Here is a 57,671-nt window from a genome sequence, read left to right as displayed (position 1 = left end):
GGGTCAGCAGGAAGCCGGCCTCTTCATAGGTCAGGTTGTTGCCGTCGTAGTGCATATTGGCCGGCAGTTCGCCGCTGTTGCCGTACATGACCAGCTCGGCCATGCCGTCGAAGGTCAACACGGCGGCGCCGGCGCTGCCGGCCAGCGCGCTCAGGCCCACACCCAGGACCAGGGCGCCGACCAACTTGTTCAATTTCATGCGATTCATTTCATTCTCCAGATTGGGTGTAATTTGTTGCGGGCCAGGCGCTTGCGTCAGCGCCTGGCCTCGAAGGTCTTAGTAGCTGAACAGCACGCCACGGCCGCCGCCGGCGGCGTACAGGCGTCCCGGCACGTTCTGGTCGGCGGCCAGCGGGCCCATGCCGCCGAACTGGTGCTTGTCGTCGTTGAAGCGGGTCCAAGTGACGCCGCCATCGTCCGACCGGTGCACGCCCGACACGCCGTTGATCACGCCGGCCACGTACACCGAGGCCGAGTACTTGGCGCCGGCCGGCGCCTTGCCCAGCGCGACCGAGGTGGCGCCATACACGTCAGGCTGGAAGGCCGACTGTCCCCAGATCGGCGCGGCCGCGCTCAGCCTGGTCCAGGTCGCGCCCGAATCGAGCGAGTGCAGGATGCTCTTGCCGTCCACCACCCAGATATCGCCTTCCGCGTTCGGATTGACCGCGATCGACGTCGCATAGAAATCGGCCGTCCATGAATTGGCCGCGAACGTGCTGCTCTCGGTGAAGGTGTGGCCGCCGTCGGTGGACGTGTAGAAGTGCGCCGTCTCCGACCATTGCACCCACCACGAGCCACCCGAGTTGTAGGCATACACCTTGTTCGGGTTCTTGCGGTCGGCCACCAGGCGGTAAGCGCGGTCGATGCCCATGTGGTTCAGGGCCGGCAGATTGGTGTAGACCCAGGTCGCGCCGTTGTCGGTCGTGTAGGCCGGCGCCGCATGGGACGGCGCCCAGACGACGTTGTTCAGCTTGGTCACGGCGAGGTTGCCCGCGCCGCTTTCGTTGGCCAGCGCGTCCGGATGGTTGGTCGCGAAACCCTTCCAGGTCACGCCGGAATCGGTGGAATAGGCGGCGGCCACGGTGCTGTTCCACACATGGCTGCCGGTGGTGGCCATATACGCGGGATTGGACCAGGCCATGTCCGAACTGTAGGTGCTGTTGAACATGCCCCACGAGCCGCGCGTCGGCGACTTGAGCAGCTCCGTCTGGACCGAGGTGCCGACGTCGCCCGCGCTGCGCACCAGCGTGTAACTGGCGCCCGGCGGCGGCGCCATCAGCGCGCTGGTGGCGGTCTCCTCGATGCCGACCGAGGCATCGGTCCAGGTCGGCTTGGCAGCCGAGGCGTTGTGGGTTTCCCACACGCCGCCGCCGTGCACGTGCAGGATGTGCTCGCGGTTGTTCGGGTCGATCTCAACGTCGTCGGTCCAGCCCGAGAAGCCATTATTGGCAGGCACGTGCGGCGCCGCCGCGGCGATCTCGCGCCAGGTCGCGCCGGCGTCGTCCGACAATTGCACCACCGGCTGGCCTTCATAGTTGCCCCAGGAGTTGGTCACGCCCAGCGCGATGCGGGTGCTGGCGCCGGTGCCGGACACCGACAGCCCGCCCATGCCGAAGTTGACCCACTGCTCGGTATCGTACTTCTTCAGCAGCGTCCAGTTGGCGCCGTCGAACTTGTACAGGCGCGAGGGGCCGCCGGCGCCGGGGCCGGAGGTCTTGGTGAAGGCCACGTACATCATACCGTCCTTGGCGCGCACCATGTGCGGCACAAAGTAGCCGGCCACGTCGGCGGGGGTGGCTATGCCGCTCCAGGTCGCGCCGCCGTCGGTGGTCTTGTACAGGCTGAAGCCCAGCCCGGCCGTGGCGGCGTAGTCCTGCGCGACCGCCGTGTAGATGGTCTGGGTGGCGCTGCCGATGCCCTTGGTGTTGGTGTCGAAGATCACCTGCTCGAAGCCGACCACGCCGTTCGAGGGGTAGGCGTTGATCTCGCTCTTGCTCATCACGTGCGTGGATAGCGACGCCACCTGGCTCCAGGTCTGGCCATAGTCGCTGCTCTTCCACATGCCGCTGGCGCGGGTGGCGTAGAACAGGATGGACGGCAGGTTCGGGTCCACCATCAGGCGTTCGCCGACGGCCCGGCCCGGGCTGTTGCTGCCCGCCGAGAACGGCAACTTGACGTACTGCCAGGTTTCGCCACGGTTGGTGGAGATGTACAGGCGGGCGTCGGCGTTTTCCGACAAGTACATGCCGGTGCCCATGTAGACGCGCTGGTCGTCGTTCGGGTCCAGCGCCATGGTTTCGCTGCCGTGGTGGTAGCCATCAATGGCGCCGAAGCCGTCGGTGATCGGCAACCAAGCCTTGGTGGCGGTGTTCCAGCGGTAGGCGCCACCCATGTCGGTGCGCGCGTACAGCACGTCCGGGCTGGTCGGATGATAGATCAGGCCGGGCACGTAGCCGCCGCCGCCGAACTTGACGCTGCCCCAGCGGGTCAGCGTCTGCGCGGTGGCGCCTCCGCTCAGCGTGAGGGTGGCCGCGGTCTGCGATGCCTTGCCGCTGTCGCTGACACTGCCGCCGCAGCCCGCCAGCAAAGCCGCCAGCAGGCCGGACAAGGCCGCCAGCAGGCCGGACAAGGCCGCGATTTGTCTCTTGTTCATATTTTTTTAACTCCAGAAAAGATGATGCAACGATGAACTACAGACGCCTAGCCGACCAGCTGCCGGACGTAGTCGGTATGGTCGGGCATGGCGTCGACGGTCTGCGCGATGGTCCGGCGCAGCTGATAGAAATGCGCGTGCACTTTGCGCAGGTCCATAAGATTGATGAGCGGATCGTCGGCCTTGGGCACGACGCCCAGCCCCGCCAGGATCGACACGTGCGACGACACGCCGAAGCCCTGCGCGTCGTAGATGACGACCCGGCCCGTCTCGCGGAACAGCTCGATCTGGTGCCTGAGCGTGTCGGGGATGGCCATGTTGGCGCAGTAGCGCCAGAACTCGGAATCGTCGCGATCGGTCAGCTTGTAGTGCAGCACGATGAAGTCGCGCACGTTCTCGTAGCGGCAGGCGACCAGGCGGTTGAACTCGTCGGCCAGCTCGGGGCGGAAATCGCGGTCGGGGAAATACTCCAGCAGCCAGCCCACCGCGTTCTCGATGATGTTGATGCTGGTCGATTCCAGCGGTTCCAGAAAGCCGCTAGACAGGCCGATGGCCACGCAGTTCTTGATCCAGGACTTGCGGCGGCGGCCGGTGGTGAAGCGCAGCTGGCGCGGATCGTCGAGCGCCCGGCCGTCCAGGCCGCCGAGCAACACGCGCGACGCCTCGGCGTCGGTGGTGAAACCGTCGCAGTAGACGTGGCCGTTGCCGGTGCGGTGCTGCAGCGGGATGCGCCATGTCCAGCCGGCGGCCTTGGCGGCCGAGATGGTGTAGGGCGTGAGCTTTTCGACGCCCTCGCACTGCACGGCCTGCGCGCTGTTACACGGCAGCATGGCGCTCCAGTCGTCGTAGCCGGCGTGGTAGACGCCCTCGATCAGCAGGCCGCGGAAGCCCGAGCAATCGATGAACAGGTCGCCCTCGACCCGGCGGCCGTCGCGCAGCTTGACGGCGACGATGTTGCCGCTCTGCGGATGCTGTTCGACCGCGTCGATGTGGCCCTCGATGCGCGCCACGCCGCGCGGCATGGCGTAGTCGCGCAGATAGGCCGCGTACAGGCCGGCGTCGAAATGGAAGGCGTAGGAATAGGCGTTGGCCGGCCCCGGCTGGTCGCCGTGCGGCGGCGTGAAGCGGTTCTGGCGCGCCATCACCGACGGCACCGACCAGTCCTCGTACGAAGGCATGTCGTGGATTTCGCGCGCCAGCCGTTGCCAGTACTGGTAGGAGGAGCGGGATTCGTTGGCCGGCACGAAATTGCCGAAGCCGTGGAAGAAGCGCTTGCCGAGGCGGCCCCAGTCCTGGAACTCGATGCCAAGCTTGAAGGTCGCCTTGGTCTTGGCGACGAAGTCCACCGGGTCCAGGCCGAGTGCCATGTTGAAGTTGCGGATGGTGGGCAAAGTGGCCTCGCCCACGCCCACGGTGCCGATTTCGGGTGACTCGATCAGCACGATCTCGCAGGCGCCGCCCAGCTTGACCGCCAGCGGCGCGGCGGTCATCCAGCCGGCGGTGCCGCCGCCGACGATCACGATCTTGCGGATAGCCTTGTCGGACATGTCTCTCTCCTTATAGTTTTTGGCGACCGTCCATGGTCTTCGACAACATCTTATTCACAAAGGCCCGCCGCACGAATTACAAAAACCGCCAACGCGGGACATCATTTCTCACAACCGCCCTCGTCCGCCCGATCAATAGCTGCCCATCCTGACCTTCAGCGTAACCGGCTGTCCGGTGAAGTTGAGGCCGTGGTCGGTCTGGTCGCCATTCCAGTTGCGTTCCATGACCCACTGGCCCTGCGCATCGAAATGCCCCTCCTCGACGCGGGCGTACATATACGGCTTGCCGGCGTTGGCGCCGGTCGCTTCGAGGTGGATGCGGACATGCTGCCCGAACAGCACGAACTCGTGCTCGCCGATCTGCGCCACCGCCACGCCGCCCGACGGCGACTCCGTGCCCGGCGGCGCATCGGTGATGTGGGCCGGGTCGGGCTGGCCGCCCAGCTGCCATTCGCGGAACGAGGCCTTGATGTCCCAGCCCTTGAACTTCAGGCTCTGCGGCGTGCGCGCCTCGGTTTCGGCCAGGCCGTCTGTGCGGCCCTCCAGCGCCCAGCGCGCCCACTGCGAGGCCATTGGGCGGAAGGCTTGGTAGATTTTGCCGAAGGGCTCGGCCATGGCCTTGTCCTTCAGCTTGGAGCCCAGCGGATAGTTGCTGTAGTCCGCATAGTCGACGCCGAACGGCGCCACGCCAATCGCGCCGCGCCCCAGGATCTGGAACAGGTAGCGCGCATAGTGCTGCGCGTTGCCCATCTCCGGCACGAACAGCGCGTTGTCGCCGCGTTGGTACTGCTCCAGCGTGGCCGCCACCTTGTTCGATTCGGACACGTAGATGTCCGGCGCAGCCACGTCGATGTGCGGCGCGGCGGCCTTGTAGATATCGATCACGTCATAGCCCGGGCCGCCGCTGGCGAAGTTACCCTTCCACGGCGCCATCGGTTCGACCGGGTCGCGCAGCGCGTTGTTGACGTACATCGGCAGGTCGTACACCGCCCGCCCCGCCTTGGCCACCTGCTCGATATGGCTGGCGATCGCATAGGCGTGGAAATACTCGTTGGCATACGGGCCATAGACTTGCGACCAGCTGCCGCTGGCCGCGCCCGGCGCCGGCGATTTTTTGCGCGCCAGGACGGCCGGCGGCACCGGCTGGCGGAACGCCGCCTCGGCCTTCGCGCTGAAGTCACGCACGCTGCCGTAGGTGCCGACTTCGTTTTCGACCTGCACCATGATCACGGTGTGCTGCGCCGCGTCGATCCGCTTCAGGTGGCTCATCAGCGCGACAAAGGCCCGGGTGTCGGCCCTGACGGTCTGCTCGCCCAGCGGCGACAAACAGTAGCTGGTCTTGCCGTCCTTGTCGACCATGCGCGGGAAGCGCCGGTTGTCGAACTTCACCCACTCCGGCGTGTAGGCCGGCCCGGTGTTCTTCCAGCTGCCGAACCACAGCAGCACCAGCCGCACCTTGTTCTGGCGCGCCTCGGCCAGCAGCGTGTCGACGTAGCTGAAGTCGAACCTGCCCTCGACCGCTTCGATCTGTTCCCACGCCACCGGAATCTCCAGCGTATTGGCGTGGGCATCCCTGACGGCGGCCCATACCTTGCCGAGCGCGGCAGGATAGTTGCTGGAATTGTGCGCCTGCACGCCCAGCATGATAAAAGGTTTGCCATCGACCATCAGCGCATGGCGGCCGTCCTGCTGGACCAGGCGAGGCATTGCGCCGTGCGCCTCGGCGCCTGCGGCCGCCTGCGCCGCGTTCATCGCCAGGCCGCACAGGCCGAGACGGAAAATACTGGATAGCTTCATCGTGGGTTCGCAAAAGAGAGGGCTGACGTGAAAAGCTCCCGCCGTCGCATCGAAGGCGGGAGCTGGTTTCAGCCGCGGGTCATCAGAACGAGTAGCGCGCCTGCAAGGTGAAACGGCGTCCGGTGTAGTTCACGCCGGAGAGCTTCAGGCCGATGCCCTGCTGGTTGTACGACTTGTAGAGCGCGTCGGTGAGGTTGGACACGTCGAACGCCAACGTGGTGTTCTCGCTCGGCTTGTATTGCACACCCAGGTCGGCCTGGCCGTAGCCGCCGCTCCAGGACGGCACCACGTAGTTCGCCGAATAGCCGTTGCCGGCGTTCGGGCTTGCCGGGTTGCGGTCGATGCCGTCGGTGCCATACGTGCCCCAGGTGTGGACCGCGCCCATGGCCTGCGAACGCCAGCTGTAGGCCAGGCGGGCCGACCATGGTCCCTTGTCGTACAGCAGCGCCACGTTGAAGGCGTTCTTCGACAGGCCCGAGACCGGCAGGTCGCCGAGGAAGCGGCCGTTGGTGTCGCAACCGCCCAGCGACGAGATCAGGTCATTGGCCGCGCTGGACGGCGTGCACCATTGGCGGTCCTTCGGCAAGCCCAGATCCAGACGGCTGTCGATGTAGGTGTAGTTGGCCGACACCCCGATGCCCGACAGCAGTCCCGGCAGCTTGTCGAAATACTGCTGGTAGGCGGCCTCGAAACCTGTGACGCGGCCGTCCGCGCCGTTGACCGGCGAGTTCAGCAGGAAGTTGTGGACCTGGCCGGCCGAGTCGGTGAGCGGGTAGTAGGTGGTCTTGTCGACCACAATGTCCTTGAGCTTCTTGTGGAACAGGGACAAGGTGGCCGAGCTCGACGTGCCGAAGTAATACTCCGCCGTCAGGTCGAAGTTGTTCGAACGGGTCGGCTTGAGCGTGGTGTTGCCGTTGGCCGTGCCGGTGTACTCGATCGAGTCGAGCACGGGATTGCCGGCCGCGTCGTTGTGCGTTTTCGGATTCACGCTCAAGGTGGTATAGGCCTGCATGCGGTAGAAGTCGGGCCGCGAGATCCCTTGCGACGCCGCAAAGCGGAATTGCAGCTCGCTGCCGGCCTTCATGCGCAGGTTCAGGCTCGGCAGGGTGTTGGTGTAGTTGTGGTGGAGCGTCTGCTCGTCGTTGATCGCCGCGATGACCGGCACGCCGACCAGGCCGGCGGCCACCGTCGGCGGCGTAAACAGCGTGCGGCCGATCGCGGTCTCTTCCGTGCGGACCACGCGCAAGCCGACGGTGCCATCCACCGGATAAGCCAGGTTCTCGAAGCCGAACCGCAGTTGGCCGAAGGCCGACGTGGTGCGCTCGCCCTGCTGGTTGCGGGCGATCGGGTCGCCGAACGGCGCCGGCGTCCAGGTGCAGATGGCGTCGCTCTTGTGGGCGGGTTTGCAGACCGCCTGGACGAAGTTGTGCAGCGTGGTGAATCCCGGCGGCGGGGAACCGCCGGTGGTCAGGGCCATGTCCGGCACGATGAGCGGCGCCGGCAGCGGCGTCTTGCCGTTGAAGAAGCCGTTGAAGGCCTGCGTGCCGGTGTTGCCGGCGAAGCGAGGATCGGCCAGATTGATGAACGAGCTCAGCGGCTGCCAGCTGGCGTCGCCGGTGGCCCAGGTCGCGCCGAGCGCGCTCCATTGGCTGTTCGGGGTGTTCGCCTGCGTGAGCGAGCTGCGGTCGGTGGCGCGCACGCCGAAACGCACGTCGTTGAACACCGGATGATCGAAACTGTAGCGGCCGTCAAGGCGCAGCGCGCTCTGGGTGGCCACCGCATGATCGCGGTGCTGCTGGGTGGAATCCCAGTTGTAGCTCGACGGCTGGGCCAGGAACGCCCTGTCCGCATCGTCGAAGGTCAGCGTCGGAATCGAGCCCGACAGGTTCACGGTCTGCTTGGGCAGCCGGCCGGCCAGCGCGGCCAGGTTGTCGCTGCCATCCGTGATCGAGCGCGTGTGCTGCAGGTCCGCCTGCACGACCAGTTGAGGCGACACCCGCCACTTGGTGTTCCACGCGATGTCGGTGGTCTCGGACTCGCGGCCCACGCTGCGCGCGCTGGCGCCGAAGGCGATGCCGAGGTCCTTGGGATCGCGCAGCGTGCCGGTCAACAAAGCGCCGCTGGCGTCGAAGGTGGCGCCGGCGTCGAGCGTGACGTTGCGCGGGTTGGCGGAGGTGTACAACGCGTTCTCCGCCGTGACCAGTTTGTACTTGGACTTGAAGTAGGTCAGGCCGGACAGGATATCGCCCTTCTTCCACTGCAACGCGCCGTACAGGCCGTCGCGGGTGCGGTCGAAGTCGCTGGTGTTCCAGTTCACGCCGGGGGGAACCCAGCGCTCCTGGCCGCTGGTGTCGCCGCTCACGGCGTCGGTGCGCGAGTAATAGTGGCCCACGCCCATGCCGTTGCTGCGCGTGGATATCTCCGAGTGCGACAGGTCGAGCAAGGCGCCGAACTGGCCGAGCGGCGTCTCCCAGCGGTTCGACAACATGCCCGACAGCGATGGCTTGGTGTTGCCGCGCAGGCTGGCGCGCGAGGCCTCGGCCGAGACGGCGGCCTTGAGGCCCTTGAAGTCGAACGGCATCGCGGTGCGCAGATTGACCAGGCCGCCGATGCCGCCTTCGATCTGCTCGGCCGACGGATTCTTGTAGATGTCCACGCCGGCCAGCAACTCCGGCGGCACGTCCTCGAAGCTCAGCGCGCGGCCGCCGTTGGCGGAGAACGAGTCGCGGCCGTTGAGCTCCGAGCGCACATAATTGAGGCCGCGGATCGACACGCCGGTGCCTTCGGCGGCAAAGCGGCCGTCCTCGCCCACGCCTTGCAGCGGATCGGAGCGGCTCAGGGTGCGGTTGATGGTGACGCCGGGCATGCGCTGCAGCACCTCGGTGACCGACTTGTCGGGCAGTTTGCCGATGTCGTCGGCGACCACCGAATCGATGATCTCGTCCGCGTTCTGCTTGAGCTTCTGGGCCGACTGCAGCGCCGCGCGCTGGCCGCTGACGATCACCGTGGGGGGCGTGTCGACGGCCGGCGCGGTTTGCGCCATCACGGCGCCGCTTGCCATCAGGACCAACTGTGCCACACCCATGGCGATCGCTGTTTTTTTTGGATTATTCACTTTAATTGTCTCCTATTGCGTCCATAAGTCCGCGGCCGCTGCGCGGTCGCGAACACCACCCCCGCCATGCAGCGCATGACACGGAGGTTGCGGGCGTCCGCGCCCGCCTTCTCGGTCATTGCATTCTGCAAGGTGTGCTTTGACGCGACAATTACAAAAAGGATCAAACCCGGGACTGAAAATGGACAAGCGACGCGGCGACGCAAGCCTCACGGGCGCGCGCCGCCCGTCGCGGCGGCGGGTTGTTGCCGGTACACGACAATCCGGCCTGGTCGCGCATGGCGAGCGGCGACAGATCGCCGTCGGCCAATTGCATGCCATGTCATCAACATTTCATCATTGTTACGTAAGCTGTTGCCTTGCATGACTTCAGTTTTCCTGTTTCCCTGACAATCGACCTGGATCTATCAAATGCAAATTTTCAAATTCGCGCGCGCACGCACGCAGGTGCCCGCATGAGCCGGCGTCACTTCCTCCGCACAATGGGCAAGTCGGCCGGCGCAAGTGCCGTGCTGGCGACCTTTCCACCGTCCATCCAAAAGGCGCTGGCCCTCCCCGCCAACCAGCGCACTCGCAGCCTGCAGGATGTTGAGCACATCGTCGTGCTGACGCAGGAGAACCGCAGTTTCGACCACTACTTTGGCACCCTGGAAGGGGTAAGGGGATACGGCGATCCCTTTCCGATTCCGGTGATGGACCGGCAAAACCTCTTCAATCGCAAATCGGTCTTCGTGCAGCGCTCTGTCGGCGGGGCGCCCGTGCCTGGCCGGCCCAACTGGCCCCAGGGCCGGGCCATCGCGCCGTTCCGGCTCAACACGGTGCAGGACTTTCCAGTCATGCGCGTGGCCGGGACGCCACACGCCTGGCTCGACGCCCAGCTGGCGTGGGACCACGGACGCATGAACGACTGGTGCACGGTCAAGCAGAACCACGCGATGGGCTATTACGCTGAGGCCGACATTCCCTTCCAGTTCGCGCTGGCGCGGGCCTTTACCATCTGCGACCACTATCACTGCGCAACCCAGACCGGCACCAACACCAACCGGCTGTTTCTGTTCAGCGGCCACAACGATCCCCTGGCGGCTGCGGGCGGCCCATCGACCGACAACAGCCGCGACGACTTCAATCCGGACATGTCCACCGACTACTTGTGGACCACCTATCCGGAGCGGCTCGAAGCGGCGGGTATCCGCTGGCAGGTCTACCAGAACATGGCGGACAACTTCACCGACAACTCGCTGGCGGGCTTCCGCCCGTTCCGCAACGCGTGGTATCGCCGGCCGGGCTATTCGCAATCCCTGCGCGAGCGCGGCACCACGACGCGTGACATCGACCTGCTCAAGGCCGACGTGCTTGCCAATCGCCTGCCGCAGGTCAGCTGGGTTGTCGCGACCGCCGAAGGCTCCGAACACCCGGGCCCATCGAGTCCCGCGTCGGGCGCCGACTACATCGCGCGCGTGCTGGACGCCCTGACCGCCAATCCCGAGAGCTGGAGCAAGACGGTCCTGCTCATCAACTTCGACGAGAACGACGGCTTCTTCGACCACATGCCACCGCCGGCGGTCCCTGCGTACACGAGTTACAGCAGCAATCCGGCGCAGGCGCAGCTCGCCGGTGCGTCGACCGTCGACACCACCGGCGAGTACCATCATGTGCTCAACGGCGCCGATGCGCGCACGCACCACCGCCCCTACGGTCTCGGGCCGCGCGTTCCGATGTATGTCATCTCGCCGTGGACCAAGGGCGGCTGGGTGAATTCGCAGGTGTTCGACCACACATCGGTGGTGCGTTTCATCGAGGCGCGATTCGGTGTGCGCGAGCCGCTGATCAGCCCATGGCGCCGCGCGGTGAGCGGCAACCTGTTGTCCTGTTTCGACTTCGCAAACCCGAACGACAACGGGTTCACGCAACTGCTGCCGGAAACGGCTGCGCGGCGTTCGATGGCGCTGAGCCTGCCAAACACCAAGGTGCCCGCAACACCGGCCACCCTGACGGCGCCCGTCCAGGCTGCCGGTGTGCGTCCGGCACGCGCCCTGCCCTACGAACTCCAGGTGCAGGCGCAGGTGCCGCTCGGAGGCGGCCAGGTGGAGCTCAGCTTCGACAACCTGGGCGAAGCCGGGGCGGTGTTTCATGTGTACGACCGCCTGGCGCTGGATCAGGTCCCGCGCCGCTATACGGTCGAACCTGGCAAACAGCTCAAAGGCCGCTGGAACACCGCGTCGGCCTACGATCTCTGGGTACTGGGACCGAACGGTTTCCATCGCCACATCGTTGGGGACGTGCGCGGCGACGGCAACGCCGCATGGCCGGAAATCAGCCTGCGCGCCGAACGCAGCGCCGGCGAACTGGTCATTGACCTGGTGAACAATGGCGCACAGCCATGCACCTTCCTACTCACCGCCAACAAGTATTACGCGAGCAAGCCGTTGGAAGTGCGCGTCGTCGCACGCTCGAGGAGCGCCGTCCGGCTTCCGCTGGCATCGAGCTCCAACTGGTACGACTACAGCCTGCGTGTGGCTGGCTTGCCGGGCTGGATGCGCCGCTTCGCCGGCCATCTGGAAAACGGCTTGCCGTCGATCAGCGACCCCGCGATGAGCGGGGCAGCGCAACTCGACCAGTACCGCGTCGTTTGATTTTTATAAGGAGCTTTTCATGAAGTGCAGATTTTTCCTTGCCGCGGCCCTGTTCGCCGTGGCGTGTAGCGGCAAGGCTGACGTCATCTACGGTCAGAACCTCGTTGTCAACGGCGATGCCGAAGCAGGCGTGAGCGGCTGGAGCGGCTACACGGGTTACAACATGGTCCAGTCTGTGGACTATGGCAATAACTGGGTGCTTCCCACCCAGCCTGGCCCGGTCGATCGCGGAACCAAGATGTTCGCCGGCCTCGGGCAGTATGCCGTGGGCACCCAGACCCTGGACTTCGGCGTGCCGACAGCCCGGAACAGTTCCTATTCCCTGAGCGGATGGCTAGGCGGCTGGACCGACCAGGGCGATAACGCGCTGTTCTATGTGCAGTTTCTCGATGCGGCGAACAATCAGATAGGAAACGCCGCGATCGGTCCCGTCACCCCGCAGGATCGCCACAACCAGACAGGCCTGTACTACCGGGAGTCCGTGGGTATCATGCCTGCTGGCACCAGCAAGCTGTCGTTCTGGCTATCGATGGAACGTCTCGCTTCGAGCGACAACGATGGCTACGCGGATAACCTGTCCTTCATCGCGCGGGAGACCACCAGCCCGATACCGGAACCAGGCATGGCGTCGATGTTCTTGCTGGGCCTGGGCTTGCTGGTCGGGGCGCTCCGCCGCAAGCCTGAAATGCCGACACGCCCGGTATAACAAGCCGCTCACCTGGCAAGCAGCTCGACACCCAGCGGCTCCAGCCGCAGCGTGCCCGACCACTGCTTGCCGCCCAGTACGCCCGTCATGGCGCCATCGATGGCCACGTCCTTGGCCTCGCCGGTGGTGTTGACGTACAGCGTGCGCCCCTCCACCGTGCGGGCGTAGACCCCGTCCGGCGTCTTCGGCCCCGGCGCGATGCCCAGGCTGGCGTACAGCTGGCGGTACAGCGGCCCCATGATCTGCGGCTGGGCCGGCGTGGCGACGTAGATCGCCCTGCCCTTGCCGTAGTGGTTGACGGTGATCGCCGGCGGCGTGCCGTCGACGTTGGTGAAGCGCGCCAGCGTCTGCGCGGTGGACGGCTCCAGCACCTCGTAGTGGCCGATGCTGCCCTTGACTTCCTCGCCGCCTATCCTGGTCGACAGCGTGCCGCCGTTGTAGAACTCGTTGGTGCGCAGGCCGAACACGTCGGTCAGCCGGCCCGGCAGCGGCGTGTTGAACCACTGGTTGTGCTCGTTGACCTTGTCCGACAGCGCGGTCATGATCACCGTGCCGCCGTCGCCGACGAACTTGCGGATGGCGTCGGCGCTGGCCTGGTCCATCAGGTACAGGCCCGGCACCACCAGCAGGCGGTAGCGGCTCAAATCCTCGTGCGCGATGTTGATGACGGCCGCGTCGATGTTGTCCTTGAACAGCGGCTCGAAGGCGTTGTGCGCCTGCGTCAGGTACGGCGTGTTGAGGTAGGAACGCACGGTGCTGTTGTCCGCCGCGGGCGGGTTGGTCGCCTGCATATTGTCGAACGAGTAGGCGAAGGCCACCTTCGGCTCGGTCATGCGGGGGAAGCCGAGCTTTTGCAGCTTGTCGAACTCGGCCGCGATGGTGGCGAACTCGTTCAGCTTCCACGAGGGGCGGTCGTCGTGGTCCAGCAGGCCGAACAGCGCTTGCTCCTCGCCGCCCAGGTGGCTGTTGTAGGTCCATGCCAGCACCGTCTGCGCGCCCAGCAGCAGGCCGAAGTGCGCCCACATGCGCGAACGCCCCTTGGTGCCGTAGTAGCCCGCGCCGCCGGCGGTGAATTCGTTGAACCAGATCGGCGTCGACATGGCACCCTTCATCATCAGCGCCTCGAAGCCGGAGCCGACCGGCGAGCCGGGGTAGAAGCCCATCGCGCCGTAATGCGTGTAGTCGCGGTAGGTGGACAGGTAGTCGAAGCCCTTGCGGCCGGCGCTGTCCCACAGGTTGGAGATGGCCGGCTTGTCGGGCGTGTTCCTGCGGCGGATCGCCTCCAGGTCTTTCAACGCGCCGACGGTGACGTCGGACCAGTAGCGGCGCAGGTCGATCTGGCGCTCGTAGGCGCCGGGGCCGTCCGCGTACGGCAGGCGCACCTCGTCCCAGTCGCCGATGCGGCGCGACCAGCGCTGCGTGGCCCAGGCCTGGTTGAGCGCGGCGAGGCTGCCGTACTTCGTCTTCAGCCAGACGATGAAGCGCTTGCGGTCGGCCTCGGAGTACGACATGAAGCCGTTGCCGATCTCGTTGTCGAAGCCGATCGCCAGCAGCGCCGGATGCCTGGCGTAGCGCTTGGTGAGCCGGTCAGCGAAGCGCGCCACCAGGCGCTTGTAGTCCGGGTCGCTGATGTTGTCCATGTAGCGCTCGGCCGCATCGAGACGGTTGCCCTGCTGCGTGACCAGGTTAACGCCGGGGTATTTGTGGTGCAGCCACAGCGGCGCCGGCAGGCCGGCGATGTCGACGATGACACGGATGCCGGCGGCGTGCATCTGGTCCATGATCCAGTCGAAGGTGGTGAATTCGAACTTGCCGTCGGCCGGCTCGAAATAATCCCACGACAGGTCGCCCATGCGCACCACCTTGAAGCCGGACTGCTGCATCAGGGCGATGTCACGCTTGATCTGTTCGCGGCTGCGGTCGACCGGCTGGTAGCAGGTGCCGACGAACAGCTGGCCGGCGCCCGGCCAGTCGGGATGGGCGGGCGCGCCCTGCGCCCAGGCGTGGGCCGGGCCGAGCGCGGCCAGCGCCAGCGTGCAGGCGGCGGCGACTTGCCTCAGGCGGTGCGTCATGCTCAATCCTCCCGCGTCAGCGTGACCAGGGCGACGTCGTTGCTGTGCATCGTCACGTTGACGTCGACCGCGCCGATCTTGCCGACCTTGAGCACGCGGTCGGTCTCGGGCAGGTCGCGGGTGAGTGCGTGCAGCTGCTCGACCTGTGCCGGCGTCAGCGTCTTCGGCGCGCCCATCTCGATGTAGGCCGAGTAGGCGTCGTTGGCGCGGAAGCCGCTGCGGTGCACCTGCAGGCGGTACTTGCCGGGCTTGACGTGGCTGATGCGCACAGCCAGTGGCGCCGACGGCGACGACGGCACCACGCGGCCGTAGAACGGCCGGTTGCTGACCTTCTGCTCCGGCTGCTGGAAGTCCCACACCAAGGCGGCGACCTTACGGCCGTCCGAGGACGCCATCACCTGCGCGTCGGCGACCGGGATCTCGTTGCCGCTCAGCGCGTGCAGGTACTTGTAGGCGAAATACGCGGGCTTGCGGATGCCCTGCGGATTCAGCAGGCCGAAGCCGCCTTCGAACGGCTTGGTCGGCGGGCCCGGCTCTTCGAACAGGTCGGTGTAGGTCCAGTAGCTCATGCCCTGCACCAGTCCCTTGCTGGCCTTGAGCTTGCTGAGGATGTACGTCGAGCTGATGTAGGAATCGTGCACCAGGTCGCGCGGCGTGTAGCTGGTGCTCCATTCGGTGAAGTACAGCGGCAGCTTGGGGAACTTCGACGCCGAGATCTGCTCGCGCACGCGCCGCACGTCGCCGACGATGGCGTCCGGCGACGGCGACAGCTTGGTGTCGCCCTCGCCTTTCTCGTCGAGGAAGCCGCCGTCCACGCCGTAGGTGTGGGTGGTGACGAAATCGACGGCGGCGCCGCTTTTGGCCACGTGCTCGAGGAATTCCGGCACCCAGGCGGCGCCGGCGGTGGATGGCCCGCCCACGCGCAGCGCCGGGTCGATGGCCTTGATGGTGTTGGCCGTGTTGACATACAGGTCGAAATACGCCTTCTGGTCGGCGCGTTCCCAGAAGCCGTCCAGGTTGGGCTCGTTCCACACTTCGAAGAACCAGCTGCGCACCTCCTCCTGGCCGTAGCGCTGCTCGATGTGGCGCACGAAGGCCGCGATCAGGTCCTTCCATTTGGCCGGGTCGGGATGCGAGGTGTTGCCTTGCCAGTAGAAGATCTTGTTCTGCGAGGTCGCCATGGCCTGCGGCGTGAAGCCCAGCTCGACGAAGGGCTTGATGTGACGGGCCAGCATCTTGTCGTACAGCTGGTCGAGCTTGGTCCAGTCGTAGATCGTCTTACCATCCTCGATCCGCACCGTGCCCAGCACGTCGTGGAAGATGGCGTGGAAGCGCAGGTAGCGGAAGCCCAGTTCGTCGACCGTGGTCTTCAGCTGTGCCATGCTGTCGTCACGCTGCAGCGTGCCCGGATAATCGGAGCCGACCGACAGGTCGTAAAAACGGTCGAGCGGCTTGAGCGCCTGCGCGGCGTCCACCACGATGCGGCGCGGCGCGGGCTGGCCGGCGTCGGCCGCCGACGCGGCCGACAGTGGAAGGCAGAGCGAGGCGATGGCCGCCAGGCAGGTGGGACGGAAGTGCTGCATTGATACGGTCTCCTAGGCTAGTTATTGCCGGGATGCTAGCACCTGCGACCAGCATCCGGCATGGGAGAAGTAACCGTTAGTACATTTCATTAAGCCGGTTGGTGATTTGCATAATTCCGGCGCGGCGCCCAGGGGCGGGCTCGTCAATTCTGTTGGCCGAATTGACGGATTTCGCAATTGCCGCTTGCGCATGGCGGGGGCAGAATAGGCCACTCACCGCAGCGTTATCTTTGAACCGGAAAACATGAAGCACACATACTTGCAGTTGCTGGCCACCCTCGCCTGCTGCGTGGCGGCCCATACGCCGCAGCCGGCGTTCGCCCAGGACGCGCCGACCGACGAGCAGCGCTCGGCCGCCAAGTCGCTGGCCGATCCGGGCACGCTGGCGCCGGAACTGCGCCTGTCCGCGCAGGACATGGCCTGGTGGCGCGACGCCAAGCTCGGCATCTTCATCCACTGGGGGCTGTATGCGCTGCCCGGCAAGGGTGAATGGCATATGTACAACGACAAGGTGCCGGCGGCCGAGTATGCGCGGCTGGCGCGGGACTTTCATCCGGCCCGGTTCCGGCCGGATGGCTGGGCCGCGCTGGCCAAGGACGCCGGCGCGCGCTACATGGTGATGACGGCGCGCCATCACGACGGCTTCGCGATGTTCGACAGCCCGTCCAGCTACGGCGGCTACGACGCCATGCGTTCGGCGGCCCATACCGATTTCATCGCCGGTTATGTGCGGGCGGCGCGGGCGCGGGGGCTCAAGGTCGGCATCTATTATTCGCCGATGGACTGGCGCTTCCCCGGCTATTTCGCGCCGCGCGAGCTGGCCGACAATGCGGCGCTGATGAAGCGGCAGGCCTACGGCCAGGTGCGCGAGCTGATGGCCAACTACGGACAGATCGATGTGCTGTGGTACGACGGCGGCTGGCTGGCGCATCAGGGCTCGGACGCGGATGCGGCCTGGTTCTGGCAACCCGAACTCCTCAACAAGATGGTGCGCGGCTATCAGCCCAAGGTGGTGATCAATCCGCGCTCGGGCTGGCAGGGGGACTTCGATACCGAGGAAGGCGATGGGCCGATCACCGGGCCGGTTCGGGCCAAGCCTTGGGAGAAGACCTTCTCGCTGTCGCTGCGGGCCTGGGGCTACACGCCGGGCGGCGGCGCGCTGGCGCCGGAGCGGGTGATCCGGCTGGCGGTGGACGCCGCTGTCCGCAACGGCAATGTGCTGGTCAACATCAGCCCCGACCCCGACGGCGATATTCCGCCGGACCAGGTGGCGGCGCTGCGCGCGTTGGGCGCGTGGATGCGGCTCAACGGCGCCAGCCTGCAGGATACGCGGCCGGGGCCCTATCAGCCGCTCGATGGCGTGTACGGCTCAACCGTCAGGGGCCGCGAGGTCTATCTGCATGTGCTGGCGTGGCCGGGCCAGCGCCTGACTCTGCCGCCGCTGGCGCAGCGCGTCGTCGCGGCCACGCGCATGGACGGGCGCAAGGTGTTGGTGGAGCAGAGCGCGGGCGGGGTGTCGGTCGAGGTGCCGGCCGAGGAGCGGGACGCGGTCGACACCGTGATCCGGCTGCAGATGGCGGGCGCCGTGCCGCCGCTGGCCGAATAAACCACAAGCAGCTATTGAAACATCAGAACTGGCCCAGGTCCGCCGGCTGCAGCTTGCTGGCGTACATGGCCTGGTCGGCATGCCGCATCAACTGGTGGATGTCGCTACCGTGCTCCGGGTAGTGGGCCACGCCGATGCTGGCGGTGGCGGCCAGCATCAGGCCGTCGGCCAGCACCACCGGCGCCGCCAGCAACTGGTGGATCTTTTCGACGATGCGCAGCGCGTCCTCGGCCACCAGCACCTCCTCCACGATGACGACGAACTCGTCCCCGCCCAGCCGCGCCACCGTGTCGGACTCGCGCACGCAATGCCTGAGCCGCAGCGCCACCTCGCGCAGCAGCCGGTCGCCGCAGTCGTGGCCGTGCACGTCGTTGATCTGCTTGAACTTGTTCAGGTCGATGAACAGCAGCGCCAGCCGGCCCTGGTGGCGCTGGGCGCGCGCCAGCGCCATCTGCAGCCGGTCGAGGAACAGCCGGCGGTTGGGCAACTGGGTCAGCTCGTCGTGCTGGGCCATGAACCGCAGCCGCGAGTGCAGCTGCTGGCGGTGGATGGCGGTCGCCACCTGGCTGGAGACGAACATCAGCAACTCCTGCTCCTGGTCGGTGTAGCCGGCCAGGCCGGGCGCGTCCCCGCCCTGCAGCAGCAGCACGCCGATCTGGCCGTGGGTGGTGGACAGCGGCACGCCTATCCAGCAGTCCGGGTCCGCGCCGGCGGCCGCCCGCACCGACGGCGGCGCCAGCGCCAGGGTGGCCGGCGTCAGCAGCACCGGCCCGCCGCTGCGCAGCACCTCCTCGCCCAGCCAGCGCGCCAGCGGATGGGGCGCGGCGCCGGCCGGCGCGTGGTAGGCGAACTGCAGCTCGTCCTGACCTTCCCCCCGCAGCGCGACCGCGAAGCCGGTCGCCGGCAGCATGGCGCCGATGATGCGGTGGATGCGCTGGAACAGCGCCGGCAGGTCGTCGCTGGCGTGGGCCGCCTCGGAGATCGCATACAGCGTGTATTGCATCCGTTCGGCCTGCTTGGTGGCGGTGACGTCGCGCGCCACGGCCACGCGCAGCTGGTCGGCCTCGGACCAGCGCGCCGACCACATGATGTGGACGATCTGGCCGTCCTTGCGGACGTAGCGGTTTTCGAAGCGCGCGTTGGGCTGGCCGTCCATGATGGCGCGCGCCGCCGCCAGCGTGCGCTCGCGATCGGCCGGCGCCACCAGGTCGATCATCTGCATGCCGATCATCTCCTGCGGCGCATAGCCGAAGATGCGCTCGCAGGCGGCGCTGACGAACACAAAGCGGCCGCCCGCGTCCACCATGCAGACGGCGTCCATCAGCAGGTCGGTGAATCGGGCGATCGTGGCGGCGTGGGATTTATGCATATCGGCCAATTCTAGACCTGAATGCCGGTAGCAAGTCGTTTCCAAACGGATTGTGACGAAAGACCAACAATCTTACTTAAACGAAAATATCAAGAGGATAAAACAACCCGCGTCCCACACTGCCCCTCCCCGGCGCGAATTGCCCAAACCGGATTTTCGTGGCAGCATGCGACTGTGTTGACTTACAAAATCACCAATGTTAAATAAATTACTTGGCGTGCTGGGTAGCGCGCGCCGTGCATTCGGCTCGGATCAGGCACTGATCCGCGACGGCCTGGGCGGGCTGGATCTGATCGCCAAACAGCTCGCCAGCCGCACAGCCGATTTTGTCGCCGGCGACGGCGACCCGGCGGTGTTGCTGGAGCTGGCTAAGTACGGCGGCGCGGCAGGCATTCTGCTCGGACGTCCTGGCAGCATGGGCTGGGGCAACCATGCCAACGGCGACGCCAGCGACGCCGCAGCCAACGCCAGCCGCGCCGCGCGCCACGCGCTGTACCGCCGGGTCGTCAACGATGAGGAACAGGTGGCCATGCTGGCCCGTCTCGGCAAGGTGCTGGAAGCGGCGGATCAGAAGCAGTTGCTGAACTACACAGGCACCTTCGCGCCCGACTGGCTGCAATACCTGCTCAACGACGCGCTGTGGGGCTGCCGCCCGCAACGCAATACGGAACTCAAGGAGGAGGACCGCCCGGCCTGGGACGTGAACCTGCTGGCCGCGCTGCTGGCGGCCGACGGCTATCCGCAAGGGATGGTGCTGCCCATCCTGTTCGAGCGGCAGGAACTCGACAGCTACTTCCAGGAGCGCGTGTTCCACCGCCTGCTAGCTCCGGGCCCGCTGGACGACTACCTGCTGGCCCACGCCGCCGACGTGGAAGCGGCCGCCAAGGCCTTGTCCGTGGTCGGCCGCAACCTGCTGGTCAACCGCATCGGCGCCCATCCCCGGCTGGTCGCCGCGTTCAGCGCCTTGCTGGTCAAGCTGGCCGCCGGCGACAGCAAGATCGTGCGCGCCAACGCCGCCCGCTTTATCGACGCCATGGACAAGGCGCAGGCCAACACGTTGCTGTCCGAGCTGCTGCGCACCGGCCAGACCGAGGAACGCGCCAACGCCGCCGACCTGCTGGCCCGCACCCAGGGCGACAGCGGCATACCAGTGCTGGAGGCGGCGCTGACCGGCGAGACCGGCAAGCCGGTGCGGCAGGCGATCCAGAACGCCATCGCGCGCTTGCGTGCGGTGGAGGACGCGGGCGAACTGCAATTGCCGGAGCCGCCGCCGCTGCCGCCGGAGCCGCAGCAAGTGCTGGGCGACGATGTGCTGGAAATGCTGCTGAAAAACCGTGACGAGCTGCTGGAACGCCTGCGCCTGAGCGCGGCGGCGGAAGTCGAAGCCAATCGCACCGCCAAATACCAATCCAAGTATCAACAGGACAGCTACGCGCGCTACCGCCGCCTGGGCGAAAGCCACCTGCGCGCCGCCATCAAGGTGCTGAACGGCGAAGGCTCGCCTGTCGATTCCATCCTCAGCGATCCGGAGGTGGACAAGACACTGGCGGCCTCCAGCCGCATGGAGGCCCGCGCCGATTTCGGCCTGCTGCAAGTGCTGCGCTGGATCGCGGCCCGGGGCCGCCGCGGCTACAGCGGCGTGTGGAACCATCCCTACTTCCATTCCTGGCTGGGACGGCAGGACAAGAACGACATCGACCTGCGCCAGCTGGCGACGCTGACGGCGAAGTGCGGCGGCGACCCGGAGTCGATCCACCGCGTGTGCCTGCGCGACCAGTCCCACTACAGCCTGGCGCCGCAGCATGTGCTGCCGGCCGACCGCGTGTGGCCGCTGTTTGCCGAGCGTCCGGGCCTGATCGACGAAGGCCTGGGCCTGGCCGCCGCTTCCAGCACCGAGTACGGCGGGCCGCACCTGAGCGGCACGCTGTCGGTACTGGCCACCTTCCCGGTGATCCCTCCCCGCTGGATGCCGCGCCTGATGGAACTGGCGCTGGGCGAAGGCAAGACCCACCGCGCCGCCGCCCAGCAAGTGCTGTCGCGCATGCCCGATATCGGCAGGCTGGTGTGCGACGCCCTCAAGTCCACCAAGCAGGAATTGCGCATCGAGGCGGCGCGCTGGCTGGTCACGCTGGACTACCGCGCCGGCATTCCGGCGCTGCGCGCCGCGCTGGAAAAGGAAAGCCGCGAAACCGCCAGCGCCGCCATGATGACCGCGCTGGAACAGCTGGGCGAAGACATCTCGCCCTACCTGGCGCCGGCCACGCTGCTCAAGCAGGCGCACAAGGGTTTGAAAGGCAAGCCGCCAAGCAGCATGTCCTGGCTGGGCCTGGACGCCGCGCCGGCCTGCGCCTGGCGCGACGGCACGCCGGTGGAACCGGAGATCATCCGCTGGTGGGTGATCCTGGCCTGCAAGCTCAAGGAGCCGGCCGCCAACGCGCTGCTGGAGCGCTATCTCGGCCTGCTGGCGCAGCCGGCCCGCGCCGCGCTGGGCGGCTGGCTGCTGCATCAGTTCATCGCGCGCGACACCGTGCATCCATCGCTGGAGGAAGGCACGGCGTGGGCGCAAGCCAACGCGCCGCAACGCTACCAGCAATATCAGGACTGGTTCAAACGCTATCCGGAATACTACGCCTCCCAGGGCAAGCTGACGCCGGAACAGGTGTTCGAGGAGGTCAAGCGCGAGAAGATGGGCGTCTACCTGGGCAGCGCCATCAACGACAAGGGCTTGCTGGCATTGGTCTCCGGCGTGCCTGGCCATGAACTGGTCAGCACCATCCAGGCCTATATGCGCGACCACTACCAGCGCCGCGCGCAGGTCGAGGCGCTGCTGGAGGCGGCCTGCGTCTCGAACGACGCCAGCGTGATCCAGTTCACGCTGGGCATCGCGCGCCGCTACCGCACGGCCTCGGTACAGGAGAAGGCGCGCCAGCTGGTGCAGCGCATCGCCGAACGCAATGGCTGGACCCAGGACCAGTTGGGCGACCGCACCGTGCCGACCGGCGGCCTGGATGACAGCGGCCGCCTGGCGCTGCAATACGGCAGCCGCCCCTACACCGTGACGCTCGACGCCGCGCTCAAGCCTGTGCTGCGCAACGAGGAGGGCAAGACCGTCGCCGCCCTGCCCGCGCCACGCCAGGACGATCCGCCGGAAGCGGTCAAGGAAGCCAAGCAGCAGCTGACGGCCTGCAAGAAGGAGGTCAAGCAGGTGGTGGAGATGCAGACCGGCCGCCTGTACGAAGCCATGTGCGCCGGCCGACTGTGGCCGGCGGACGAATGGCGCAGCTATCTGCAGCGGCATCCGATCGTCGGCCGCCTGGCGCAGCGGCTGGCGTGGCAGGAGGTGTCCGCCGACGGCAACGCCGTTCGCCTGTTCCGCCCGACCGAGGACGGCAGTCTGATCGACGCCAGCGACGACGAGCTCGCGCTCGACGAGCGCTCCAGCGTGCGCGTGGCCCACAGCGCGCTGCTCGACGACGCGCAGGCCGCCGCGTGGCTGGCCCACTTCAAGGACTACAAACTGACGCCGCTGTTCGCGCAGATGGGGCGCAAGCTGCCGGCGCAGCGCAGCGGCGACAGCAACGCCGACCGCAAGGGCTGGGTGAGCGACGCGTTCACCTTGCGCGGCGCCTTCAACAAACGGGGCTATCAGCGCGCCTCGGCCGAAGACGGCGGCGTGTTCTACGAATACTACAAGCAATTCCCCGGCGCCGGCCTGACCGTGGTGATCGAGTTCACCGGCAACGCCCTGCCGGAGGAAAACCTGCCGGCCGCGCTGAAGACCCTCTTCTTCCGGGGCATCGACGGCCAGCGCAACGGCCACCGCCCGCTGACGCTGGACAAGATCCCGCCGGTGCTGCTGGCCGAGGCCTATGGCGACTACCTCGCCATCGCGGCCGCGTGCAGCGGTTATGATCCGGAGTGGGAAAAGAAAATGCCTTGGTAAGGAACCGCATGAGCACACAAAGTACATCCGACATCCTGCGCAGCAGCGCCGAACTGCGCTACCAGGACGAGCTGCAGCGATTGCAGGAAACCGACCAGGACCCGCGCCCGCAGGGCTGGCGCCTGTCGCCGCGCGCCGTGCGCCGCTTCATCCTCGGCGACGAGGCGCTGGGCGTGAGCCGCAAGTTCTACGGCGACGATCCGCTGGTGGACCGCGCCGTCGTCACGCTGATGGGCCACCAGGGCCTGATGCTGGTGGGCGAACCCGGCACCGCGAAGTCGCTGCTGTCCGAGCTGCTGAGCGCCGCCATCAGCGGCGATTCGGCGCTGACCATCCAGGGTACGGCCGGCACCACCGAGGACCACATCAAATATTCGTGGAACTACGCGCTGCTGCTGGCCGAAGGGCCGAGCCAGCGCGCCATGGTGCCCTCGCCGCTGTACCAGGCCATGGTGGCCGGGAAGATCGTGCGCTTCGAGGAGATCACCCGCTGCCCGCCGGAGATCCAGGACGTGATGATTTCGCTGATGTCCGACAAGCAGATCATGGTGCCGGAACTGGGCGACCAGGCACGCGTGCACGCCAACCGAGGCTTCAACGTGATCGCCACCGCCAACCTGCGCGACCGGGGCGTGCACGAGATGTCGTCCGCGCTGAAGCGCCGCTTCAATTTCGAGACCGTGCGGCCGATACGCGACCATGCTTTCGAGGTGGAACTGGTGATGCGCCAGGTGCAGCGCGACCTGGGCAGCGCCAACGCCGGCGTGCGCATCGAGCGCGACGTCATCGCGCTGCTGGTCACCACCTTCCAGGAACTGCGCGCCGGGCAGACGCGTGAAGGCACGGCGATCAAGACGCCGGACACCGTGATGTCGACCGCCGAAGCGGTCAACGTCGCCTACGCCGCCGCGCTGGAAGCGTGCTATCTGGGTGACGGCCGCCTGACGCCGCGCGAAGTGGCCAATCAGCTGCAAGGCGTGGTCCTGAAGGACAACGCGGACGACTTGAAACGCGTGCAGCACTATTTCGACACCGTGGTGCGCGAACGCGCCCGCCGCGACGACAACTGGAAGGCGTTCCGCGACGCCGCCCGCAACCTGTGGCCATAAGCGAGGAAGTCCGGGCCGGCCTGGAGCTGCTGGCCGCCGATGGCCTGTACTTCGCGCCGATCCGCCATCACAGTCCCGCCTGTGCGCTGGCGCTGCAGGCGCTGATCCGAGAGGTGCGGCCGGCCGTGGTGCTGGTCGAAGGGCCTGACGACTTCGACGCGCTGCTGCCGCTGCTGCTGGACCCCGCCACCAAGCCTCCGGTCGCAATCCTGTCGCAGGCCGCGCAGGTGGCCCGGGAAGACGCGCAGCAGGCCGGCGTGTGCTCGGCCTTCTATCCGTTCTGCGACTACAGTCCGGAATGGGTGGCGCTGCACGAAGGCCACGCGGTCGGTGCGCAACTGGCCTTCATCGACCGCCCATGGCGCGGCGGCGCCGACGAACAGGACGAGGAGGTGCGCAGCCTGATGTCCGAGCGCCACCTGGCCCACAGCGAATATCTGAAGGCGCTTGCCGCGCGCAACGGATGCCGCGACCAGGACGAACTGTGGGACCATCTGTTCGAGCTGCGCGACGCGGCCGGCCTGCGCGACTGGCGGCGCCTGTTCGCCGACGTCTTCGCCTACTGCGCGATGGCGCGCGCCGGCTACGAAACCGCCGTGCTGGAAGCGGACGGCAACCTGCCGCGCGAGCGGCACATGGCCACCCACCTGCGCGCCTGGCGGGCCAAGACCGACGGCGCCATCGTCGTGGTGACGGGCGGCTTCCACACCATCGCCCTGCAACGGATGCTGGGCGAGGACGCGCCGCAGCCGGACGCGGTGGCGGGCAAGCGCATCGGCAACTGGCTGATACGCTACAGCTTTGACCGGCTCGACGCCTTGAACGGCTACGCTGCCGGCATGCCGTCGCCGGCCTACTACCAATGGGTGTGGGACAGCGCCAATGCGGCGCCGGACGGCCCCGCGTTGCGGGCGGTCGCGGCTGGAAGCCTGGCCGCGCTGGCGCGGCAATCGCGCCAACTGGGGTTGGCCGAACAAATATCCACGGCCGACGTGCAGGCCGCGCTGCTGCAGGCCGCGCGCCTGGCCGAACTGCGCGGCCACGCGGGGCCGGGACGACAGGATCTGCTGGACGCGGTGCGCTCCTGCTTCATCAAGGGCGCCATCGACGACGGCACCAGCGGCCTGGCCGCCGACATCCGGCGCTACCTGGGCGGCAGCACGCTGGGCGACATCCCGCCGTCCGCCGGCTCGCCGCCGCTGCTGGAAGACGCGCGCCGCATCGCAGCGCAAATGCGCATACGCGTGGACGACAGCCAGCCGCGCACCGTGCGGCTGGACATCTACCGCAAGGAAGGCCATCGCGCCCGCAGCCGTTTCCTGCATCTGATGTCCTACCTCGATACCGGCCTGGCGCAATGGCAGTCCGGCCCCGACTTCATCGGCGGCGGTTCGCTGGACATGCTGACCGAGGAATGGCGCGTGGCCTGGAACCCGATGGTGGAAGCGCGCCTGATCGAACTCGCCACGCAAGGCTCCTCCCTGTCCACCGTCGCCATGGCGCGCCTGCGCAAGGAACAGGACCTGCTGCCGGAACAAGGCCAGGGACGCTCGGCGGCGCAAGCGGTCGGCCTGCTGACGCGCGCCTGCCTGATAGGCCTGCACGGGCAGCTGCCGTCGCTACTGGAACTGATATCGTCCATGCTGGACGAGGATGCCAATGGCGGTTCCGTCATCGAGTGCGGCCACAAGCTGCTGCTGTTATGGCGCGGCCGCGAGCCGCTCGGCCTGCAGGAGCATCCGCAGCTGCGCCAGCTGCTGCTGCAAGCCTGGCGCACCGCGCTTTACCTGATGCCGCAGCTGGCGCAGCTCAAGCAGGATGAGGAAGCAGGCGCCATCCGGAGCCTGCGCTCCATGCACACGCTGCACGGTGCGCTGCGCAAACTGGCCGACGATGAAGTCGACGACGCCCTGTGGCGCAAGCAGCTGCGGCTCCTCGCCGCGACGCCGGCGGCGCCCGGCGTCGGCAGCGCCGCCGGCGCCATGCTGTTCATCGGCGGCAGCTGGAACGAAGCGCAACTGGCGGCCATGCTGCAGGCGAACTTCGGTCCCGGCGCCCTGCCCGGCGATGCCGTACGCGCACTGAAAGGCCTGATGGCGGCGGCGCCCGAGCTGCTGCTGACGCAGGCCAAGCTGCGCACCGCCCTCAACGCCGTCATGGCCGGCTGGGACGAGCACACCTTCGTGGCCTTCCTGCCGGACCTGCGCCAGACCTTCGCCACGCTCAAGCCGCAGGAGACCGCGGAACTGGCGCAGGCCTTGGCCGGCGCGCAGCACGACGGGCTGCTGGCCGATGTGCACTACAGCGCCACCGAAGCCGATCTGCTGGCCGGCGCCGCCATGCAGGCCGCGCTGGCCGACAGCCTCGCACGCGACGGCCTCGGCGCCTGGCTGGGCGCATCGGGCATTTCGGGAGCACCGCATGATTGACCAGGAAATGCTGCGCCGCTGGCGCCTGATTCTGGGCCGCTACGCCGCACAGGCCATCGACCCGCAGGCGATGAGCGAACGCGATCGCCTGCTGGAGCAGTCGCTGGACTATCTGTACAGCCGTGAATATGAAGGGCGCGGCATGCTGCGCGGCCCGGCAGGCAGCGGCGGCTCGCTGGACGGCAGCGCCGTCACCGCCATCGACTGGCTGCAGCGCACCCGCAAGCTGTTTCCGCGGGAAGTGTTCGAACGCATCCAGCACCACGCGGTGGACCGGTACCAGATGACGGAGCTGCTCAGGGACCCGGCGGTTCTGCGCACGCTGGAACCCAACCAGGCCCTGGCCCGCACCCTGCTTGGCCTGCGCGGCCGCCTGAGCGCGGAAGTCATGGACGCGGTGCAGGACGTCATCCGCAAGGTGGTGGACGACATCAACCGCCGCCTGCGGCCGCAATTCGTCAACGCGCTGGTGGGCCGGCGCAACCGCTTTCGCCGTTCGCAGGTTCCAAGCGCACAGAATTTCGACCCGCGCGCCACCATCGCCGCCAATCTCCGCCACTACGACACGGCGAGCAAGCGGCTGGTGATCGAACGGCCGATCTTCAACGCGCGCGTCAAGCGCAACCTGCCGTGGGACGTGATCCTGTGCGTCGACCAGAGCGGCTCGATGCTCGATTCGGTGATGTACAGCGCCGTGGTGGCCGGCATCCTGGCCAGCCTGCCGACGGTCAATGTGCGGCTGGTGGTGTTCGACACCAGCGTGGTCGACCTGACCCACATGGCGGCCGATCCGGTGCAGGTGCTGCTCACGGTGCAGCTGGGCGGCGGCACCAACATCGGCCGCGCGCTGCAGTACTGCGAAACGCTGGTGCGCACGCCACACCGCACGGTGCTGGCGTTGATCAGCGACTTCGAAGAAGGCGCCTTCCCCGGCCCGCTGCTGAGCAGTGTGCAACGCCTGTCCGAGTCGCGCGTGAAGATGCTGGGGCTGGCCGCGCTGGACGATGGCGCGCAGCCGGTCTACGACCGCACCATGGCGCAAAGGCTGGCCGGGCGCGGCATGGAAATCGCCGCCCTCACACCCTCGCATTTTGCCGAGTGGCTGGCCGAGGTCATGGGATAGCACATGGAACTAAGCTGGCTCGAAATTTACCGCAACTTCGACGACAACACGCTGGCGGCGCTGGCCAGCACTGGCCTGGTGCGCCGCGCCGCCAAGGACGTGGAGGCGGACAAGGTGGCGTGGGCGTCGCCGCCGGACAGCAAGCAGGCCTTGTTGCGCGCAGACGGCCAACTGGTGACGCTCAACCCGGGCGGCCCGGCCAAGGCCAGTTGCGATTGTCCCGCGCCCGGTATCTGCAAACATATACTGGCCGCCGCGCTGTGGTTGCGCGCGGCCGCGCCCTCGGCCAGCAGCAGCGAAGCGGCGCCGCCGGACGTGCTGGCCGAAGTGATGCAACTGGAACCTGCGGCCCTTTTCAGAGCCGCCGGTATAGCCGCCACCCGCAAGGCGGCCGCGCTGCTGGCGGACACCGATGCCGCCGTCATCAGCGACACGCCCGGCGCGCTATCGATACAGCTGCCGGCGCTGGACGTTCCCTGTCTTTACATCGCCGGCGGCGGCTACGCCGGCATGATATCCGAAGCGCCCGCCGCCTCGCGCGCCGCCATTCACCTGCTGGCCGTCCTTGCCGTCTGGCGCCGGCATGGCAAGGACTTCGCCTGGCCTGAGGCCCTTGCCGCAGCCACGCCGGCGGCATCGCAGGAAGGCCTGTCCGGAGACGAACGCCAGTTCCTTGTCCGCCTGCGCACGTTGGTGCTGGAAATATCTCAGAGCGGCTGGGCGCACGTCAGCGAGATCATGCCGGCGCAATTGCGCGCACTGGCCATGTCGGCGCGGATCGAGTCCTTCCCGCGCCTGGCCGGCATGTTACGCACGCTGGCCGGCACCACCGATCTGCTGTCGAAGCGCGATCTGGGCGCCGACGAACGCCAGGCCATCCGGCTGGCGGTGCGCATCTATGCCCTGTCGCACGCGCTGGAAGGGGCCCGGGGCGACTTGCTGCGCGACTTACGCGGCGCCGTGCGCCGCAGTTTCAGCGGCGGCGAGACGCTGGAACTGCTGCCGCTGGGCGCGCACTGGTGGGAACTCCGCAGCGGCGCGCGCGGCTTGACCATGGCGTTCTGGGATCCCTCCGCACAGCGCATCATGCAGGCGTCGCTGGCGCGGCGCGACGGCGCCGACCGCGGCTTCAACCGCCATTTGGCCTGGAACGGCAGTGTGCTGTGGCCGGGCGCCGGCCCGGCCTGCGCACTGGGCAACGGCACGCTGACGCTGGCGAATGTGCGCGTATCGGATGACCACCGCGTCAGCCTGAGCGGTGAAACCAGTGCCAGCATGCTGCCGCCGTGGCGTGCGGATGACGCACGCTGGCAGACTGCCGGCCATGGCGACTGGGCCACACTGGCCGAGGCCATCCGTCACGGTGCGGGCCTGCGCGGCGAAACCATCAATTGCGTGCTGCTCAAGCCGGCCGATTTCGACCGACCGGTGCTGGACGAGGTACGGCAGATTTCCAGCTGGACGCTGCGCGATGTGCATGGGCATCCGCTGACGCTGTGCTTGTCCTGCGACCCGGAGCACCATCAGCGCATCGACAATATTGAAGGCTGGGCAGAACAAGGCTCCGCCATTCGCGGCGTGCTGGCACGGCTGGAACGCAACCTGCACGGATGCAGGCTGGAACCGCTGTCGCTGGTCGTTGAACAGAAGGGAGTGCTGCGCGCCGTCTCGCTGGACTACGAAGCACCGACCACCCGCGCCGGCCTGTCGCTGAAGCAGCGCATCTCACGCTTGTTCAAATCCGGCGCGGCCGGCGCGGGCACCGCCCCGGCGCTCATGCACAGCGACTGGCTGGAGCATCTGCGGCTCATCATGGAAGACAAGGCGCTCACCGGCCGCCTGCATATTATTGGCGAAGACCAAGTCAGCCTCGCCTCCATGCACAGCTTCCTTTGTGCTAGCGGACTCGATCTGGTGGCCAACGCATTGCGCCGCTATCTTGACCATCCCACCGCAGAGCAGGGCATGGCGCTGATGTATCTGTGCCAAGCCTGTGCGGACGCTGGCGACCTGGCCGCCGCAATGCGATAACACTGCTTGCCACCTTCCTTGAGAATACGAAGTGGGAAGGTCGGCATGTAGCAGCGGCAATTCCTTGCGGTCTTTCCTGCGTATGCGCCAACGGAAAATCACGGCCGCGCCACCGGTGATACGATGCGCTTTGCCTGCCCTAAATACCATACAGGACACGCCTTACGACGTGAATAAGTGTGAGTTTTGTGCACTGTTATCGGATGTACTATCGTTGGTACGGCGGCCCCAAGCCTGTACGGCGTGAGCTCACGCTCGATCCGCAACTTCTGGAGAATGTCGATGGCCCGCTATCGTTGTCTTCCATTGCGCATGCTGGGTGCGGCAGCCTTGTTGCTGCTCTGCTCCTGCGCATCCGGGCCGCCCAAGCCCGCAGTCATCCAGGCCAACGTCACAGTTACCGGCGACGTCAATCCCGACGCGCGCGGACGCGCTTCACCCGTGGTGCTGCGCCTGTTCGAACTGAAGAACCTGGGCGCCTTCCAAAGCGCCGACTTCTTTTCCCTGATCGACCGCGACAAGGAAGCCCTCGGCGGCGAACTCGTGGCCAGGGAGGAATTTACCTTGCGTCCCGGCGAGAAAAAACATTTTGACCGCCCCCTGCAATCCGAGACGCGCTTCGTCGCGGTGGTGGCGGCTTTCCGCGATCTTGAAAAGTCTTCGTGGCGCGCCGCAATTCCCGTGCGCGCCAGCCAAACCATGCCTATCACCATCAGCCTGCGTTCGCACGATGTTTCCATCAGTGCAGAAAAATAAAGCCGTCTCACCGGAATTAAGGAACAGCGATCATGTCGTGGGAAAGCAAAGTCATTTGGTCCGAAGGGATGTTTTTGCAACCTCAACATTTTCAGCAGCATGAGCGCTATCTTGAAAAACTGATCGAGGCGCGGACCCGCCCCAGCAGGTCGCACGGCTGGGGCTTCCTATCCCTGCAGCTCGACGAGGCCGCGCTGGCTCTGGGCAAAGTGGCGCTCGCGTCTGGCAGCGGGATTTTTCCCGACGGCACACCTTTCGACTTCCCGTCGACGCATACGCCGCCGCCACCGCTGAATATTCCGTCTAACGCCCGCGGCCAGCTGGTGATGCTCGCCGTCCCCATGCGGCGCGCAGGCTGCTCCGAATCGGCTGACCGCCAGGACGCCCCGGATGTGCTGGCCCGCTACAACGTCACCGAATTGGAGGTGGGCGACAGCACGTCCGATAATTCCGGCGCCATCCAGATCGGCCAGATGCGCCTGAGCCTGCTGCTGGAAAGCGAACGCACCGACGCCTATGCCACCCTGGGCGTGCTGCGCCTGAGCGAACGCCGTTCCGACAATCAGCTGCTGCTGGACAAATCCTATATTCCGCCTTCGCTGACCATCCGCCAGCACGCCCCGCTGGCCGGATTCTGCGACGAGATTTACGGGCTGTTGCACCAGCGGGGCGAGGAACTGGCCGCGCAGCTGGAGCAACCGGGCCGGGGCGGTGTGGCGGAAATCGCCGACTTCATGCTGCTGCAGGCGGTCAATCGGCATGAACCGGTCTTCGCCCATTACTGCCGCGCTGCCCTTTTCCATCCGGAAGAATTGTTTGTCGCCATGCTTGCGCTGGCGGGCGACCTGTCCACCTTCAGCCGCGAGAACCGGCGCGCGCCGAGCCCGCCCGATTACCTGCACGACGACCTGCAACAGACTTTCGCGCCCTTGATGGCCGAGCTGCGCAGCGCGCTCAGCATGGTACTGCACCGCAGCGCCGTGCCGATCGAGCTGCAGGACAAGAAGTACGGCGTGCGCCTGGCCGTCCTGCCCGATCGTGACCTGCTGAAGTCGGCTGGTTTTGTGCTGGCGGTGAATGCCCAGATGCCTTCCGAAACGCTGCGCACGCGCTTTCCCGGCCAGGTCAAGGTCGGGCCGGTGGAAAAAATACGCGACCTGGTCAACCTCGCCTTGCCCGGCATCCCCTTGCATACGATGCCGGTGGCACCGCGCCAGATCCCCTATCACGCAGGCTTCAACTACTTTGAAGTGGAGCGTGGAGGCGAATTGTGGGACCAGCTTGAACGTTCGGGTGGACTGGCCATGCATATCGCCGGTGAATTTCCGGGGCTGGAACTCGAATTTTGGGCAATCAAGGGATAGCCATGAGCCACGATGATCCATTTGTGACGCCGGACGCGGAACACACCATCATCCTGCCGACACCCGGCGGCCGCCAACGCCCCGCGCTGGAACCTGCCGGGCGCGGGGACGCGGATGCCGGTGTCATGCAGCCGCCGGAACCCTCCGGCCTGAATCCCCTGGTCGCCGCCGCCAATCCGCTCCTGAACGTGGTGCCGCAGTTGCGGGCCACCCTGCATCACGCCGACCCGGTGGCGGCGAAGGAATCCCTGGCGCGCCAGATAACGGAGTTCGAACATCGCGCCCAAGCCGCCGGCGTCACCCGGGAAAACATCATCGCGGCGCGCTACGCGCTCTGCACCCTGCTGGACGAGGCCGCCGCATCGACGCCCTGGGGCGGATCCGGCATCTGGGCCAGGGACAGCCTGCTGGTCCGGTTCCATAACGAAGCCTGGGGCGGCGAAAAATTCTTCCAGTTGCTATCCAAGCTGGCGGAGGTCCCCAACGAGCATCGCCAGCTGCTGGAACTGATGTACATATGCCTGGCGCTGGGCCTGGAGGGCCGCTACCGCGTTCTCGATAACGGCAAAGCGCAGCTGGACACCTTGCGCGAACGCCTGGCCTTGCTGCTGCGCCGGCTGCAAGGCGAATACGAGCGGCCCCTTTCGCCGCGCTGGGAGGGGGCCGCGGTCCCGCGCCCGGCCGTGCTGGCGGCGCTGCCGCTGTGGGTGGCCGTGGGTGCGCTGGGCGTGCTGATGCTTGGCGTGTATGCCACGTTCAGCTTCATCCTGAACCGGGGCTCGGATCCGGCGTTCTCGCAGATTCAGAATATGCGTGCCAGGCCGGCGCTGATCGCCGCGCCGTTGCCGCCTGCTGCACCGCCGATCGCCAAGCCGCGGCTGGCCGGCTTCCTGTCCCGCGAGATCGAGCTGGGCCTGGTGGCGGTACGCGACGAGCAAGGGCGCAGCATCATCACCATCCGTGGCGACGGGCTCTTTGCCCCCGGCAGCGCAACGGTGTCCGCCAGCTATCAAGATGTGTTGGAACGCATCGCGGCGGCACTCAAGGCCGTGCCGGGCGCCGTGGTGGTCAACGGCTACACGGACGACCAAGCGATACGCACGACCCGCTTCCCTTCCAACTGGCACTTGTCGCAGGAAAGGGCCAACGTGGTCGCGCGTCTGCTGGAAGAAAAAACGGCGGCGCCGGGACGCTACACTGCGGAAGGTCACGCCGACGCGAATCCCGTTATGCCCAACAACACGGCGGCCGGACGCGCACGCAACCGCCGCGTGGAAATCATCCTGACTCCCAATCAAGATGGGAGCAACTCATGATCAGGAAGCTGCTCGCCTTGCTGTTCAACCGCTGGGTCATTGCGTTCCTTGGGTTGCTCGCAATCGCTCTGCTCATCTGGCTGGTCGGCCCCTTGATCGGGATAGCCGAATACCATCCGCTGGAGTCGGGGCGGCTCCGCATCGCGCTCATTGCCCTTGTCCTGTTGTGCTACGCCGGCAGGCACCTGTGGCGGCTGTTCAACGCCAAACGTGCCAACGCACGCTTGATGGATGGCTTGCTCAGGCAGCCGTCACCTCCCGCAGGGACGCTGGACAGCGTCGCTGCCGAGGAGCTGGCGACTCTGCGCAACCGTTTCAACGATGCGGTGCAGGTGCTGAAGAAGGCACGTCTGAGTGAGCGGGGCAAAAAGTCCGTGCTGGGCATGTTGGCCGACCTGCGGCGGCAATGGGTGTATGAGTTGCCCTGGTATGTGCTGATCGGCACCCCGGGCTCGGGCAAGACGACGGCGCTGGTGAATTCCGGCCTGCAGTTTCCCCTGAGCGAGCGCTTCGGCCAGCCGGCCATACGGGGCGTCGGCGGCACCCGCAACTGCGACTGGTGGTTCACCAACGACGCGGTGCTGCTCGATACCGCAGGCCGCTACACGACCCAGGAGAGCAACCAGAAGTCCGATGCGGCCGCCTGGAGCGGCTTTCTCCAGCTGCTGAAGCAGTACCGCGTGCGCCGTCCCATCAACGGCGCCCTGCTGACCCTGAGCGTGCGGGAGCTGATGGAACAGTCTCCGGCCCAGCGCGCCAACCACCTCAACGCCCTGTGCATGCGCCTGCAGGAGCTGCACGATGAACTGAACATCCGTTTTCCCTTGTATATCCTGGTGACCAAAATCGACCTGCTGCCGGGTTTCATGGAGTTTTTCAGCGACATGGGCAAAGAAGAACGCGCGCAGGTATGGGGCGCAACCTTCCCTTATCGCGCGCCCGGCGAGGAAGCCGCGCCCGCACCGGCATTCGCCAGCGAATTTGCGGCGCTGGAAGAGCGCATCAATGCCCGCCTGGTCGATCGCCTGCAACAGGAAAGAGACCCGCAGCGGCGCGCCCAACTCTATGCCTTCCCCCAGCAGCTTGCCGCGATCAGGACTACGCTCTGCGAATTCGTCGACGGCTTGCTGTCACCTTCCCGTTTCACGGAGCAGCCGCTGCTGCGGGGTGTCTACTTCACCAGCGGGACACAGGAAGGCAGCCCGATCGATCGTCTGATGGGCAACCTGGGGCGGGCGTTGCAACTGGAGCGCAAGATACTGGCGCCTAACACACCGAGCGGCAAAAGCTATTTCATCACCCGCCTGCTCAAGGACGTGGTTTTCCAGGAGGCGGGATTGGCCGGCGCCAACCTGCGCTGGGAGCGCAGGCGCGCCATGCTGCAGCTGGGCGCCTTGTTGCTGGCGGCCCTGCTGACGATCAGCGCCATCGCCGCCTGGACCGTCAGCTTCCTGCGCAACCGCGCCTACGTCGCCGAAGTACAGGCGAGGACGGCAACGGTAGCGCGGCAGCTGGACCAGTTGGGTGGGCGGGCCAGCACAAATGTGTTGGAGCTCCTACCTGCGATGCGTGCGGTACGCGAGATCGCGCGCGACGCCAGCGCTCCGGAAGGGAGCCCGCCGTTCTCGATGGGCTTGGGGCTGTACCAGGGCGACAAACTGGCCGCGGCCGCGAAGATCGCACACAGCAGGCTGCTGCATGATGTCTTGCTCCCGCGCCTGGACCTGAGGATGGAACAGCAGCTGCAATCGGACGGAACGAAGAATCCGGAGCTGCTGTACGAAGCGCTGAAGGCCTATATCATGCTGCACGACGGGCGGTATTTCAACGCCACGGCCATACGCGCCTTTATCACGGCCGACTGGGAAGCCAGCCTGGGCCGCGAGGTCACCCGGGACCAGCGCCAGGAACTGGAACAGCACCTGGATGCGCTGCTGGCCAGCGGCGACGTGCAGGCGTCGAACCCGGCCGATCCCCGCCTGATCGCCAGCGCGCGCCAGGCCTTGGCCCAGACCCCGTTGGCAGAGCGCATCTACCACCGCATCAAGCGCCAGGGTGCCGGCGGCAAGCTGCAGGAATTTACCGTCGCCGGTGCGGGCGGCTCGTCCGCCATGCTGGTGTTCGCGCGCACCAGCGGTGCCCCGCTGACCAGTGGCGTGCCAGGCATCTACAGCGTGAACGGCTACCGCAAGGTGTTTTTGCAGGAAGCGGTACGCACCACGGGCCAGTTGGCGGACGAGGAAGGCTGGGTGCTGGGCCTGCCCGAACGGGAACGCGGCCTGGACGCGGCGGATAAGAAGGCCAGGCTGGTGAGCGAGGTGGGCCGCCTGTACCTGGAGGACTACGCGAAAACCTGGGCCAATTTCGTGGACGATATCACGCTGGTTCAGCCCAACAGTCTGAAGCAAAGCATCGATCTGGCGCGCATCCTGTCGGCGCCGGACTCGCCCCTGCCCTTGCTGTTGCGCGCCATCGTCAGGGAAGTGACCCTGGTCCAGCTGGACGAGGCAGACAAGACGGTGGTCGACAAGGCCGGCGAAAAGCTCAAGACCACCCGCGAGGAACTGCTGAAGCTGTTCGGTCAGCAAGCCGTACCGGCAAGCGCCGCGGCCAGCATGGCCCTGCCGGAAAACATCGTCGACCGGCAGTTCGACGCCCTGCGGCGCTCGGTGCGCAGCCCGGCGCCGGGTCAGCCTGCCCCGATCGATGCCAGCCTGTCGCTCATCAACGAACTGTATGTGCTGCTCACCGCCACCGACGCGGCGCTCAAGGGCGGCACCACGCCGCCGCCCAGCGATGTGCCGAACAAGGTCAAGGCGGAAGGCAGCCGCATGCCGCAGCCGCTGCGTTCGGTCATGCTCGCGCTGGCGGCCGGCGGCGCCAGCCAGACGCTGGGTGTCGCGCGCAGCAACCTGAACCAGGCAATGCAGGCCTCGGTCGGCGACTTCTGCAGCAAGGCCATCGCCGGCCGCTATCCCTTCGCCAAGGGCAGCGCGCGCGACGTCACGCCGGACGATTTCAGCCGCCTGTTCGCGCCGGGCGGGATGTTCGACGATTTCTTCCAGAAGAACCTGGCGCAGTATGTGAATACGTCGACCAAGTCATGGACTTTCCGCGCGGTGGGCGACGCGTCCGTGGGCGCCGGTTCGGCCGCCCTGGTGCAGTTCCAGCGCGCCCAGGTGATACGCGATGTGTTCTTCCGCAATGGCCCGGCGATCAGCATGCGCCTGGACCTCAAACCGGTGATGATGGATGCGTCCATTACCCAGTTCATCCTCGATGTGGACGGCCAGCTGGTCAAGTACAGCCATGGGCCGCAAGTGCCGGCGCAGGTCCAGTGGCCTGGTCCGCGCGGCAGCACCCAGGTGCGCCTGCAATTGAGCCCGGTCAGCACGGCCGGCCCGTCGGGCCGAACGTTCGAAGGCGCCTGGGCCCTGTTCCGCCTGTTCGACCAGGTGCAGGTGGAGGGCAGCGGGCAGCCCGAAAAATTCAAGGCGACCTTCAATGTCGACGGGCGCAAGGCGCAGTTCGAAGTGCTGACCAACAGCGTGCGAAATCCCTTTCGGCTTCCCGAACTGGAGCAGTTCCAATGTCCGGGAACCCTGTGACGGCGCCGGCCGCCGTGCCGCTGCCCGGATGGTATGGCAAGCTTCCGGCGCTGGGCGATTTTGCATCGCGGCGCCTGGCCCCGCGTTTCATCGGCGTTTGGGACGCCTGGCTGCAACGGGGCATGGAGGCCGGCCGCGCCAGCCTGCAAGAACGCTGGCCGGATGTCTACCTGAACGGTCCCTTATGGAATTTTTCCTTGATGCCGGGCGTCTTGGGCGAATCCGCCTGGACCGGTACGTTGATGCCGAGCGTAGACAAGGTCGGGCGCCACTTTCCTCTCACCATCGCATTGGAACTGGCGCCGCAGGCCGGTCTCATCCACTCGCTGCTGTCGGCACAGGACTGGTTCGCGGCGATAAACCAGGTGGCTCTGGATAGCCTGAACATCGGCTGCGACCTGGAGACGTTCGAAGGACGGCTCGCCGCCACCGCCTTTCCTGTAATGGAACATCGGGAACAGGACGAGGTGCGCCGCATGGATCGCTGGTGGAACGCTGCGCCGGCTGCCTCGATGGGACTGGAACTGTCGGACTGGGGCGGCATGCGCGAGCTGTTCGAGAATGCGGGCTTGATGTCGCTAGGCCGCGCGGGGGCCGGAAAAAGCCTCTGGTGGAGCGAGGCGGCCGGCGGCGGCGCGGTGCGGCTGCTGGCATTTCCCGGCATGCCAAGCGCACAGGATTTCACGCAGCTGCTGGAAGGCACGCTGTGAATCCGGCAGCACTTACGCCCCGCCCGCGCCGAGCGCCTTGTCGGCACTGGCCATGCTGAAATCCTTGCATGCCACCAGCACTGCCGAATAATTATCCTGCCGTTCGCTGCCCTGGGCCCTCACCTCGCCTTCCAACTGGCTCAGCCAGGCCTCGGGAGATGTCGCCGTCGACAAAGCTTGCTCCATTACGGGCTCGTCCAGATACTCCCAGAAGCCATCGGTGCAAAGCAGGAAAAAATCGCCGTCGGACAGGGCGAACGGCGACGTCTGGATGCGGGGTTCGAGCGTCTGTGTATCGCCAAGGGCGGCCAGCAGCACGCTGCGCTCCGGCGCGTTGCGCAAGTCTTCCAATTGCATATAGCCGGCATCGACCATGTTCTGCAAAACGCTGTGGTCGCGCGTTTGCAAGATGATGCGCCGGCCCCGGAAACAATAAAGGCGCGAGTCCCCGACATGGCCCCAGAATGCGACACCTTGCTCGGAGTCGAGCGCAAGCACGACGATGGTTGCGCGCATCTCCCCGAACTCCGGCATGCTGCATTGCGCGCCCACGATGGCCGTATTGGCGGCCTCTATGGCCTGCGCCACGCTTTCAGCGTTGCATTCCGGTCTATGGCGAAACCACGCAAGCGCCTGCTCGACGGCCAGTTTGGAGGCAACCGCGCCGCCCTTATGCCCGCCGGCGCCATCCGACAGGACGCAGAAGCAGGCATGCGCGCTCGACCAGCAGCCGTATGCGTCTTCGTTGACCGCACGACCGCCGGGCTTCGATAGCACGGATATCTGCAGCTCCATTTACGCCTTGACGCTGCAATAGCCTGCGTTCCCTTGCGCCCTGGAGATCAGTCTGAGCACCTCGCGTTTGAACGCCGGTTCGGAGATTTCCGCCCTGCCCAGTATCCTCCTCACATGCTCCGCGCTGGACCTGCGGGCGATCATGCATGCCGTAGTGCCGCCCACAAAGCCGGCCAATGCCCCGGCCACGTAGCCGGGGACGCTTCCCACCAAGGGGATGACTACCGAACTGGTGCTGGCCAGGGCGACCGCCCCGGCGCCCGCAAGCGGCACCCCGGAGGTGCGCGCGCATTGCTTCGCCAGCATCATCAGCGTTTTCACCTCGGTATCGCCGATGCCGAAATAATCTTTCGCCAGGCTCCTGACTTCGTTAGCCGTTTGCTCGATCTGGTCCACCATATCACCTCCTTCCGGACGCGCACCGCGCCGCCGCAGACTTGCCTTACTGCGGTCCTTGCTGGCCGTCCTGTTTCAACTTCGCCAATTGAGCTTCGTATGCGCTCAGGAACTCCCGCCCAAACCAGGTCTGGAAGTCGTCTTCCGCCTCCTTGATGATAGCGCTGTACATCTCCAGGTACAGCCCCCACAGCTTGGCCTTGCGGCTGGAGGGCAGCAAGGTGTCGAGCAGGGTCTGGTCCGCCAGGCGCTCTTCAAGCGATCCCGGATCGAAACGGTGCAGCACCCGCGATAAGGCGGCCCGCATGCCTGCCATGACGCCGAACTGGTGGGCGCGCAGGTCGTCGTAGGCATCCTTCATCGCCGGCAGCGGCGGCATGAAGCCCTTGCCCCGCGGCGCCAACAGGCTATGCAGGGCGACCTCCACATTCGGCGAGAATTTGAGCGGATTATTTTCATGCATCGCGATCATGGTCATCTGCGCGTGCATTTCCCGCTTGGTCAAGGCCCTTGCCATCAGCAGGTCCAGCGTGCCCTGCATGGACTCGCGGAGCAGCTGTCCGAACGTCCTCATCATTTCCGGCGTAAGCTGGCCGCCCATGTCGAGGTCCGGAACACCGGCGCCGGCCAGGAATGCCCGCAGCAATTCCTCGCCACCGCCCGCGGCCGCCGGCGCGGTGGGGGCTTGCGGTGGCGTCGCTTGTTCGGTTGCCTGTGTCTGCCCGACGGGCACAGGTCCCTCCTCCGCCGCCATGACGCGCGCGCTTGGCGGCCTGGTAGGCGACGGTATCACCATGGTCTTGATGCCGCCGGCGCTATTCCCGTTCTCGGTGCTCCAGGACACCATCATGTTCTGCGGATCGGCAGGCGCTCCTGGTCCGGCTTTCTGTTCGTTTCCCACAACGACGACAGGCGGCACAAACGCGCCATGGATTTCCGGCGTGTGGTCGCGCTGGCTGTTCATCCCTGCCGGCGCCTGCCGCGCGACGCCCATGACCACCAATGGATCGACGGACACCGCACCGCCAGGCCTTTCGCCGCCGCCGGCCAAGGGATGTCCATCCGGGAACAGACCACCTGCGCTACTGGAGCCGAGACCGAACAGCTGGTTGATGTCTGCATTCGAGCCCGGCTCCAATCCAAGTCCGAAGTCCGCAGACGGGGCTGGGGGCGCAGGCTGCGGCTCCGCAAAGGGATCGAAGTCGTCCGGTATCCCGGCTTGCGCGCGCGTTTGCGGAGGATGAGCCGTGATGGCCGGCACCAGGTCTGCAAACGGATCCTCGTTCGCACTCGCCGCCTCGGGCAGCACCTGCAGCGCATAGGCGCCGATGCGGAGTTCGTCGCCGTGCGTGAGTTTGGCTTCCCGTCCATTCCCCAAAGGGCTGCCGTTCACATAGACCGGCGACGCGCTGCTCAAGTCGCGGATCACATAACGACCGTCGCGGAAAGAGATGGCGGCATGTGCCCGCGAGACAAATCGTTCGGGATCGGGCAACACCAGCGCATTGCCAGTCCCCCGGCCTATCACGCCGCCCTGCTCGCCGAATTCCGCCGCCAGCGCCGCCGACATCGGCTGGCCTTTGAATGAAACGGCTTTAATCGTAATCATCCGAGCGCCTCATTGACCTCTCCGCACCCAGGGGTGCAATGACTTGCAAAACGCTTGCGCAGCCATCCCGATAGATGATGAAATTCTAACAGGACTTGACCGTATCGAGCGTCGCCTTGCCGGCAAAAAGACGCCGTCATTCCACGCTCAGGCCACGCTTCACCTTAGCCAAAGCCAGCCGCTCACCAGCGCGAAGATCGCCGCCACAAGTAACCAGGCCTTGCTGGCCGGCGCAATGCGACTGCCGTCGCGGTGGTAGCGCAACGTGGTCGCCACCAGGAATATCACGGCCAGCACCACGAGAATCATCCTGGCGTTCATGGCTTAATTCAGCTTGCTGAGCCAACGTTCCTGCCGCCATGCTGGCGCGCTGGTGGGGAACAGCCGTGTACCGGGTTGCAGCAGGCAGAGGTATTCTGCCGCCGCCACGCGTTGCCGCTGATATCCCTGCATCAGGATCTTGCGGCAATGCGGCACCGTCGGCTGTTCGCCCATGAAATAGCGGACGCCTTGGACGAAGCGCGTTTGATGGCTTTGCCACCAGGCCTGCAGTTTCGCAGGGTCCGGCCATGGCAGGTCGTCATCTTCATCCACTGCGACATCCTCGTCGTCGGGATCGTCGTTCGGCCGCTCATCCAAGTCCGCGGGCGGTTTGCGGTCCAGGTCCAATAGCGACAGATCCAAACCGGTGAGCAGCGCGAATGCTTCGCCTGCAAGCCGAGCCAGCTTCACATCGTCCATCTGCCTGATCAGCCAGGGAATGTAAGTGATATCACCACTCAGGCCGCTTCCCGCGACCAGCAACCGGACGGCCAAGGGGTCGTGCGCCAAGCCCTTCAGGATGGCATTTGCCTGCGCCGGCTGCAGGACCTTGAGCAGGACGGGCAGCACATGCCGGCGGGTGGCGACGTCATGCAACGCCAGCTCGTTGAGGACGCCAACTCCCCGCTCCCGCTCGCCCAATAGAACGGCCGATCGCGCAGCCGTCAGACGGCAATAGATGTCCTTGTCGTCTATGGCCGCCACGCACAAATCCTTCAGGTCGTGCCGGCCGGACTCGCCCGCGCAACGCAGCCCCCGCGCTCGCAGGCCGGCATCAGGATCGTGCAAGGTGGTCTCCAGCGTCACGCCCGGGTCCACCTGATGCATCGCGCACGCGCTGATGGCAACTTGCCTCTGGAACGCGCTGGGCGAGCGCAGCAGATCGCCCACCGTTCCCTGCAAAAGCCTGCCCGAGACCCAACCGGTGGCGGAGAGAAGACCGGACTGCAATTCCGGCACCGCTTCGGCCAGCGCCAGCAGGCGATGCAGTGCGGTTGCGCTTCCAACTTCGATCGCGCGCACGGCAGCCGTGAAGACCTGGCCCTTGTGCGGATTGTCCAGCGCAGCTGTACAGACAGCCTGGCCATAGTCGCCGGCGATGGAAATCCCGTCAAGGTGGGCGGCGATCCGCTCGTCCAGCCGCCTCAAGTGACGCAATTTGACCTGCGGCGCCCGCACCAGAATGGAGCGGACGTCACGCAAAACAGCCGATTCTTCAACGTGCTGTTGAACGACATCCGGCACGACGTTTTGGAGGGCAGACGGCATAGTCCAGTTCTCAGCTCACTTCGAAAAGCGGCGTCCAGTTCACGCCATCCCATTCGTACAGTTCCCGCGGGCCCACCGACCAGAGGACTTGATCTCCTGCCGCAGACAGGTGCCCGGAGCCACTGGGCAGGATCACGTCGTCCGCGTCCAGCGGAATTATCAGGCGTTCATCAAGCATCAATTCGTACACAAGACGAGTCGATGCGCAGAACATGCGTCCCTGGAACCGGCAGATCGACCACAGGTCTTCGAGCACATCGTCGCTCGTCAGCACTTCCAGGGCATCGGGGGATGCGAGTAGCACGGTGCCCAGCTGGCCGCAGATCGCCACCTGGTCCGCGACACCGGTGCCGCAAGCGTCGAACAAGTCGAGAGAAGTCGGTGAGTCCTGCTGCAACCAACGGCCGTCGGTCAAGCGCCAGATTTCGCCCTCCCAACCAAAAGCCAGCATGCAGGAATCGTTTATCTGCGCTGCATGCTCGAATGCCCGCCGCGCCAGGCGCTCGTCGTCCACGCCTGCTTCGACCGGCGACCGGCACGACCACTGGCCGTCCCGGAAGAGTAAAACCTGGAGTAATGTTCCAACCGCACACACATCCCTTCCCGCCTGCACCAACAGCCCCCGCAACGGCCCCGCCAGACTGATGTCGATGTTCTCCTCGAGCACCAGCGCCTCGCCATCGTAGATCCTGAAGTCGCCCTCGTCACCCAGCACCGCGACGGTGCCGTCTTGCATGCGCTGGATGTCGCACACGTTCCAGGTCAGGTTGTCGGAGTACACCTCGCCATCGCGGACGAAGATCAGCATGGTGTGCGGGATGCTGTCGGCGATCAACTCGTCGACCTGAATGCCGAAGTAGCCCCGGCCGGGACCGAGTGGCGCCCCCTTCGTAAAAGTCACTCCGCTGAGATCAAGGCTTACTTTCTGCACGATTTTTCCTTTAACTTGGATTGAGTAATGAATGCATGGCTTTCCGCTTCATCACTTCCTCGGCGGAGCGCCTCCAGCCAGGTTTCCTGGTCATATGCGTCGATATCCCGATTTGCTTCGGCTTGCTGGGGTCGTCATGGAAGTCCTTGTGGCCTTGTTCAATTTGCTTTCGGATGCATTGCTCACTGCATCCCGAGCCTCTGAAAGTGCTGGTGAACGCCCAGGCCCCGACCTCCGCAGCATCCTCAATCGACCAGGTGCTTACGCGATGCGTTTGAGCAAACACCTTCGCCGTCACGCCGCGGCGCACCGACAAAATCCCGTGGGTGTGCGTGGTCGCGCCGCCTTCGGCGCAGGCGCAGGGCGCTTTTAGGTCGTCATATTTCGACCAGCCCGCAAGCCGTTTTGCATCGTGCCGCTTGGTGCGAGCGGGAGTGTTTGCGCGATCCAGGAACGACGCCACTTCGATCAGGTGATCGGGCGTTTGGCCAGGGCAGCAGCGGCTGGGCTCGAACGGTGACAGGAAGCACTGAAGCGCCCGATGACATTTATTTTTCTCGCCTCTCAGCAGGCCCACACGCAGCTTCTGCTGCAAAAGCTTGATCTCCTCCCGCTTTTGCCTCTTTTCGGCCACGGTTGCGGTGCCGTCCTTGATTCCAAGGCATATCTCCAGGAACTTTTTGTTTGCTTCTTTCAGCGTATCGCTTGCCTCAGGGCAGATCGCTTTTCGGTCCAGAGGTTCGCCGCATTCGGTCTTCACCTTGTTCTTGTCGCCCTCGCATTCGTTGATGCCCTCGGCCATCGCCATTCGGTCGGTGTAGGTCCAGGGGGCTGCCACATTGGGAGTCGGACAGGCATGGTTGCCAGTAGTCATGTCCAAATGGCGCACCGCATTTTCGCCCTCGACTTTCACATCCATGGACCAGGCGACAAAATAGGCCTTCCCCTTGTTGGTGCCTGTAATCACACCTTTTTTCGGCGCCGAGCCCGCTTCGTCTCCGGTGCTGGTCTTGAAATAGGACCTGTTCTTTAACATGACCTCCTGTCCGGAGACCTTCACGGACCTGGAGCCATCCGTGCAGTCGGAAGCCAGTCCCGTGTTCGGATACGGTATGGGAACGCCGGGCGGCGTGGCCGGCGTCTGCGGCGGCGTAAAACAAACGTCGGGAAACGCACAGATGGTCTTGCCGTCCGCTGCCTTGCACGAGATCTCCCGGCCGTTCGCATACACCTGGTTACCCATGCCGATCTCCATATCGAAGGACAATCGCGGCCCGTTCACCCGCGTCATTGCCCAGGTGGAGCAGGATGTTCGGGCCGTTGCCATAAGCCTTACGGCAGGCCGCGTGCGCCATGGCCATGGCCGCGAGGCCGATCGCCGCGCCGGTCTCGCCGATGCTTTCGGCGGGATGCCAGATACCGAAGGATTCTTTCCGCCTCCGCATGATGCGGGCCAGCGCCAGTGCGGCTTCCTTGAAATAGTATTGTTCTCCCGACAGGTCCACGATGCGGAAGTCCAGGTCATAGATTTCGCAGCCGGCCTCCAGCAGAGCCGCTTCAACCGCAGCAGTTAATCCGGCGGCCCGCAACGGCTCTTCGGACGCGATATGCGCAGTTTCCCTGCCCATGCCAAGGCCGATGCAGCACAGCTCCGCCCCTCCTTCGTAGCCGCCAAGCAGCACGGCGGCACCGGCCTCGCCGGGCATGAAGCCGTTCGAGTTGCTCTCGGTGAGTAAGCGATCCTCTTTCAGATAGGCGCTCAGGCTAGGCCAGACCAGGAGACTGTCCACGCCGGCGAGCACGACCCTGCTAGCGCCCTGCGCAAGGATCAAGCTCCTCGCCTGCGCCAACGCCAGCGCCGCCCCCACGCGGCCAGCCGCGAAGACAGCCGATGCCGGCGCAAAGCGCGCCCCCAGTTCCCGCTCGATGCCGGCAAGGAGCTGGTCCTCCAGGCCATCTAGGCGCCCTGGCCGTTCGGCTTCCGCCACGCACATCAGCAGCGGAATGCGCTCCCAGTCCGCGCGCTCCACGTCCTGCAGGCATTCCGCGATCGCCATTGCCGCCATTTGGATAAGCTTGCGCATGCCGCGCCATGGCCGATCGAATGCCACCTGGTGGGCCATGATCCAGCTTCCGTCCGCCGAAATGAAGCGCGTCTCGGTCGGATTACTGACCTTGGCCCTGATGGCCGCGCAACTTGCCGGCGCGGACAGGCCAACACTGCTGACCAGGCCCGTTGATTTGATCGCTATCTCCCGTCCCGTCACGGTTCAGCCCTCCATCGCGGCGTCGGCCGGCACGGTAACTACGCGGATAGGAAAGACAACCTCACGCTGCTGCCACCATTCGCGGCCTTTGCGGCCGACCATGACCTGGGATAGCTCGAACATATTCTTCTTCAAGGGGCGGGTTATCCGCCATGTCATGGTGAACCGTTCCAGCTCCGGCTCGAAGAACAGGGTATCGAGCGGCGCCGTCAGCTCCTCCTTTCCGCCGCCCTTCACAAAGATGTGTATCGGCGCTTCAAAGTCGGGCAACAGGAAAGTCCGCAGGCCGTCGGGCGTCAGGTTGACCAGCGACACCTCCTGCCCGCCGGGCGCGGCCGCCAATTGCTGGTCGCGCGGCGCGGCCTGGTAGTACTGGTCGTCGAAGTCGGGTGGCAAAAAGGGAAAGTAGTCGTCCAGCCATTGCTGGTCATAGGTACCCGCGTAGCTTGCGCGCGGCGACCAGCCGCGGCCAACCGGGCCATATGCCATGGGCGCGTAGCGTCCTTGTGGAGAGACGACCTGACCGTCGAGCTCCTCCGTGTTCGGCAGCGGCGCGCCTTTGATCCACTCGCCGCGCAGGTGCCGGTGGTAGCCCCGGCCAACCGGGTTTTGCGCAAACGCCGCGTGCTCCGAAGGGTCCTCGCTGCGGACATCGCAGCCGCCGAAGGCGACGTCGTAGCTGATGTTCTTGCGGGTGAACGGCAGCGGCTCGCTTGCCTTCAGCGCGCCCAGCCGTGATTGCCAATGCCGGTCGCCGACAACGGCGAACGACTTCGACCACTGCCCTATGCGCATGCCGACCGGAACGCGGGTCGTGGGCCGGCCTTGCGGGGCGTGGGCGCTCCCCTGCAACAGCACGTCGCAGCGCGGCTTGCGCGGCGCGAAGTCGACTTCGGAATAAGGGGCCGACGATCCCGGCTCGCCGGTGAAGGTGTCGGCGGTTGTCAGGGGCAGCTGCTGCTCGTGCAAACGCACCAGCTCCCCCGCCTTGGGAATCTGGAAGGTTCCCTTCACGACAACGACCAGCAACTCGCGCCCCGAGGGTTCCATGCCCATGGTGTAGCCAGCGACCATGCGCGTGGCGTTGACTAGTTCCATAACACCTCTCTTCAGTTGAGCTGTACCGCGCCGCCCTTGATCCGATTGACGCCGCTTGATCTGCTCAGCAAATAGCTGCCCTGGATGAGCACCTTGCCGGCCTTGGTGAGTGTGATGCTCGCCTTGCCGCAGCGTAGGACTAGCTGCTCCCTGGCGCTGACAATGAGGCGCTCGCCGTCCACATCCGCCTCCACCAGGCCGGGCGCCTCCGTCAGCGGCGAACCGTCGCCGCTGCGCAGCACACCCATGACGATAGGCTTGCCCATATCCCCGCCCTCGAACATCAACACCACCTTGGCGCCAATGTGCGGACCATGCAGATCGACCGTGGTGCGCGCCGCGACACCCGCCGTTCCATGCTGCCCGGAGTACAGGACCAGGGGTACGCGCCCCTCGTCCTTCATCCCGATCAGCTCACCAATCACCACTCCCGCGCCCGGGAAAGCCGCTGCGGCAGCCTCCCCGGCAATCAGATCCCTGCCACTCATATACACCTCCATTCGACGCCCACGCTGTCAGTTCTGCAGAATCTTCGAACCCTTCATCACGATATCGCCATGCGCTTTGGCGTGTATCTTGCCCGTGCCCTTCACCGTGACGTCCTTGCCTTCAATGACGATGGTCCCGTCCTTTTTCATCGTGATGCTGGCACTGCCTGTCTTGATGGTCACCGAATCGCCGGCTTCGATCACCAGGTGCTTGCCCACGTTGAGCGCGTCGTCGTCGCCAACCGACGTGCTGCGGCCTTTCGTGACGTTGCTGGACTGCGCGCCGCCTATGCTCTCCGACATGTTGGCGCCGACGTCCACGTTCTGGTTGGCGCCCACGCCGACCGACTGGTTGACGCCGACATTGACCATCTGGTTGGCGCCGACGGTGATCATCTGCATCGCCCCGATCGTCACTTCCTGGGCTGCGCCCACGGTGATCGTCTCATTGATGCCCACCGTATGCGTACGCTGGGCCACCACGGTCGCCGTCTCGCAGGCCCCGACGGTGATCGTGCGGTTCGAACCGATGGTGATGGTCTCGTTATTGCCCACGCTCTCGGTGCGGTTGGCGCCTATCGTGATCGCTTCGTTCGAGCCTACGCTTTCAGTCCGGTTCGAACCGATCGTGATCTTTTCATTGCTGCCCACCGTCTCCGTCCGGTCCACGCCGATTGCAATCGTCTCGTTGTGATCGACTGTTTCGGTTCGGTCATGCTTGATATGCGTCGTCTCGTCGTTGTCGACGGTCTTGCCGCGGTTATGCCCCACCCAATGCGTTTCGTCGTTTTCGACCTCGAGATCCTGGTTCTTCTCGGCGTGCAGGTAGACTTGCTCCGCCCCCTTCTTGTCTTCGAAGCGGAATTCGTTCGCGTTGGCGCCGGTACCGGACTTGGACGAGCGGCTCAGGATGCCGGTCTGCGTCATATTGGCCGGCAAGGCATAGGGCGGCATCTGTTCGGCGTTGTAGACCCTGCCCGTGATGATGGGGCGGTCGGGATCGCCCTCCAGGAAGTCGACGATCACTTCCTGCCCGATGCGCGGGATCGAGACCATGCCCCAGTTCCGGCCGGCCCACGGATGCGAGGGCCGTATCCAGCACGAACTGTTTTCATTCTTCTTGCCGTAGCGGTCCCAGTGGAACTGCACTTTCACGCGGCCGTATTTGTCGGTGTAGATCTCGTCGCCGGCGGGACCGACCACGATGGCGGTCTGGGGCCCCTGCACGAAGGGCTTGGGCGTGCTGCGCCTGGGGCGGAATTGCTGGCGACTGCCCAGGGCCGTGAAACTGCAGCCGTAGCTGGCGCCGGCGCTGGCCGATTCCTGCGTCTCATAGGCATTGTATTCAAGCGTGTGCTTGGCCGCCATGACCAGATATTCGCGGTTCTGGTCCGCGCGCGGTTGCCCGGTCAGCTTGAACAGGTGGCCGACGGCCAGGCCGCGCGCGTTGGTTTCGCCGCGCGCCAGTTCGAAGCGCGTCTGCAGCTCGTCCATCCGGGCCTGCACATAGCGACTGCCATCGGCCGTCTGCGTATAGCTGCCCGGATAATCGTAGACCTCGTAATCGGCCAGCACATGCTGGCGCTTGACCTTGGTTTTGACGGCCAGGTCCACCGCCGGCCGTTCAAAGTCGAAATCCGTCAGCTGGCAATTACCGGGATGGATTTCGCGGGCATATTTCCATTGCCTGACATATTCCTGCTCGGGGCGCACCACACGAGCGGAATCGATGAACGGCAGCGCATCGCAGCCGGGGGCACCCTGGTGGGCGCTGTAGGCGTCGACCAGTACCATCGTATGGCGGCCTTCGTCATGCTGGAAGTAATAGTAGATTCCCTCCTGCTCCATCAGGCGGCTGACGAAGTTGAAATCGGTCTCGCGGTATTGCACGCAATAGTTCCACTGATGGTAGGTGTCGCTCAGGTTGTTCTTCACGTCGGCCACCGTATGGTCGTGGAACACCTGCTTGATAATTTCAGGGACCGTCATCGCCTGGAAAATGCGGCAATCCGCTGTCCGCGTCAGGAACCACAGCCAGGGACGCACGATTGCCCGGTACATGTGGTAGCGGCCGGACATCCCGCCCTGCGCGAAGCGCGTGACGTAGCCGTTGAAGTGGCGTACGCCTTCGCCCTGCATCTCCACCTTCACCGTCACGTTCTTACCCAGGATCTGGTCAAGGTTGATGTCGCCCTGCTCGCTCAAGAGATCCAGTTCAAACTCGCTCAGGCGCGACAATTCCTCCCACGCGGTCATGCGGTGGAAGAGCAGTACATCCTGCCCCAACGGCGTCACGATCTCCATCGCCCTGCGCATACGGCACTCCTTGCGTGGCTACACCGGTTTTAATCGTATCTGTATTCAAACTCGCCATCGCGCACGCCGACCGCGATGCCGGCCAGCGGCCGTTCCCCCATGCTGCGCAACAGCAGCTCCGAGCTGATGTTCGGCAGCATGGTATTGGTCAGGATCGCGTCGACCACCCGCGCGCCGCTTTCCAGTTCATTGCAGCGCTCCGCAATGAGCTTGGGCACAGCCTCGTCGTAGGCGAAGGGAATCCTGTGCTGTTCGGCGATCCGTTTGCCGATGCGGTCCAGCTGCAGGCGGATGATATTGCCCAGCATTTCGTCGGACAGCGGCGCATAGGGCACGACCACCAGACGTCCCAGCAGCGCGGCCGGAAAAACCGTCAGCAGCGGTGCACGCAGCGCTTGGGCGATCCCGTTCGGGTCCGGCACCAGTCGCGGGTCCCGATACATCCGCATCAGCAGCTCGGAGCCGACGTTGGAGGTGAGCAGGATCAGCGTGTTCTTGAAATCGATGTGGCGCCCTTCCGCATCCTCCATCCAGCCTTTGTCGAAGACCTGGAAGAATATCTCGTGCACATCCGGATGGGCCTTCTCCACTTCGTCCAGCAGCACCACGCTGTACGGTTTGCGGCGCACCGCCTCGGTCAACAGCCCGCCCTCGCCGTAGCCGACATAGCCCGGCGGCGAGCCCTTCAGGCTCGATACCGAATGAGCCTCCTGGAATTCGCTCATATTGATGGTGATGATGTTCTGTTCGCCGCCATACAGCGCTTCGGCCAGGGCCAGGCCGGTTTCCGTCTTGCCCACCCCGGACGGGCCGCACAGCAGGAACACGCCGATGGGCCGGTTCGGATTGTCGAGCTTTGCGCGCGACGTCTGAACTCTGCGGGCAATGGTCTCCAGGCCGGCGCGCTGCCCGACAACCCGCTGGTTCAAGGTCCGCGCCAGCGAGAGTACGGATTCCACTTCGTTCTTCACCATCCGGCCGACCGGGATGCCGGTCCAGTCCGCAACCACAGATGCCACCGCCTGGGCATCGACCGACGGCATGACCAGCGGCGTTTCGCCCTGCAGCTCGGCCAGTTTCCGCTGCAGCCCCTGCAGCCTGTCCAGCGCCGCAGCGCGCGCCGCACCGCCCGCCGCTTGCGCTTCCCCGTCGACCGCAACGCCTTCTGCGCGCAATTGCGCGCGCAAGGACAGGATTTGCTCAACCAGGTCTTTTTCACCGGCCCAGCGCGTCTCCAGGCCATCGAGGCGGCTGCGCTCGGCACTGGCCATTTGCTCCGCCGCCGCCCGCCGCGCTCCGGCGTCGAGGCCGATCGCCTCCTCGCGGCCGATGATTTCCAGCTCAGTTTCGAGCGCCTCGATACGCCGCCGGCAGTCTTCCACGCCGGCTGGCGTGCCGTGCTGGCTGATCGCCACGCGCGCGCAGCTGGTATCGAGCAGGCTGACGGCCTTATCGGGCAGCTGGCGCGCCGGGATGTAGCGGTGCGACAGCCGCACGGCGGCATCGATGGCCTCGTCCAGCACCTGTACCCGGTGATGGCTTTCGAGCGCGCCCGCCAGCCCGCGCATCATGCGGATGGCCTTTTCCTCGTCCGGTTCTTCGATCTGGATCACCTGAAAGCGCCGTGTCAGCGCGGGGTCCTTCTCGATATATTTCTTGTACTCCGCCCAGGTGGTCGCGCCTATGGTGCGCAAGGTGCCGCGCGCCAGCGCGGGCTTCAGCAGGTTGGCCGCGTCGCCCGTACCGGCCGCGCCGCCAGCGCCGATCAGGGTATGCGCTTCGTCGATGAACAGGATGATCGGCTTGGGCGAGGCCTGCACTTCATCGATCACCTGCCGCAGGCGGTTTTCGAACTCGCCCTTCATGCTGGCGCCGGCCTGCAGCAGGCCGATGTCCAGCATGAACAAGGCAACGTCTTTCAAGGGCGGCGGCACGTCGCCGCTGGCGATGCGCGCCGCAAAGCCTTCGACCGCGGCGGTCTTGCCCACACCGGCCTCGCCGGTCAGGATGGGATTGTTCTGGCGGCGGCGCATCAGGATGTCGATAATCTGGCGCACTTCCTCATCGCGTCCGGTCACAGGATCGATTTCGCCCTTGCGGGCCCGCTCGGTCAAATCCACGGCGTAGCGCTTGAGCGCCTCCTGCTTGCCTAACTGCGCCGGCGCCATTGCGCCGCTGGCCTCGCCGGGCGCGGCGGCCTGGCCGCCGCCATCCGTGGCCGGCAAGCGCTGTTCCGGCGAAGCGGAAACGATGGCGGAAAATTCCTCGGTCAGGCTATCGAGCTTGATGCGCTCAAACTGTTTAGAGATATGCGTCAGGACATTGCGCAGCGAAGGCGTCTTCAGCATGCCGACCACCAGGTGTCCGCTGCGTACCTGCGTTGCGCCGAACATCAGCGTGGCATAGACCCAGGCCCGTTCGACGGCGTGTTCGATATGCACGGACAGGTCCGAAATCGAGGTGGAACCGCGCGGCAGGCGATCCAGCGCGCTTGTCAGGTCGGCCGCCAGCAGCGAGGCGTCCAGTCCGAAATGGCGCACGATGCGATGCAGGTCCGAATCCTGTTCCTGCAGGAGTTGCTGCATCCAGTGTTCCAGTTCCACGTAGGGATTGCCGCGCAGCTTGCACAGCACCGTGGCCCCTTCGATGGCCTTGTAGGTCAGGCTGTTCAGTTTGCCAAACAGGGCAACGCGGCTGATTTCACCCATGATGTTTTCCTTTTGCCGGCAAGCCGGCGGTGAGCCGTTCCGCATCCAGGACCAGGTCCCGCGCGTCTTCCTTGCGCGCCCGGGTGCCCAGCCACGTGCTCCAGCCCAGCCGTTGAAATTTACCCAGGCGCGCCGGAGGAACTTCCTCCCGCTTGAGCAACAGGCGGACATCCCACTCCAGCTCGAAACAGCAGTATTGGCGCACCCAGGCCACCAGTACTCTCAGCGCCCGACCGCCGGGCAGGAAGTCTTCCAGCTGGCGCAGGTCGAGCGGACCCAGGCACAGGCGGAACTTGTGCTGCCGGTCCCATACCCGCCGCCCCAGTACCGCGCCCTGCCCCAATCCCGCTTGCGGCCTGGCGCCGTTGGACGCCAGCGTGGTGCGCTCCTCCACCGCCAGCTTCAGCCAGTGGCCGACGTAGGGTTCCAGCGTGACCCGAAGGCGGAAATACCCGCTCAGCAAGGCCACCAGGCCATCGCTGTTGCGCACCTGGCGCGCCAGCAGTCCCGCATAGAACAGCTTGGCGCAATCCGGCACGGCGTCGCGCTCGCGCAGGCTGGCGTCGCCCAGGCCGCACAAGGCACCAACGTAGATCGAAAAGCGGTCCTCATGCGGCCGGTCCAGGCTGACGGTTGGCTGGGCCTGCGCCCAGGCGCGGTAGAACAGCGCCAGGAAGCGATGGTGGAACAGGTCGAGAAAGCGCGTCAGTGCCAGATCGTCCGCGTGCTGCGTGCGGTTGCGCGCGAACTCGGTCAGATGCAGGGGCAAGGGCCCGTTCGGACCCAGCAGGCCGAAAAACCGGACCTCCAGCCGCGGCGCCGCCGCACCTCGCGGCACACCGAACGCGGACAGCGTGGCCGGCGCAAAGTCCATTGCCGCCTCCTGCGCCAGGCGCACCGCCTCGTCGGCCGGCCGCAGGGCCTGGCCTATGCGCGGCAGCTGCGGGTGCAGGCATTCGATGCGGCGCAAGGCCTGGAAGAAGTCGTGCCGATACGGCGCCATTTCCAGTGCCTGAAAATACGTCAGATGATCAAGCCGGTCCCGCATTTGGGCTCCCAACGCATGACTTCACCGCGTCCAGCGGAGCGCAGCACGGTCTCGGTGAATGAGTTGATGGATACGTAACGGGCGAAAAATTCCTCCATCACGCTGCCAAACAGGAAAGCGCTGCCGCCCTGGAAGCCCATCTCGTCGACGTCCAGTTCGATCCGCAGACCGCGCCCGAAGGTGATCGGGCCGCCGCCGCGCAGCCGGCGCACGACGGGCGACGCGTGCACGGCATGCAGCGCATCGATCTGCCTTTGCAGTTTGCCGCCCGTGCTGGCCGCGTACAGGGCCAGCATCTGGCGCAATGCCTGCGCGCCCTCGCCTTCGTCGGTATTCAGCAGGGACAGGTAGTTCAGCGACAAATGGCTGATGAAGCGCCACGCCGTTGCCCCTTCCCACACCGGGGAATACGGCTTGGACGGACCTTTCACGCACCGGATCGCCGCGACCGGCGCCGCAAAGTCCAGGGCGAAGTCCGACGCCCCCGCGCCCAAGGGCATATGCAGGGGAAGGTCGCGGTTGGTACACAGGGTGGTGATGGAAAGCTGGCGCAAGTCGTGCCGGAACGGCGCCTCGTCAGGGTCGACCAGCGAAACGAACACCTCGCTGCCGACATAGCTGGAACGGAAACCGTTGGTCTTCTGCGCCGTCGACAGGACGCGGGGTTCGCGCTGGGTGGTGAAATAGGCCGCGTGCTGCTGCCCGGCCTCGTGATAGGCCGCGTAAAAAGGCAAGAACCGCCGTTCGCTGTCGCCACCGACGCCATGGCCGGTCACACTGTCCACCTGGTAGACTTCGTAATCCATCGGCCGTGTGCGGTCGGCCACCACGTGATAGTCATGGCGGCTGTCGCTCAAGTGAACCCGGTCTGCGCGCTTGGGAAAGAGATTGATCGCGGGCGTGCAGAACAACGAGAAATTGGACGCGTCCACCACGCTCTCGAGCGAGGGATCGCCGCGCTCGAACAGCAGCACCACCTCCAGCTCGCCGCCGGCGTGGCGGCGCACCGCCGGCCCGAGACCGTGCAAGTCGACGAACAGTAGACGCTGCGGGAACGCGAAGTACTCCTGCAGCAAGCGGTAGCCCTGGAACGAGCGCAAGGTCGTCGGCAGCAGCGCCTGCTCATCCCGATAGCCCAGCGGCCTGACATGCGCCGGCGAGAGGAATTCGTGCCACGGCCACGGGCGCGCTGCCGGCGCCACCAGCATGCCGGCGCAGGCGCCGAGGCACAGCTCATGCAATTTATAGGCGACCTCGTCGCTGCCGGACAAAAAGAGCTGCAAATCTTCAAGCCGCAGTTGCTGGAACTGCAGGCCGGCGCTGGTCTTGAGCCGCAGCCGCACGCCTCCCTTGATGCGCTTGGCGATGGACAATGACGCCAGAGGCAGCTCCGGCGCAAAGGAAAAGTATTCAGCCGACGCTATCTCCAATGGCCAGAGGCGCACATCCTGCGCCGTGCGGAACTCGCAGGCGACGCTGTCCCCCTTGCCCGGCGCGCTGCGCAGGATGCTGCCGCGGGCAATCGTCAAGCCCTGCGCCAGGTTGGTGTCGTCCGGCTGCGGCCGGAACAGCGCCATGAGCATGGACGGCATGGGCGCCAGGAAGTTTGGATAGACGATCTCCTGCAACCGCTGCGTAAAGCGCGGAAATTCGGCATCCAGCTTGAGCTGCACCCGCGCCGCCATGAAACCAACGCCCTCCAGCAGGCGCTCGACATAGGGATCGCTGACCTCGATCCCGTCCATGCCCAGCCTGGCGGCGATCTTGGGAAACTGGCGTGAAAACTCGGCGCCCATTTCGCGCAGATGCTGCAACTCCTGGTTGTAATAACGTAGCATGCGGGGATCCATCTCAGCCACCCTTGCCAAGGTCCAGCAGCTCCACCACGCCTGTTTCCAGGTCGACCTCCGTGCGCAGGCATAACTCAAGGGGCACCGGCTGCGCCCACAGGTCGCCGCGGATTTCGATGCGCACGATATTGTGCTGATCCAGCATCGAATCCTGCGCCAGCGCCCGCACCTGCAGCGTGGCGGGCACAATGCGCGGCTCGAAAGCGAGTATCGCGTGCATGATGCTGCGTTCGATCTCCGTCAGGTCCAAGGTCGATGCCGTTGCTCCCGACATCGCGGGCAAGCCAAAATTGAGCACCGAGCGTTGCACCTGCTCGTAGTCCGCCAGCCCCGCACCGGCGCCCGGCCGGCTGCAATTGAACAGCCATGCGAGATCGCGCAGGACCGCGGCGCGCAGACGTTCCTTGCCCAGCAGCCGCTCCGCTTGCGATTCCCGCTGTTCGTCCGGCGCCTCGTCCACCAGGCGGTCCAGCAACGCAGGTTGCAGCCGCTCCTGCGGCGTAAGCTCGGCCATGTGCTATCCCATCCCGCCATGTTCGGCATCCCGCAGTCCGCTCATGCAGGCTCCTCGTAAATGTCCATCTCGAACGATGTGGCGCCGCGATAGGCGCCGTCTGCGCCTTGCTGCTTGTATTCGACCACCAGTTTGCTGAACGCGATGCTCAACTCCTCCGTCAGTTCCGCGAACTCGCCGGGAGGACTGGACTGCACCTGGATGGCCGAGATACGGGCTTTTGCCATGGATATCTTGAAATACTCCACCGGATCGGCGCCGCCGGCCTTGCGGACGGTGAGCACGGCTTCCTTGAGCACCTCGTTGCCGCGCAGCGCAGCCATGAGGGCGGTGCTGGCGCGGTCCACCCGCTTGGCCACCTTCAGCTCCCGCACCGCCGTCTTGCCGGTCGGCTGGCCGTGCAGGTAGTTGCCCTCCATTCCCCAGGACCACGCCAGCACGTCAATTTCGTCCTGGTGCGATGCGTCCCGCGCCTCGCCCCTGATGGCGCCCTGCCTGGCGCCATCTATCCTCAGGAACATATCGCCTTGCGCCATCTGCTCTCCCGCCGGCGGCTAGGCCTTGACGTTTTTCGCAATATGCCAGGCGGCTTCCACCGCGGCCTCGCCCGAACCGTCCGCTTTCTGCGGCGTGTATTCCACCTTGAATTCGGCGAAATTCAGCCTGATGGTCTCGGTCAGGCGATCCTCGCCGCCGCTGCCGCCGGTATCGATGGACGAGATCAGCACATCCTTCATGGTGATCTTGATGTATTCCAGTGGCTTCTCACCGGCCTTGCGGATGGTCAGCAGCGCTTCCTTGTGGTGCTTGCCGTTGCACGCGGCCATGATCAGGTTGGGCGAGGCCTTGTCCAGGTACTTGGTCAGATTCAAGTCCTGCACATTGACCTTGCCCGCACCGCCGCCGCCGCCCGAGTGCATGGTGCCCGACTGGCTCAGGCCCCAACTCCACGCCAACACATCGATTTCATCCTTGTGCTTGTCATCGCGGGACTCGCCCTTGATATCGTCCAGCTTTAAAAACATGTCGACAGCCATGACCTTCCTCCTTGAATAAATGAGCTAAGTTACTGTTCCATGCCTGGCTTCATGCCGCCTTTGCCGAGGGCAATTTGGAAACCAGGCTGAGCGACACCGTCAAACCTTCCAGCTGGAAATGCGGGCGCAGGGAGAACTTGGACGTGTAATAGCCCGGGTTGCCTTCGACTTCTTCCACCACCACTTCGGCGGCAGCCAGCGGCTTGCGGGCCTTGGTGGTTTCCGACGAATGCGCCGGATCACCGTCGACGTAATTCATGATCCAGTCCTGCAGCCAGCGCTGCATTTCCTCGCGCTCCTTGAAGGTGCCGATCTTGTCGCGCACGATGCACTTGAGGTAATGCGCGAAGCGGCAGCAGGCAAACAGATAGGGCAAGCGCGCCGCGAGGTTGGCGTTGGCCGTCGCGTCCGGGTCGTCATACTCGAAGGGCTTTTGCAGCGACTGGGCGCCGATAAACGCGGCAAAGTCCGAATTCTTGCGGTGGACCAGGGGCATGAAGCCATTCTTAGCCAGTTCCGCCTCGCGCCGGTCGCTGATCGCGATCTCGGTGGGGCACTTCATATCGACGCCGCCGTCGTCGGTCGGGAAGGTATGGGCCGGCAAGCCCTCCACCGAGCCGCCCGATTCAATGCCGCGGATGCGGGAGCACCAGCCATACTGCTTGAAGGAGCGGTTGATATTGACCGCCATGGCATACGCCGCGTTGGTCCAGGTGTATTTGCTGTGGTCCGCCGCGCCGGTATCCTCCTCAAAATCGAACTCTTCGACCGGGTCGGTCTTGGCGCCGTACGGCAGGCGTGCCAGGAAGCGCGGCATGGCCAGTCCGATATAACGGGCATCCTCCGATTCGCGCAGCGACCGCCAGGCCGCATACTCCGGCGTCGTGAAGATTTTGGTGAGGTCGCGCGGATTGGCCAGTTCCTGCCACGAGTCCATCTGCATGACCGCCGGCGAGGCGCCAGCGATGAACGGTGCATGCGCGGCCGCCGACACCTTGGCCATCTCTCCCAGCAGCTCCACGTCCGGCGGGCTGTGGTCGAAGGCGAAGTCGGCGACCAGGCAGCCGAAGGGTTCGCCGCCGAACACGCCATACTCCTCTTCGTAGACCTTCTTGAACAAGGGGCTCTGGTCCCACTTGGTCCCCTTGAAGCGCTTGAGCGTCTTGCCGAACTCCTGCTTGGAAATGTTCATGATGCGGATCTTCAGCATCTCATCCGTTTCCGTGTTGTTGATGAGGTAGTGCAGGCCGCGCCAGGTGCCCTCCAGTTTCTGGAAGTCCGGATGATGCATCACCAGGTTGATCTGCTCGGTGAGCTTGTCGTCCAGCGCAGCGATGATGGCCTCGATCGACTTCAGCACATCATTGCCGATCAGCGTCGTTTGCGCGAGGGCCTGCTCCGCCAGCGTGTGGACAGCTTGTTCAACGGCCGACTTGGCCTCGTCGCTTTTCGGCTTGAATTCCTTTTGCAGCAGGGATGCGAATTCGCTCTGGGCCAGGGCGACGCTTTCGGCCTTGTCGGCCAACAGTTCGGTTTCAGACATTTCCTCAGCTC

General features: G+C 65.6%; 39 protein-coding genes (1 of these 39 only partly in view). 13 read left to right on the top strand and 26 right to left on the bottom strand.

The genetic code is table 11. The features are described 5' to 3' along the window. The 5 genes from AC07WS_RS10535 to AC07WS_RS10515 form a co-directional block, all read right to left on the bottom strand. A protein-coding gene (locus AC07WS_RS10535) for a PEP-CTERM sorting domain-containing protein (protein ID WP_494729008.1) crosses the window boundary here: on the bottom strand, nucleotides 1–208 show its start. The gene continues 392 nt to the left of window position 1, outside the view; 208 of the gene's 600 nt are visible here — the first part of the coding sequence; the start codon lies at nucleotides 206–208; its stop codon lies off the left edge, out of view. Between the two features lie 69 nt (nucleotides 209–277). Then, nucleotides 278–2,653, bottom strand: coding sequence for a dockerin (locus AC07WS_RS10530; RefSeq protein WP_494729007.1), 2,376 nt, complete (start codon nucleotides 2,651–2,653; stop codon nucleotides 278–280). 47 nt (nucleotides 2,654–2,700) lie between these two features. Next, nucleotides 2,701–4,200, bottom strand: a complete 1,500-nt coding sequence (locus AC07WS_RS10525; protein WP_494729006.1) for a tryptophan halogenase family protein — start codon at nucleotides 4,198–4,200, stop codon at nucleotides 2,701–2,703. 132 nt (nucleotides 4,201–4,332) lie between these two features. Further along, nucleotides 4,333–5,997, bottom strand: coding sequence for a DUF5597 domain-containing protein (locus AC07WS_RS10520; RefSeq protein ID WP_494729005.1), 1,665 nt, complete (start codon nucleotides 5,995–5,997; stop codon nucleotides 4,333–4,335). Nucleotides 5,998–6,079: 82 nt separating this feature from the next. Then, a complete protein-coding gene (locus AC07WS_RS10515; RefSeq protein WP_494729004.1) occupies nucleotides 6,080–9,112 on the bottom strand; it encodes a TonB-dependent receptor in 3,033 nt (1,010 codons plus the stop codon). 455 nt (nucleotides 9,113–9,567) lie between these two features. Here AC07WS_RS10515 and AC07WS_RS10510 point away from each other — a divergent pair, with 455 nt between their 5' ends. Next, nucleotides 9,568–11,745: a phosphocholine-specific phospholipase C gene (locus tag AC07WS_RS10510; RefSeq protein ID WP_494729510.1), complete on the top strand. Its 2,178-nt coding sequence runs from the start codon at nucleotides 9,568–9,570 to the stop codon at nucleotides 11,743–11,745. Nucleotides 11,746–11,764: 19 nt separating this feature from the next. Next, nucleotides 11,765–12,451, top strand: coding sequence for a PEP-CTERM sorting domain-containing protein (locus tag AC07WS_RS10505; protein ID WP_494729003.1), 687 nt, complete (start codon nucleotides 11,765–11,767; stop codon nucleotides 12,449–12,451). An 8-nt stretch (nucleotides 12,452–12,459) separates the two neighbouring features. Here AC07WS_RS10505 and AC07WS_RS10500 read toward each other — a convergent pair whose 3' ends face one another. Both AC07WS_RS10500 and AC07WS_RS10495 read right to left on the bottom strand, forming a co-directional pair. Beyond that, nucleotides 12,460–14,523 carry a beta-galactosidase gene (locus AC07WS_RS10500; RefSeq protein WP_494729002.1) on the bottom strand — a complete coding sequence of 688 codons (2,064 nt, stop codon included), beginning with the start codon at nucleotides 14,521–14,523 and terminating at the stop codon, nucleotides 12,460–12,462. A gap of 2 nt (nucleotides 14,524–14,525) precedes the next feature. Next, entirely contained in the window at nucleotides 14,526–16,106 is a 1,581-nt protein-coding gene (locus AC07WS_RS10495) for a GH39 family glycosyl hydrolase (protein ID WP_494729001.1), read from the bottom strand. A 244-nt stretch (nucleotides 16,107–16,350) separates the two neighbouring features. Between AC07WS_RS10495 and AC07WS_RS10490 the strand changes: the two genes are divergently transcribed. After that, nucleotides 16,351–17,712 (top strand): alpha-L-fucosidase, encoded by a 1,362-nt coding sequence (locus tag AC07WS_RS10490; protein ID WP_494729000.1) that lies wholly within the window; start codon nucleotides 16,351–16,353, stop codon nucleotides 17,710–17,712. Nucleotides 17,713–17,734: 22 nt separating this feature from the next. On the opposite strand, the gene AC07WS_RS10485 is transcribed toward AC07WS_RS10490, so the two are convergent. Beyond that, nucleotides 17,735–19,081: a sensor domain-containing protein gene (locus AC07WS_RS10485; RefSeq protein ID WP_494728999.1), complete on the bottom strand. Its 1,347-nt coding sequence runs from the start codon at nucleotides 19,079–19,081 to the stop codon at nucleotides 17,735–17,737. A gap of 196 nt (nucleotides 19,082–19,277) precedes the next feature. Between AC07WS_RS10485 and AC07WS_RS10480 the strand changes: the two genes are divergently transcribed. The 10 genes from AC07WS_RS10480 to tagF all read left to right on the top strand — a co-directional run bounded on the left by AC07WS_RS10480 (nucleotide 19,278) and on the right by tagF (nucleotide 37,470). Then, nucleotides 19,278–23,024: a DUF4132 domain-containing protein gene (locus AC07WS_RS10480; protein ID WP_494728998.1), complete on the top strand. Its 3,747-nt coding sequence runs from the start codon at nucleotides 19,278–19,280 to the stop codon at nucleotides 23,022–23,024. Between the two features lie 8 nt (nucleotides 23,025–23,032). Continuing rightward, nucleotides 23,033–24,133 carry an ATP-binding protein gene (locus tag AC07WS_RS10475; protein WP_494728997.1) on the top strand — a complete coding sequence of 367 codons (1,101 nt, stop codon included), beginning with the start codon at nucleotides 23,033–23,035 and terminating at the stop codon, nucleotides 24,131–24,133. Beyond that, nucleotides 24,124–26,562 (top strand): DUF5682 family protein, encoded by a 2,439-nt coding sequence (locus AC07WS_RS10470; RefSeq protein WP_494728996.1) that lies wholly within the window; start codon nucleotides 24,124–24,126, stop codon nucleotides 26,560–26,562. The genes AC07WS_RS10475 and AC07WS_RS10470 overlap by 10 nt, the downstream gene beginning before the upstream one ends. Beyond that, nucleotides 26,555–27,685 (top strand): VWA domain-containing protein, encoded by a 1,131-nt coding sequence (locus AC07WS_RS10465; protein WP_494728995.1) that lies wholly within the window; start codon nucleotides 26,555–26,557, stop codon nucleotides 27,683–27,685. The genes AC07WS_RS10470 and AC07WS_RS10465 overlap by 8 nt, the downstream gene beginning before the upstream one ends. Nucleotides 27,686–27,688: 3 nt before the next feature. Further along, a complete protein-coding gene (locus AC07WS_RS10460) occupies nucleotides 27,689–29,716 on the top strand; it encodes a YehQ C-terminal OB-fold domain-containing protein (RefSeq protein ID WP_494728994.1) in 2,028 nt (675 codons plus the stop codon). A gap of 282 nt (nucleotides 29,717–29,998) precedes the next feature. Beyond that, nucleotides 29,999–30,472 carry a type VI secretion system lipoprotein TssJ gene (tssJ, locus tag AC07WS_RS10455; RefSeq protein ID WP_494728993.1) on the top strand — a complete coding sequence of 158 codons (474 nt, stop codon included), beginning with the start codon at nucleotides 29,999–30,001 and terminating at the stop codon, nucleotides 30,470–30,472. 32 nt (nucleotides 30,473–30,504) lie between these two features. Continuing rightward, a complete protein-coding gene (tssK, locus tag AC07WS_RS10450) occupies nucleotides 30,505–31,836 on the top strand; it encodes a type VI secretion system baseplate subunit TssK (RefSeq protein WP_494728992.1) in 1,332 nt (443 codons plus the stop codon). 2 nt (nucleotides 31,837–31,838) lie between these two features. Continuing rightward, nucleotides 31,839–33,152, top strand: a complete 1,314-nt coding sequence (locus AC07WS_RS10445) for a DotU family type VI secretion system protein (RefSeq protein WP_494728991.1) — start codon at nucleotides 31,839–31,841, stop codon at nucleotides 33,150–33,152. Beyond that, nucleotides 33,149–36,760, top strand: a complete 3,612-nt coding sequence (tssM, locus tag AC07WS_RS10440) for a type VI secretion system membrane subunit TssM (RefSeq protein ID WP_494728990.1) — start codon at nucleotides 33,149–33,151, stop codon at nucleotides 36,758–36,760. Before AC07WS_RS10445 ends, tssM begins: the two co-directional genes overlap by 4 nt. Further along, nucleotides 36,742–37,470: a type VI secretion system-associated protein TagF gene (gene tagF / locus AC07WS_RS10435; protein ID WP_494728989.1), complete on the top strand. Its 729-nt coding sequence runs from the start codon at nucleotides 36,742–36,744 to the stop codon at nucleotides 37,468–37,470. Before tssM ends, tagF begins: the two co-directional genes overlap by 19 nt. A gap of 12 nt (nucleotides 37,471–37,482) precedes the next feature. Here tagF and AC07WS_RS10430 read toward each other — a convergent pair whose 3' ends face one another. The 18 genes from AC07WS_RS10430 to tssC form a co-directional block, all read right to left on the bottom strand. Next, on the bottom strand, nucleotides 37,483–38,265 hold the full coding sequence (locus tag AC07WS_RS10430) for a PP2C family protein-serine/threonine phosphatase (protein ID WP_494728988.1): 783 nt from the start codon (nucleotides 38,263–38,265) through the stop codon (nucleotides 37,483–37,485). Next, complete coding sequence (locus tag AC07WS_RS10425; RefSeq protein WP_494728987.1) at nucleotides 38,266–38,664, bottom strand: hypothetical protein; 399 nt, start codon at nucleotides 38,662–38,664, stop codon at nucleotides 38,266–38,268. It abuts the gene before it with no gap. Between the two features lie 43 nt (nucleotides 38,665–38,707). Further along, nucleotides 38,708–40,270 (bottom strand): type VI secretion system-associated FHA domain protein TagH, encoded by a 1,563-nt coding sequence (gene tagH / locus AC07WS_RS10420; protein WP_494728986.1) that lies wholly within the window; start codon nucleotides 40,268–40,270, stop codon nucleotides 38,708–38,710. Between the two features lie 159 nt (nucleotides 40,271–40,429). Continuing rightward, entirely contained in the window at nucleotides 40,430–40,591 is a 162-nt protein-coding gene (locus AC07WS_RS10415; RefSeq protein ID WP_494728985.1) for a hypothetical protein, read from the bottom strand. A 3-nt stretch (nucleotides 40,592–40,594) separates the two neighbouring features. Continuing rightward, nucleotides 40,595–41,860, bottom strand: coding sequence for a TIGR02270 family protein (locus AC07WS_RS10410; RefSeq protein ID WP_494728984.1), 1,266 nt, complete (start codon nucleotides 41,858–41,860; stop codon nucleotides 40,595–40,597). Between the two features lie 10 nt (nucleotides 41,861–41,870). Continuing rightward, nucleotides 41,871–42,791, bottom strand: coding sequence for a hypothetical protein (locus tag AC07WS_RS10405; RefSeq protein ID WP_494728983.1), 921 nt, complete (start codon nucleotides 42,789–42,791; stop codon nucleotides 41,871–41,873). 10 nt (nucleotides 42,792–42,801) lie between these two features. Further along, a complete protein-coding gene (locus tag AC07WS_RS10400; RefSeq protein ID WP_494728982.1) occupies nucleotides 42,802–44,034 on the bottom strand; it encodes a PAAR-like domain-containing protein in 1,233 nt (410 codons plus the stop codon). Then, the gene (locus AC07WS_RS10395; RefSeq protein WP_494728981.1) at nucleotides 44,027–45,058 is read right to left on the bottom strand and encodes a hypothetical protein; all 1,032 of its coding nucleotides are present in this window, start codon (nucleotides 45,056–45,058) and stop codon (nucleotides 44,027–44,029) included. The genes AC07WS_RS10400 and AC07WS_RS10395 overlap by 8 nt, the downstream gene beginning before the upstream one ends. Nucleotides 45,059–45,061: 3 nt before the next feature. Continuing rightward, the gene (locus AC07WS_RS10390) at nucleotides 45,062–46,156 is read right to left on the bottom strand and encodes a DUF2169 family type VI secretion system accessory protein (protein WP_494728980.1); all 1,095 of its coding nucleotides are present in this window, start codon (nucleotides 46,154–46,156) and stop codon (nucleotides 45,062–45,064) included. Between the two features lie 11 nt (nucleotides 46,157–46,167). Further along, the gene (locus tag AC07WS_RS10385; protein WP_494728979.1) at nucleotides 46,168–46,644 is read right to left on the bottom strand and encodes a DUF6484 domain-containing protein; all 477 of its coding nucleotides are present in this window, start codon (nucleotides 46,642–46,644) and stop codon (nucleotides 46,168–46,170) included. A gap of 27 nt (nucleotides 46,645–46,671) precedes the next feature. Continuing rightward, entirely contained in the window at nucleotides 46,672–48,960 is a 2,289-nt protein-coding gene (locus AC07WS_RS10380; RefSeq protein WP_494728978.1) for a type VI secretion system Vgr family protein, read from the bottom strand. 29 nt (nucleotides 48,961–48,989) lie between these two features. Beyond that, entirely contained in the window at nucleotides 48,990–51,668 is a 2,679-nt protein-coding gene (gene tssH, locus AC07WS_RS10375) for a type VI secretion system ATPase TssH (RefSeq protein ID WP_494728977.1), read from the bottom strand. Next, complete coding sequence (gene tssG, locus AC07WS_RS10370; protein WP_494728976.1) at nucleotides 51,661–52,716, bottom strand: type VI secretion system baseplate subunit TssG; 1,056 nt, start codon at nucleotides 52,714–52,716, stop codon at nucleotides 51,661–51,663. The genes tssH and tssG overlap by 8 nt, the downstream gene beginning before the upstream one ends. After that, on the bottom strand, nucleotides 52,692–54,554 hold the full coding sequence (gene tssF / locus AC07WS_RS10365; RefSeq protein ID WP_494728975.1) for a type VI secretion system baseplate subunit TssF: 1,863 nt from the start codon (nucleotides 54,552–54,554) through the stop codon (nucleotides 52,692–52,694). The genes tssG and tssF overlap by 25 nt, the downstream gene beginning before the upstream one ends. 13 nt (nucleotides 54,555–54,567) lie before the next feature. Continuing rightward, the gene (gene tssE, locus AC07WS_RS10360) at nucleotides 54,568–55,080 is read right to left on the bottom strand and encodes a type VI secretion system baseplate subunit TssE (RefSeq protein WP_494728974.1); all 513 of its coding nucleotides are present in this window, start codon (nucleotides 55,078–55,080) and stop codon (nucleotides 54,568–54,570) included. A gap of 41 nt (nucleotides 55,081–55,121) precedes the next feature. Further along, nucleotides 55,122–55,616 (bottom strand): Hcp family type VI secretion system effector, encoded by a 495-nt coding sequence (locus AC07WS_RS10355; RefSeq protein WP_494728973.1) that lies wholly within the window; start codon nucleotides 55,614–55,616, stop codon nucleotides 55,122–55,124. Nucleotides 55,617–55,634: 18 nt separating this feature from the next. Then, nucleotides 55,635–56,117, bottom strand: a complete 483-nt coding sequence (locus AC07WS_RS10350) for an Hcp family type VI secretion system effector (RefSeq protein ID WP_494728972.1) — start codon at nucleotides 56,115–56,117, stop codon at nucleotides 55,635–55,637. A gap of 49 nt (nucleotides 56,118–56,166) precedes the next feature. After that, entirely contained in the window at nucleotides 56,167–57,660 is a 1,494-nt protein-coding gene (gene tssC, locus AC07WS_RS10345; RefSeq protein WP_494728971.1) for a type VI secretion system contractile sheath large subunit, read from the bottom strand. Between the last annotated feature and the right edge of the window lie 11 nt (nucleotides 57,661–57,671).

The sequence above is a fragment of the Duganella sp. GW821-FHT01E12 genome (assembly GCF_059422325.1).
This window is presented reverse-complemented; position numbering and strand designations above follow the sequence as displayed.

Coding starts and splice junctions, on each gene's coding strand:
- AC07WS_RS10385 (WP_494728979.1), bottom strand. CDS start 46,644: ATGAGTGGCAGGGATCTGATTGCCGGGGAGGCTGCCGCAGCGGCTTTC.
- AC07WS_RS10465 (WP_494728995.1), top strand. CDS start 26,555: ATGATTGACCAGGAAATGCTGCGCCGCTGGCGCCTGATTCTGGGCCGC.
- AC07WS_RS10400 (WP_494728982.1), bottom strand. CDS start 44,034: ATGGGTAACCAGGTGTATGCGAACGGCCGGGAGATCTCGTGCAAGGCA.
- AC07WS_RS10490 (WP_494729000.1), top strand. CDS start 16,351: ATGAAGCACACATACTTGCAGTTGCTGGCCACCCTCGCCTGCTGCGTG.
- tagF (WP_494728989.1), top strand. CDS start 36,742: ATGTCCGGGAACCCTGTGACGGCGCCGGCCGCCGTGCCGCTGCCCGGA.
- AC07WS_RS10415 (WP_494728985.1), bottom strand. CDS start 40,591: ATGAACGCCAGGATGATTCTCGTGGTGCTGGCCGTGATATTCCTGGTG.
- tssC (WP_494728971.1), bottom strand. CDS start 57,660: ATGTCTGAAACCGAACTGTTGGCCGACAAGGCCGAAAGCGTCGCCCTG.
- AC07WS_RS10425 (WP_494728987.1), bottom strand. CDS start 38,664: ATGGTGGACCAGATCGAGCAAACGGCTAACGAAGTCAGGAGCCTGGCG.
- AC07WS_RS10480 (WP_494728998.1), top strand. CDS start 19,278: ATGTTAAATAAATTACTTGGCGTGCTGGGTAGCGCGCGCCGTGCATTC.
- AC07WS_RS10500 (WP_494729002.1), bottom strand. CDS start 14,523: ATGACGCACCGCCTGAGGCAAGTCGCCGCCGCCTGCACGCTGGCGCTG.
- AC07WS_RS10355 (WP_494728973.1), bottom strand. CDS start 55,616: ATGGCGCAAGGCGATATGTTCCTGAGGATAGATGGCGCCAGGCAGGGC.
- AC07WS_RS10475 (WP_494728997.1), top strand. CDS start 23,033: ATGAGCACACAAAGTACATCCGACATCCTGCGCAGCAGCGCCGAACTG.
- AC07WS_RS10520 (WP_494729005.1), bottom strand. CDS start 5,997: ATGAAGCTATCCAGTATTTTCCGTCTCGGCCTGTGCGGCCTGGCGATG.
- tssF (WP_494728975.1), bottom strand. CDS start 54,554: ATGCTACGTTATTACAACCAGGAGTTGCAGCATCTGCGCGAAATGGGC.
- AC07WS_RS10410 (WP_494728984.1), bottom strand. CDS start 41,860: ATGCCGTCTGCCCTCCAAAACGTCGTGCCGGATGTCGTTCAACAGCAC.
- AC07WS_RS10495 (WP_494729001.1), bottom strand. CDS start 16,106: ATGCAGCACTTCCGTCCCACCTGCCTGGCGGCCATCGCCTCGCTCTGC.
- tssK (WP_494728992.1), top strand. CDS start 30,505: ATGTCGTGGGAAAGCAAAGTCATTTGGTCCGAAGGGATGTTTTTGCAA.
- tssG (WP_494728976.1), bottom strand. CDS start 52,716: ATGCGGGACCGGCTTGATCATCTGACGTATTTTCAGGCACTGGAAATG.
- AC07WS_RS10445 (WP_494728991.1), top strand. CDS start 31,839: ATGAGCCACGATGATCCATTTGTGACGCCGGACGCGGAACACACCATC.
- AC07WS_RS10530 (WP_494729007.1), bottom strand. CDS start 2,653: ATGAACAAGAGACAAATCGCGGCCTTGTCCGGCCTGCTGGCGGCCTTG.
- AC07WS_RS10525 (WP_494729006.1), bottom strand. CDS start 4,200: ATGTCCGACAAGGCTATCCGCAAGATCGTGATCGTCGGCGGCGGCACC.
- tssH (WP_494728977.1), bottom strand. CDS start 51,668: ATGGGTGAAATCAGCCGCGTTGCCCTGTTTGGCAAACTGAACAGCCTG.
- AC07WS_RS10390 (WP_494728980.1), bottom strand. CDS start 46,156: ATGGAACTAGTCAACGCCACGCGCATGGTCGCTGGCTACACCATGGGC.
- AC07WS_RS10350 (WP_494728972.1), bottom strand. CDS start 56,117: ATGGCTGTCGACATGTTTTTAAAGCTGGACGATATCAAGGGCGAGTCC.
- AC07WS_RS10380 (WP_494728978.1), bottom strand. CDS start 48,960: ATGCGCAGGGCGATGGAGATCGTGACGCCGTTGGGGCAGGATGTACTG.
- tagH (WP_494728986.1), bottom strand. CDS start 40,270: ATGATTACGATTAAAGCCGTTTCATTCAAAGGCCAGCCGATGTCGGCG.
- AC07WS_RS10460 (WP_494728994.1), top strand. CDS start 27,689: ATGGAACTAAGCTGGCTCGAAATTTACCGCAACTTCGACGACAACACG.
- AC07WS_RS10430 (WP_494728988.1), bottom strand. CDS start 38,265: ATGGAGCTGCAGATATCCGTGCTATCGAAGCCCGGCGGTCGTGCGGTC.
- tssE (WP_494728974.1), bottom strand. CDS start 55,080: ATGGCCGAGCTTACGCCGCAGGAGCGGCTGCAACCTGCGTTGCTGGAC.
- tssM (WP_494728990.1), top strand. CDS start 33,149: ATGATCAGGAAGCTGCTCGCCTTGCTGTTCAACCGCTGGGTCATTGCG.
- tssJ (WP_494728993.1), top strand. CDS start 29,999: ATGGCCCGCTATCGTTGTCTTCCATTGCGCATGCTGGGTGCGGCAGCC.
- AC07WS_RS10485 (WP_494728999.1), bottom strand. CDS start 19,081: ATGCATAAATCCCACGCCGCCACGATCGCCCGATTCACCGACCTGCTG.
- AC07WS_RS10510 (WP_494729510.1), top strand. CDS start 9,568: ATGAGCCGGCGTCACTTCCTCCGCACAATGGGCAAGTCGGCCGGCGCA.
- AC07WS_RS10505 (WP_494729003.1), top strand. CDS start 11,765: ATGAAGTGCAGATTTTTCCTTGCCGCGGCCCTGTTCGCCGTGGCGTGT.